Origin of the sequence: Marinobacterium sp. xm-a-127 (assembly GCF_013283425.1) — a bacterium.
GTDB lineage: Bacteria > Pseudomonadota > Gammaproteobacteria > Pseudomonadales > Balneatricaceae > Marinobacterium_E.
The window spans coordinates 56,384-111,024 of the sequence record NZ_WBYH01000006.1 but is presented as its reverse complement, the minus strand read 5'-3'; the positions used below and the strand labels follow the sequence as shown (position 1 = coordinate 111,024).

At 50.1% G+C, this 54,641-nt stretch carries 64 protein-coding genes (2 of these 64 running past the window's edge); 42 read left to right on the top strand and 22 right to left on the bottom strand.

Annotated features, from left to right (window positions below):
- Positions 1-1,305 carry the 5' portion of a DNA helicase II gene (gene uvrD, locus XMA127_RS10880; protein WP_173499191.1) on the bottom strand. 900 nt of this gene lie to the left of the window's left edge, so only the first 1,305 of its 2,205 coding nucleotides appear in the window; it begins with the start codon at positions 1,303-1,305; its stop codon lies off the left edge, out of view.
- Positions 1,306-1,436: 131 nt separating this feature from the next.
- Here uvrD and XMA127_RS10875 point away from each other — a divergent pair, with 131 nt between their 5' ends.
- Positions 1,437-2,606, top strand: coding sequence for a GAK system CofD-like protein (locus XMA127_RS10875; protein ID WP_173481845.1), 1,170 nt, complete (start codon positions 1,437-1,439; stop codon positions 2,604-2,606).
- A gap of 66 nt (positions 2,607-2,672) precedes the next feature.
- Here the strand turns inward: XMA127_RS10875 and XMA127_RS10870 are convergent, their stop codons facing one another.
- Positions 2,673-3,638 carry a homoserine kinase gene (locus XMA127_RS10870; protein ID WP_173481846.1) on the bottom strand — a complete coding sequence of 322 codons (966 nt, stop codon included), beginning with the start codon at positions 3,636-3,638 and terminating at the stop codon, positions 2,673-2,675.
- A 106-nt stretch (positions 3,639-3,744) separates the two neighbouring features.
- Between XMA127_RS10870 and polA the strand changes: the two genes are divergently transcribed.
- Positions 3,745-6,501 carry a DNA polymerase I gene (gene polA, locus XMA127_RS10865; protein ID WP_173481847.1) on the top strand — a complete coding sequence of 919 codons (2,757 nt, stop codon included), beginning with the start codon at positions 3,745-3,747 and terminating at the stop codon, positions 6,499-6,501.
- Positions 6,502-6,527: 26 nt separating this feature from the next.
- Here the strand turns inward: polA and yihA are convergent, their stop codons facing one another.
- Positions 6,528-7,163 (bottom strand): ribosome biogenesis GTP-binding protein YihA/YsxC, encoded by a 636-nt coding sequence (gene yihA / locus XMA127_RS10860; RefSeq protein ID WP_173481848.1) that lies wholly within the window; start codon positions 7,161-7,163, stop codon positions 6,528-6,530.
- A gap of 199 nt (positions 7,164-7,362) precedes the next feature.
- On the opposite strand from yihA, the gene XMA127_RS10855 reads away from it, so the two are divergent.
- The 11 genes from XMA127_RS10855 (at position 7,363) to XMA127_RS10805 (ending at position 15,544) form a co-directional block, all read left to right on the top strand.
- Positions 7,363-7,956, top strand: coding sequence for a cytochrome c (locus XMA127_RS10855; protein WP_173481849.1), 594 nt, complete (start codon positions 7,363-7,365; stop codon positions 7,954-7,956).
- Positions 7,957-8,065: 109 nt separating this feature from the next.
- Positions 8,066-8,698, top strand: coding sequence for a thiol:disulfide interchange protein DsbA/DsbL (locus XMA127_RS10850; protein ID WP_173481850.1), 633 nt, complete (start codon positions 8,066-8,068; stop codon positions 8,696-8,698).
- A gap of 110 nt (positions 8,699-8,808) precedes the next feature.
- Positions 8,809-10,437, top strand: a complete 1,629-nt coding sequence (ubiB, locus tag XMA127_RS10845; protein WP_173481851.1) for a ubiquinone biosynthesis regulatory protein kinase UbiB — start codon at positions 8,809-8,811, stop codon at positions 10,435-10,437.
- Positions 10,438-10,446: 9 nt separating this feature from the next.
- A complete protein-coding gene (hisI, locus tag XMA127_RS10840) occupies positions 10,447-10,854 on the top strand; it encodes a phosphoribosyl-AMP cyclohydrolase (RefSeq protein ID WP_173481852.1) in 408 nt (135 codons plus the stop codon).
- Positions 10,847-11,176 carry a phosphoribosyl-ATP diphosphatase gene (locus XMA127_RS10835; RefSeq protein WP_173481853.1) on the top strand — a complete coding sequence of 110 codons (330 nt, stop codon included), beginning with the start codon at positions 10,847-10,849 and terminating at the stop codon, positions 11,174-11,176. Before hisI ends, XMA127_RS10835 begins: the two co-directional genes overlap by 8 nt.
- A gap of 50 nt (positions 11,177-11,226) precedes the next feature.
- Positions 11,227-11,472, top strand: a complete 246-nt coding sequence (gene tatA, locus XMA127_RS10830; RefSeq protein WP_173481854.1) for a twin-arginine translocase TatA/TatE family subunit — start codon at positions 11,227-11,229, stop codon at positions 11,470-11,472.
- A 6-nt stretch (positions 11,473-11,478) separates the two neighbouring features.
- A complete protein-coding gene (gene tatB, locus XMA127_RS12110) occupies positions 11,479-11,979 on the top strand; it encodes a Sec-independent protein translocase protein TatB (protein ID WP_173481855.1) in 501 nt (166 codons plus the stop codon).
- On the top strand, positions 11,957-12,787 hold the full coding sequence (tatC, locus tag XMA127_RS10820) for a twin-arginine translocase subunit TatC (RefSeq protein WP_173481856.1): 831 nt from the start codon (positions 11,957-11,959) through the stop codon (positions 12,785-12,787). Before tatB ends, tatC begins: the two co-directional genes overlap by 23 nt.
- A 16-nt stretch (positions 12,788-12,803) precedes the next feature.
- A complete protein-coding gene (locus XMA127_RS10815) occupies positions 12,804-13,481 on the top strand; it encodes a tRNA-uridine aminocarboxypropyltransferase (RefSeq protein ID WP_173481857.1) in 678 nt (225 codons plus the stop codon).
- Between the two features lie 151 nt (positions 13,482-13,632).
- A complete protein-coding gene (locus XMA127_RS10810) occupies positions 13,633-14,286 on the top strand; it encodes a peroxiredoxin (RefSeq protein WP_173481858.1) in 654 nt (217 codons plus the stop codon).
- A 103-nt stretch (positions 14,287-14,389) separates the two neighbouring features.
- On the top strand, positions 14,390-15,544 hold the full coding sequence (locus XMA127_RS10805) for a glycerate kinase (protein ID WP_173481859.1): 1,155 nt from the start codon (positions 14,390-14,392) through the stop codon (positions 15,542-15,544).
- Here the strand turns inward: XMA127_RS10805 and trxA are convergent.
- The gene (trxA, locus tag XMA127_RS10800) at positions 15,531-15,905 is read right to left on the bottom strand and encodes a thioredoxin (protein WP_173481860.1); all 375 of its coding nucleotides are present in this window, start codon (positions 15,903-15,905) and stop codon (positions 15,531-15,533) included. The two genes, XMA127_RS10805 and trxA, sit on opposite strands and share 14 nt — an antisense overlap.
- A gap of 135 nt (positions 15,906-16,040) precedes the next feature.
- Between trxA and XMA127_RS10795 the strand changes: the two genes are divergently transcribed.
- A complete protein-coding gene (locus XMA127_RS10795; protein WP_173481861.1) occupies positions 16,041-17,081 on the top strand; it encodes an NAD-dependent epimerase/dehydratase family protein in 1,041 nt (346 codons plus the stop codon).
- 67 nt (positions 17,082-17,148) lie between these two features.
- Here XMA127_RS10795 and secB read toward each other — a convergent pair whose 3' ends face one another.
- Genes secB through XMA127_RS10780 form a run of 3 tightly spaced genes read right to left on the bottom strand, consistent with a single transcriptional unit; the run spans position 17,149 to position 18,336 of the window.
- Positions 17,149-17,631, bottom strand: coding sequence for a protein-export chaperone SecB (gene secB / locus XMA127_RS10790; protein WP_173481862.1), 483 nt, complete (start codon positions 17,629-17,631; stop codon positions 17,149-17,151).
- A 28-nt stretch (positions 17,632-17,659) separates the two neighbouring features.
- Positions 17,660-17,923, bottom strand: a complete 264-nt coding sequence (gene grxC, locus XMA127_RS10785; RefSeq protein ID WP_173481863.1) for a glutaredoxin 3 — start codon at positions 17,921-17,923, stop codon at positions 17,660-17,662.
- On the bottom strand, positions 17,920-18,336 hold the full coding sequence (locus tag XMA127_RS10780; RefSeq protein ID WP_173481864.1) for a rhodanese-like domain-containing protein: 417 nt from the start codon (positions 18,334-18,336) through the stop codon (positions 17,920-17,922). The genes grxC and XMA127_RS10780 overlap by 4 nt, the downstream gene beginning before the upstream one ends.
- A gap of 167 nt (positions 18,337-18,503) precedes the next feature.
- Between XMA127_RS10780 and gpmI the strand changes: the two genes are divergently transcribed.
- Genes gpmI through XMA127_RS10760 form a run of 4 tightly spaced genes read left to right on the top strand, consistent with a single transcriptional unit; the run spans position 18,504 to position 23,265 of the window.
- Positions 18,504-20,054 carry a 2,3-bisphosphoglycerate-independent phosphoglycerate mutase gene (gene gpmI / locus XMA127_RS10775; protein ID WP_173484174.1) on the top strand — a complete coding sequence of 517 codons (1,551 nt, stop codon included), beginning with the start codon at positions 18,504-18,506 and terminating at the stop codon, positions 20,052-20,054.
- Positions 20,055-20,057: 3 nt separating this feature from the next.
- The gene (locus XMA127_RS10770; protein ID WP_173499190.1) at positions 20,058-21,188 is read left to right on the top strand and encodes a peptidoglycan DD-metalloendopeptidase family protein; all 1,131 of its coding nucleotides are present in this window, start codon (positions 20,058-20,060) and stop codon (positions 21,186-21,188) included.
- 24 nt (positions 21,189-21,212) lie between these two features.
- A complete protein-coding gene (locus tag XMA127_RS10765; RefSeq protein WP_173484173.1) occupies positions 21,213-22,487 on the top strand; it encodes a S41 family peptidase in 1,275 nt (424 codons plus the stop codon).
- A gap of 10 nt (positions 22,488-22,497) precedes the next feature.
- The gene (locus XMA127_RS10760) at positions 22,498-23,265 is read left to right on the top strand and encodes a 3',5'-cyclic-nucleotide phosphodiesterase (RefSeq protein ID WP_173506907.1); all 768 of its coding nucleotides are present in this window, start codon (positions 22,498-22,500) and stop codon (positions 23,263-23,265) included.
- Here the strand turns inward: XMA127_RS10760 and XMA127_RS10755 are convergent.
- From XMA127_RS10755 to coaBC, 5 genes are read right to left on the bottom strand one after another with little or no spacing between them, the layout of a single operon-like run.
- Positions 23,262-24,446: an MFS transporter gene (locus tag XMA127_RS10755; RefSeq protein WP_173484171.1), complete on the bottom strand. Its 1,185-nt coding sequence runs from the start codon at positions 24,444-24,446 to the stop codon at positions 23,262-23,264. The two genes, XMA127_RS10760 and XMA127_RS10755, sit on opposite strands and share 4 nt — an antisense overlap.
- On the bottom strand, positions 24,446-25,045 hold the full coding sequence (slmA, locus tag XMA127_RS10750; protein WP_173481870.1) for a nucleoid occlusion factor SlmA: 600 nt from the start codon (positions 25,043-25,045) through the stop codon (positions 24,446-24,448). The genes XMA127_RS10755 and slmA overlap by 1 nt, the downstream gene beginning before the upstream one ends.
- Complete coding sequence (gene argB / locus XMA127_RS10745) at positions 25,042-25,956, bottom strand: acetylglutamate kinase (RefSeq protein ID WP_173481871.1); 915 nt, start codon at positions 25,954-25,956, stop codon at positions 25,042-25,044. Before argB ends, slmA begins: the two co-directional genes overlap by 4 nt.
- A 31-nt stretch (positions 25,957-25,987) precedes the next feature.
- Positions 25,988-26,443, bottom strand: a complete 456-nt coding sequence (gene dut, locus XMA127_RS10740; RefSeq protein WP_173499189.1) for a dUTP diphosphatase — start codon at positions 26,441-26,443, stop codon at positions 25,988-25,990.
- A 1-nt stretch (position 26,444) separates the two neighbouring features.
- Complete coding sequence (gene coaBC / locus XMA127_RS10735; protein WP_173482628.1) at positions 26,445-27,641, bottom strand: bifunctional phosphopantothenoylcysteine decarboxylase/phosphopantothenate--cysteine ligase CoaBC; 1,197 nt, start codon at positions 27,639-27,641, stop codon at positions 26,445-26,447.
- Between the two features lie 99 nt (positions 27,642-27,740).
- Between coaBC and radC the strand changes: the two genes are divergently transcribed.
- From radC to hemB, 8 genes are all read left to right on the top strand, one after another.
- Positions 27,741-28,415, top strand: a complete 675-nt coding sequence (gene radC / locus XMA127_RS10730) for a DNA repair protein RadC (protein ID WP_173481874.1) — start codon at positions 27,741-27,743, stop codon at positions 28,413-28,415.
- A gap of 317 nt (positions 28,416-28,732) precedes the next feature.
- Complete coding sequence (locus tag XMA127_RS10725) at positions 28,733-29,167, top strand: transposase (protein WP_173481875.1); 435 nt, start codon at positions 28,733-28,735, stop codon at positions 29,165-29,167.
- A gap of 657 nt (positions 29,168-29,824) precedes the next feature.
- Positions 29,825-30,061 carry a 50S ribosomal protein L28 gene (gene rpmB, locus XMA127_RS10720; RefSeq protein ID WP_173481876.1) on the top strand — a complete coding sequence of 79 codons (237 nt, stop codon included), beginning with the start codon at positions 29,825-29,827 and terminating at the stop codon, positions 30,059-30,061.
- 17 nt (positions 30,062-30,078) lie between these two features.
- Positions 30,079-30,246, top strand: coding sequence for a 50S ribosomal protein L33 (gene rpmG / locus XMA127_RS10715; protein WP_027854336.1), 168 nt, complete (start codon positions 30,079-30,081; stop codon positions 30,244-30,246).
- Positions 30,247-30,334: 88 nt separating this feature from the next.
- Complete coding sequence (locus tag XMA127_RS10710) at positions 30,335-31,213, top strand: DMT family transporter (RefSeq protein ID WP_173481877.1); 879 nt, start codon at positions 30,335-30,337, stop codon at positions 31,211-31,213.
- Positions 31,214-32,026 carry a bifunctional DNA-formamidopyrimidine glycosylase/DNA-(apurinic or apyrimidinic site) lyase gene (gene mutM / locus XMA127_RS10705; protein ID WP_173481878.1) on the top strand — a complete coding sequence of 271 codons (813 nt, stop codon included), beginning with the start codon at positions 31,214-31,216 and terminating at the stop codon, positions 32,024-32,026.
- On the top strand, positions 32,026-32,910 hold the full coding sequence (locus XMA127_RS10700; protein WP_173481879.1) for an alpha/beta hydrolase: 885 nt from the start codon (positions 32,026-32,028) through the stop codon (positions 32,908-32,910). The genes mutM and XMA127_RS10700 overlap by 1 nt, the downstream gene beginning before the upstream one ends.
- A 346-nt stretch (positions 32,911-33,256) precedes the next feature.
- A complete protein-coding gene (hemB, locus tag XMA127_RS10695; protein WP_371731467.1) occupies positions 33,257-34,273 on the top strand; it encodes a porphobilinogen synthase in 1,017 nt (338 codons plus the stop codon).
- A gap of 6 nt (positions 34,274-34,279) precedes the next feature.
- On the opposite strand, the gene XMA127_RS10690 is transcribed toward hemB, so the two are convergent.
- On the bottom strand, positions 34,280-35,134 hold the full coding sequence (locus XMA127_RS10690; protein ID WP_173482625.1) for an NAD-dependent epimerase/dehydratase family protein: 855 nt from the start codon (positions 35,132-35,134) through the stop codon (positions 34,280-34,282).
- Between the two features lie 46 nt (positions 35,135-35,180).
- Between XMA127_RS10690 and XMA127_RS10685 the strand changes: the two genes are divergently transcribed.
- From XMA127_RS10685 to XMA127_RS10675, 3 genes are read left to right on the top strand one after another with little or no spacing between them, the layout of a single operon-like run.
- Complete coding sequence (locus tag XMA127_RS10685; RefSeq protein WP_173482624.1) at positions 35,181-36,083, top strand: hydrogen peroxide-inducible genes activator; 903 nt, start codon at positions 35,181-35,183, stop codon at positions 36,081-36,083.
- 6 nt (positions 36,084-36,089) lie between these two features.
- On the top strand, positions 36,090-38,165 hold the full coding sequence (gene recG, locus XMA127_RS10680; protein ID WP_173499188.1) for an ATP-dependent DNA helicase RecG: 2,076 nt from the start codon (positions 36,090-36,092) through the stop codon (positions 38,163-38,165).
- Entirely contained in the window at positions 38,140-38,676 is a 537-nt protein-coding gene (locus XMA127_RS10675) for a DUF501 domain-containing protein (RefSeq protein ID WP_254442848.1), read from the top strand. The genes recG and XMA127_RS10675 overlap by 26 nt, the downstream gene beginning before the upstream one ends.
- 58 nt (positions 38,677-38,734) lie before the next feature.
- On the opposite strand, the gene XMA127_RS10670 is transcribed toward XMA127_RS10675, so the two are convergent.
- The 3 genes from XMA127_RS10670 to rsmD form a co-directional block, all read right to left on the bottom strand.
- Complete coding sequence (locus XMA127_RS10670) at positions 38,735-38,980, bottom strand: YfhL family 4Fe-4S dicluster ferredoxin (RefSeq protein ID WP_173481884.1); 246 nt, start codon at positions 38,978-38,980, stop codon at positions 38,735-38,737.
- A gap of 32 nt (positions 38,981-39,012) precedes the next feature.
- A complete protein-coding gene (coaD, locus tag XMA127_RS10665) occupies positions 39,013-39,492 on the bottom strand; it encodes a pantetheine-phosphate adenylyltransferase (RefSeq protein ID WP_173488773.1) in 480 nt (159 codons plus the stop codon).
- A gap of 124 nt (positions 39,493-39,616) precedes the next feature.
- Complete coding sequence (rsmD, locus tag XMA127_RS10660) at positions 39,617-40,228, bottom strand: 16S rRNA (guanine(966)-N(2))-methyltransferase RsmD (RefSeq protein WP_173499187.1); 612 nt, start codon at positions 40,226-40,228, stop codon at positions 39,617-39,619.
- A 247-nt stretch (positions 40,229-40,475) separates the two neighbouring features.
- On the opposite strand from rsmD, the gene ftsY reads away from it, so the two are divergent.
- The 10 genes from ftsY (at position 40,476) to XMA127_RS10610 (ending at position 46,652) form a co-directional block, all read left to right on the top strand.
- Entirely contained in the window at positions 40,476-41,771 is a 1,296-nt protein-coding gene (gene ftsY, locus XMA127_RS10655) for a signal recognition particle-docking protein FtsY (protein WP_371731532.1), read from the top strand.
- 5 nt (positions 41,772-41,776) lie between these two features.
- Positions 41,777-42,442, top strand: coding sequence for a cell division ATP-binding protein FtsE (ftsE, locus tag XMA127_RS10650; RefSeq protein ID WP_173499186.1), 666 nt, complete (start codon positions 41,777-41,779; stop codon positions 42,440-42,442).
- Positions 42,432-43,409 carry a permease-like cell division protein FtsX gene (gene ftsX / locus XMA127_RS10645; protein ID WP_173499185.1) on the top strand — a complete coding sequence of 326 codons (978 nt, stop codon included), beginning with the start codon at positions 42,432-42,434 and terminating at the stop codon, positions 43,407-43,409. Before ftsE ends, ftsX begins: the two co-directional genes overlap by 11 nt.
- Before the next feature lie 171 nt (positions 43,410-43,580).
- The gene (gene rpoH, locus XMA127_RS10640; RefSeq protein ID WP_173482621.1) at positions 43,581-44,441 is read left to right on the top strand and encodes an RNA polymerase sigma factor RpoH; all 861 of its coding nucleotides are present in this window, start codon (positions 43,581-43,583) and stop codon (positions 44,439-44,441) included.
- Between the two features lie 73 nt (positions 44,442-44,514).
- Positions 44,515-44,898 carry a DUF423 domain-containing protein gene (locus XMA127_RS10635; RefSeq protein WP_173482620.1) on the top strand — a complete coding sequence of 128 codons (384 nt, stop codon included), beginning with the start codon at positions 44,515-44,517 and terminating at the stop codon, positions 44,896-44,898.
- Complete coding sequence (trmB, locus tag XMA127_RS10630; protein WP_173481891.1) at positions 44,895-45,593, top strand: tRNA (guanosine(46)-N7)-methyltransferase TrmB; 699 nt, start codon at positions 44,895-44,897, stop codon at positions 45,591-45,593. Before XMA127_RS10635 ends, trmB begins: the two co-directional genes overlap by 4 nt.
- A gap of 1 nt (position 45,594) precedes the next feature.
- Positions 45,595-45,810, top strand: a complete 216-nt coding sequence (locus XMA127_RS10625; protein WP_173481892.1) for a VF530 family DNA-binding protein — start codon at positions 45,595-45,597, stop codon at positions 45,808-45,810.
- A gap of 16 nt (positions 45,811-45,826) precedes the next feature.
- Entirely contained in the window at positions 45,827-46,075 is a 249-nt protein-coding gene (locus XMA127_RS10620; protein WP_173481893.1) for an RNA-binding protein, read from the top strand.
- Positions 46,076-46,113: 38 nt separating this feature from the next.
- Positions 46,114-46,401 carry a hypothetical protein gene (locus XMA127_RS10615; RefSeq protein ID WP_173481894.1) on the top strand — a complete coding sequence of 96 codons (288 nt, stop codon included), beginning with the start codon at positions 46,114-46,116 and terminating at the stop codon, positions 46,399-46,401.
- Between the two features lie 65 nt (positions 46,402-46,466).
- Entirely contained in the window at positions 46,467-46,652 is a 186-nt protein-coding gene (locus XMA127_RS10610) for a CPXCG motif-containing cysteine-rich protein (protein ID WP_173499184.1), read from the top strand.
- Between the two features lie 95 nt (positions 46,653-46,747).
- On the opposite strand, the gene XMA127_RS10605 is transcribed toward XMA127_RS10610, so the two are convergent.
- From XMA127_RS10605 to purT, 4 genes are all read right to left on the bottom strand, one after another.
- Positions 46,748-47,020 carry a hypothetical protein gene (locus XMA127_RS10605; protein ID WP_173481896.1) on the bottom strand — a complete coding sequence of 91 codons (273 nt, stop codon included), beginning with the start codon at positions 47,018-47,020 and terminating at the stop codon, positions 46,748-46,750.
- Positions 47,020-47,952, bottom strand: coding sequence for an SPFH domain-containing protein (locus XMA127_RS10600; RefSeq protein ID WP_173481897.1), 933 nt, complete (start codon positions 47,950-47,952; stop codon positions 47,020-47,022). Before XMA127_RS10600 ends, XMA127_RS10605 begins: the two co-directional genes overlap by 1 nt.
- Before the next feature lie 191 nt (positions 47,953-48,143).
- Positions 48,144-49,946, bottom strand: a complete 1,803-nt coding sequence (locus tag XMA127_RS10595) for an ABC transporter ATP-binding protein/permease (RefSeq protein ID WP_254449934.1) — start codon at positions 49,944-49,946, stop codon at positions 48,144-48,146.
- Between the two features lie 13 nt (positions 49,947-49,959).
- Positions 49,960-51,135, bottom strand: coding sequence for a formate-dependent phosphoribosylglycinamide formyltransferase (purT, locus tag XMA127_RS10590; protein ID WP_173481898.1), 1,176 nt, complete (start codon positions 51,133-51,135; stop codon positions 49,960-49,962).
- A 126-nt stretch (positions 51,136-51,261) separates the two neighbouring features.
- Between purT and XMA127_RS10585 the strand changes: the two genes are divergently transcribed.
- On the top strand, positions 51,262-52,110 hold the full coding sequence (locus XMA127_RS10585) for a WYL domain-containing protein (protein WP_173481899.1): 849 nt from the start codon (positions 51,262-51,264) through the stop codon (positions 52,108-52,110).
- Here XMA127_RS10585 and XMA127_RS10580 read toward each other — a convergent pair.
- Together XMA127_RS10580 and XMA127_RS10575 are read right to left on the bottom strand one after the other, a co-directional pair.
- Positions 52,107-52,949: a fumarylacetoacetate hydrolase family protein gene (locus XMA127_RS10580; protein WP_173482617.1), complete on the bottom strand. Its 843-nt coding sequence runs from the start codon at positions 52,947-52,949 to the stop codon at positions 52,107-52,109. The two genes, XMA127_RS10585 and XMA127_RS10580, sit on opposite strands and share 4 nt — an antisense overlap.
- 150 nt (positions 52,950-53,099) lie before the next feature.
- Positions 53,100-53,495 carry a hypothetical protein gene (locus tag XMA127_RS10575; RefSeq protein ID WP_173481900.1) on the bottom strand — a complete coding sequence of 132 codons (396 nt, stop codon included), beginning with the start codon at positions 53,493-53,495 and terminating at the stop codon, positions 53,100-53,102.
- Positions 53,496-53,638: 143 nt separating this feature from the next.
- On the opposite strand from XMA127_RS10575, the gene XMA127_RS10570 reads away from it, so the two are divergent.
- Together XMA127_RS10570 and XMA127_RS10565 are read left to right on the top strand one after the other, a co-directional pair.
- On the top strand, positions 53,639-54,343 hold the full coding sequence (locus tag XMA127_RS10570) for a response regulator transcription factor (protein WP_173484163.1): 705 nt from the start codon (positions 53,639-53,641) through the stop codon (positions 54,341-54,343).
- On the top strand, positions 54,343-54,641 hold the beginning of the coding sequence (locus XMA127_RS10565; RefSeq protein ID WP_173484162.1) for a HAMP domain-containing sensor histidine kinase. The gene runs 958 nt beyond the window's last position; 299 of the gene's 1,257 nt are visible here — the first part of the coding sequence; the start codon lies at positions 54,343-54,345; its stop codon lies off the right edge, out of view. The genes XMA127_RS10570 and XMA127_RS10565 overlap by 1 nt, the downstream gene beginning before the upstream one ends.

Here is a 54,641-nt window from a genome sequence, read left to right as displayed (position 1 = left end):
GCCTTGGCTTCGCGCGTAATCGCGTACCTCTTCAATGGTGCGGGTGCCGATGCCTCGGGTTGGCACGTTAATGACGCGCTCCATCGCCGTATCGTCATCGCGGTTGGCTATTAGGCGCAGGTAGGCGAGGGCATTTTTAATCTCTAAACGCTCATAGAATCGTTGGCCGCCATAGATGCGATAGGGAATTGCGGCACGGATCAGCATCTCCTCAAGCACACGGGATTGTGCGTTGGAACGGTAGAGAATGGCGCTCTCGTCACGACGATTACCATCCGATACCCACTGTGCGATGCGATCGACAATGAATCGCGCTTCATCCTGTTCATTAAAGGCTGCGTAGAGGCTGATAGGATCGCCTTGATTGCCCTCGGTCCACAGCTCCTTACCCAGTCGTCCAAAGTTGTTGCGAATGACGGCATTGGCCGCAGACAGAATGTTGTCTGTCGAGCGGTAGTTCTGCTCTAACTTGATGGTCTTAAGCCCACCAAAGTGTGCCTCAAGGTTTTGAATGTTCTCAATACGTGCGCCACGCCAGCCGTAAATCGACTGATCGTCATCGCCCACGGCCATCAGTTTGTGTTCACCCTGACAGAGCAGGCGCAACCAAGCGTACTGAATGGCGTTGGTGTCTTGGAACTCGTCTACTAAGACGTAACGGAAGCGCTCTTTGTAGTGCTGCAGCAGTTGTGGGTTCTTATCACGCAGCAGTTCAAGGCAGCGCAGCAGGAGTTCACCAAAATCGATCATGCCGCCGCGATCACAGGCTTGTTCATACGCCTCATAGACACGTATTAAGGTGTCTTGTACCAGGTCACCGGTGCGCTCTAGATGTTTACTGCGTAGCCCTTCATCTTTCTGTGCATTGATGTACCACTGAATCTGTTTCGGCGGCCAGCGTGAATCGTCTAATCCCATCTCCTTAGAGATGCGTTTAACCAAACGTAACTGGTCATCGGAGTCCATGATCTGGAAGTTCTCACGCAGCCCGGCCTCTTGCCAGTGCGAGCGAAGCAGTCGGTGCGCCAAGCCGTGGAAAGTACCGACCCACATGCCATGCACATTGACGTTGAGCAGGCTCTCGATACGTCCACGCATCTCTTTAGCCGCTTTATTAGTAAAGGTAACCGCCAATATCGAATAGGGTGAAATCTGCTCGGCTTCTATCAACCAAGCGATTCGGTGAACCAAGACACGCGTCTTGCCTGATCCTGCACCGGCCAGCACCAGAAGGTTGCTAATATCCGCGGTAACCGCTTCACGCTGCGCATCGTTGAGGGAGTCGATAATGTGAGTTACATCCATAGTGCCGCACTGCTCAAAAAGAGAAATTACTGAATGGGCGTACAGTATACGCATAATTATTATGGGAGTCTTGGCATTCCTACGCAGCAAACTTACACTGGGATGACATATCCACCTTCATTGAGTAGTGAATGCCCTTATCTGCTGACCATACGACTGCCCGTTTGGCTGAGTATCAAGCCAACCCTGTTACCGGGCCGAGGCTGCTCTTTTTCAGCGGTGGCACTGCGTTGAATGGCTTTTCGCAGATACTCAAACGATACACTCATAATTCTATTCATTTAGTGACCCCCTTTGACTCTGGCGGCAGCTCCGCTGTGTTGCGAAAAGCATTTGATATGCCTGCTGTTGGCGATTTGCGCTCCCGCATGATGGCGTTAGCTGACGCTTCACTCGACGGTCACCCTGAAGTGACCGAGCTGTTTGCGTACCGCCTGCCGACCGATGAATCACAGTCGTTATTACGTGCAAGGGTCGAGGCGATGCAACAACGCAACGACAGGCGCGTTCAGTCCATTCCCGAGCCAGTTCAGAGCATTATTTGTGATTTTTTAAACTACTTTCTTGAGTCAGCCCCCAAGGATTTTGACTTCAGGCGAGCCAGTATTGGTAATCTGATATTGGCGGGGGGCTACCTGAGCCATAATCGATCATTAGATCCTATTGCTCTGCTGTTTAGTCGTCTGGTTCATGTTAGAGGCCAAGTACGCACTGTTACGGACGAGTGCGGTGAACTGAAAGTGACGACAGAGAGTGGGCGAGAGATCATCGGGCAGCATCGGATGACAGGAAAAGAGTCCCAGCCATTAAATGAGCGTATCGCCTTACTTGATCTGCATTTGCCGCAGGGCACGGAATCGCATTTGGCTGATCAAGAGAGAGGTTGGATCAATTCAGCAGATCTGGTCGTCTTCCCGCCCGGTAGTTTCTATAGCAGTATTCTGGCTAACCTACTCCCCAAAGGGGTGGGTAAAGCGATCATGGATAACCCTGCCAGCAAAGTGTATGTCCCAAATTTAGGTATGGATCCTGAGCAGTTTGGTATGACCTTGCAGGAGCAGGTTGAGCAGTTGGAACGATTTGTTGCTCGAGATGCAGGCGGTGGTTTTCAAGGTGGATCGGAGCGCTGTATCGATATTCTGCTGACCGATTCCACACTGTTGAGTGGCATTGATGCAGAGTTTCTAAACTGGCTTGGTAAGCGTGGCATTCAGCTTTTGGATGTTGATCTGGCTAATCCTGAACGCACAGATCGCTACGACGAGATTAAGTTGGCGGAAGCTTTATTATCACTGGCATAGATAGATGGGTCAGACCATATATGACCTTCGGTCTGACACCACTCTCTTAAATGTAGAAATTCGTTCCTACAGCTGACTCGGCGATTTAATTCGGTGCATCAGCACCTGTTTAAACTCATCAGGGTCTTTCAGTGTCTTATCGCTGCCGTTGCCTTGCTGGGCATCAACCCAAGGCTCAAGGCGTGATAGCCAAAAACGCATCGCGGCGGTACGAGTCAGCTGCGGCCAAACCTCATGCTCTTCTGCACTAAAGGGGCGAATCGCTGAATAGGCTTTTAACAGCGCTTGCTCTCTCACCGGATCAATCTGCAGATTCTCATCCAGACACCAATCATTGGCGACAATCGCAAGGTCATAGAGCCAGTAGGCGGTTGCCGCATTGTAGATATCCAGAATTGCCGTCAGCTTATCCTCATGGAACAGCGCGTTGTCATGGAAAAGATCGCCATGGGTAATGCCCATCGGCAGGTTGGTGTAGGTGTCGCGTAGCTCATCAAACCGAGCGACCTCTTCGGATAGCAGATCACGAGACTCTGAATCGATAAAAGGCGCGAGTCGTTCACTCTCTCTGCGCCACCAAAATACCCCACGGTGTGCCTGACGCTTTAGATAAAAATCCTTAGAGGCTTGGTGGTAGTGTGCAAGGGCTGTGCCGATTTGAGCACAATGATTGGCCGTCATAAGCTCGCGTTTTAGGTGTGCACCGGGGTATCGCGGTTGAATAATGGCCGGTTTTTTTGAGATCTGTTTCAGACCAATGCCATTGCGATCTTCGATGGCATAAGAGACGGGAACATTACGTTTCGCTAGCCAGCTGCCCAGTTCAACAAAGAAAGGTGCCTCATCTCTGTCAAGCTCTTCAAAGAGAGTGAGTACATACTCCGCCTGCTGGCCGCTCTTTTCTGTTGTTAAGAAAAAGTTGGTGTTTTCAATACCACCGTCAATGCCTTTAAGTGCCACGGCCTGGCCAATATCAAAATCAGCGAGCAGTTTGTCGAGGTCGGTGTCAGACACCTGAGTGTATACAGCCATGGTTGGTTCTCAATGATCAGGGGCTATCTGCTGCTAAAGCTTGGGTGCAGCAGCGCTTTTGTCTATGATTGTGTGCCTTGCTTAAAAATACAATAGATATCTTATTATGACCGACACAAAAGCCCCCGTAGTTCTCGTTGATGGCTCCTCTTATCTGTTCCGCGCCTTCTTTGCGTCACAACAGGCTGATTTAAGAACATCCGACGGACGTCCAAGCGGTGCGGTGCGACTGGTCACCTCAATGATGCGCAGTCTGCTAAAGAGTTATCCAAACTCTCCTGTGGCGGTCATCTTCGATGCTAAGGGTAAAACCTTCCGTGATGAGATCTATCCTGAATACAAAGCACAGCGTCCTCCGATGCCCGATGATCTGCGTGAGCAAATTGAGCCGGTTCACAACATTATTAAGGCAATGGGATTGCCACTGTTGGTGGAAGAGGGCGTCGAAGCGGATGATGTGATCGGTACACTGGCGCGCCAGGCCGAAGCGCACAATTTAGAGGTTGTGATCTCAACGGGCGATAAAGATATGGCGCAGTTGGTCGATGATAAGGTCACCCTAATCAACACCATGACTGACACTAAGATGGATCGCGACGGGGTGGTCGAAAAGTTTGGTATTCCCCCAGAATTGATCATCGATTATCTGGCTCTGATGGGCGATAAGGTCGATAACATTCCAGGTGTGCCTGGCGTGGGCGAGAAGACAGCACTGGCGCTTCTGCAAGGTATTGGCGGTATCAGTGACCTCTACCAAAATCTCGATAAGATTGCCGATCTAACCTTCCGTGGCTCTAAAACCATGGCCAAGAAACTTGAAGAGCATCGTGAAGCGGCTGAGCTCTCTTATCTGTTAGCGACTATTAAAACGGATGTTGAACTGTCGATCTCTCTATCGGATGTGCACCTTCCGCAACCTGATAACGCTTCGTTGATTGAGCTGTTTAAGGATTACGAGTTCCGCTCATGGGTGGCGCTATTAGAGGGCCCCGATGGGCAAGCTGTTGAAGACTCTGCGCCTTCAAACGAGCCCGTTGCTCCTAAGCCCAGTGTTGAACGCCACTACGAAACCATTTTGGATCAGGCGACGGCCTCTGCGTGGTTTGCCAAACTGCGCGCTGCGGGCACCTTTGCCTTTGATACCGAGACGACCAGCCTAAACTACATGCAAGCTCAGTTAGTGGGTGTCTCATTCTGTTGTGAAGAGGGCAAAGCGGCCTACTTGCCACTGGGCCATGATTACGTCGGCGTGCCGGAGCAAGTTAATTTTGATTGGGCGTTAGCTGAGCTTAAAACGCTGCTCGAGGATGCCTCCCTCAATAAAGTGGGTCAGCACATTAAGTACGACATGAATGTGCTGGCGCGATATGGCATTAATGTTCAAGGCGTATCAGCCGATACCATGCTGGAATCCTATGTACTGAACAGCACCGCGACACGCCATGATATGGACAGTTTGGCTAAGTTCTATCTAGATGAGAGTACCATCAGCTTTGAATCCTTGGCGGGTAAAGGCAAGAAGCAACTGACCTTTAATCAGATCGAGATAGAGCAGGCCGCCCCTTATGCCGCTGAAGATGCCGATATTACGTGGCGTCTGCATGAGACCTTGCAGCAAGCTCTAAATGAAGTGCCTTCGGTGAAACCGATTCTAGACGAGATCGAGATTCCACTGATTCCGGTTCTGTCACGCATTGAACGCAACGGTGCGCTGATTAAATCGGTACTGCTGGCGCAACAGAGTGCTGAGATCGAGCAGCGCCTTAAGGTGTTAGAGAACGACGCGTTTGAAGCGGCGGGTGAGCCGTTTAATCTATCCTCACCTAAACAACTGCAGACCATTCTGTTTGAAAAGCAGGGGCTGCCGGTGATTAAGAAGACTCCGAAAGGCGCCCCGTCGACGGCAGAAGAGGTGCTGCAAGAGTTGGCGCTGGAGTACCCACTGCCCAAGCTGATTATTGAGCACCGCGGTCTAACCAAATTGAAATCGACCTACACGGACAAGCTGCCGACGATGGTTGATCCCAATACGGGTCGTCTGCATACCTCATACCATCAAGCGGTGACGGCTACAGGACGTCTCTCTTCGACTGACCCGAACCTGCAGAATATTCCGGTTAGAACGGCCGAAGGTCGACGTATCCGACACGCCTTTGTCGCTCCAGAGGGCTACCGCATGGTGGCGGCCGACTATTCACAGATCGAACTGCGCATTATGGCGCACCTCTCTGGCGATGCGGGATTGGTCAATGCCTTTGCCAATGGCGATGACATTCACAAAGCGACGGCTGCCGAGGTCTTTAAGGTCTCACCGGATGAGGTCAGCACCGATCAGCGCCGCAGTGCCAAAGCGATCAACTTCGGCTTGATCTACGGTATGTCTGCGTTTGGTTTGGCCAAGCAGTTGGGTACGTCGCGTAAAGAGGCGCAGACCTACATTGAGCACTATTTCGAAACCTACCCAGGTGTCCAAAACTACATGGAGAGCACCCGCGACATGGCGCGCGAGCAGGGGTACGTTGAGACCATCTTTGGTCGCCGTCTCTACTTGCCAGAGATCAACGCCCGTAACCCAATGTTGCGCCAAGGGGCTGAACGGACTGCGATCAACGCTCCGATGCAGGGTACCGCCGCCGATATCATTAAGCGCGCTATGTTGGCGGTAGATGCTTGGCTAACAGAAAGCGGCTTTGATGCCAGAATGATCATGCAGGTGCACGATGAATTGGTCTTTGAAGTGGCTGAAGATCAGGTTGATGCATTTAATGCTGAGATTAAACGTCTAATGGAGTCGGCCGCTGAATTGAGTGTGCCGCTGTTGGTCGAAGTGGGTGTCGGGGATAACTGGGAGCAAGCGCACTAAGCTTGCCCCCATTCACACAATTAGCTCTATTCTGCGTCGAACGGCTCTGGCAATAGCCAGCTGTCTAAACGGTTACGTAGCTGATCAACGCCCGTTTTCTTCAGTGCTGAAAAGACCTGTACGCTGACTTTGTCGGCCAGACGCTCTTTGGTCTCTTTCTTAATTTTCAACAACGTAGCCTGAGCTGGGCCGCGTTTTAGCTTGTCGGCTTTGGTGAGCAGAATGTGCAGTGGCACGCCCGTAGATTCACACCAGTCGATCATCATCTCATCGAACTCTTTCATCGGATGGCGGATATCCATCACCAGTACCACCCCGCGCAGACATTGACGGCGCTGTAGGTAGTCATCGAGATGCTTTTGCCAGTGCTCTTTCATTGCGATCGGCACTTTCGCATAGCCATAACCAGGAAGGTCGACAATGCGCACACCTTCGACATTCAGATCGAAAAAGTTGATCAGCTGGGTGCGACCTGGTGTTTTTGAGGTGCGCGCTAAACTGTTTTGATTGGTTAGCGAGTTAATGGCACTCGACTTGCCGGCATTGGAGCGCCCAGCGAAAGCAACTTCTGCACCGACATCCTCTGGACACTGACTGAGTTTTGCTGCGCTTATAAGAAAACGTGCTGTGTTGTAATGAATTTGTTCTAACTCTTCAGTCATATCTGGCCTTTAGTACTATATAAGTACGGGGTTTATCGGTTTTCGTTATAGATGATTAGGTTTATAATGCACCGCAATTTTAGCGCTGTCGTCAACTCGTAACCACCAAAAGTGAAAAAAACGAGCGCGTTGAACGGATTCGACGAAGCCAGCACCACTGGTTTCAAACTTTTCAAAGATGAAATGTGGGTAGAGAGCCATGAAAAAAGTATTACTCGGAATGTTGATCAGCGTTGGTCTGGTTAGCGGATCGAATGCGGCAGATGTCGCTCAATTAACGGCTGTATGTGCTGGCTGTCACGGTGCTGATGGTAACAGTATGGTGGGTAACTTTCCTAAGATTGCCGGCCAAGGCCAGCCATACCTGCTAAAGCAGCTTAAAGAGATCAAGTCAGGTGCACGTGCTATTCCTGAAATGACCGGTCTTCTTGATGCGATGAGCGATGATGAGCTTGCTGCGATTGCCGCTCACTACGCGGGTAAAACGATGGTTGGTGGTCAGGCAGATCCAGCACTGGTTGAGCTTGGTCAGAAGATCTACCGCGCAGGTAACCCAGAGAGTGGCGTTGCAGCGTGTACTGCCTGTCACGGTCCTGCAGGTAAAGGCATTACGTCTGCAGGCTACCCAGCTCTAGCGGGTCAGCACGCTCAATACACTGAGAGCACGCTTAAGAAGTTCTACTCAGGTGAGCGTAACAACGATCCAAACGCGATGATGCGTACGATCGCTGCGAACATGAAAGAGAACGAAATGAAAGCGGTAGCCGCTTACATCCAGGGTCTATACGAGTAATCGTAGACTTCTATAAAGAGGCAGCTTCGGCTGCCTTTTTTGATTTCAGCTTCAATTCAGCCATGACCATTACTTTAGTTATTAAAGATAAATTCCAAGGAACTAAATCATGTTAAGACGTTCATTCAATCTGTTTGCTGTTGCCGTTTTGTCGCTTGGCGCCACACTTGCTCATGCGACAGAGTGGAAAGCGGGTGAGCACTACACCGTTCTTAAGCAGCCTGTACCGACAGCGGATGCGAGCAAAATCGAGGTGGTTGAGGCCTTTGGTTACTCTTGTCCGCACTGTAATGCCTTTGAGCCGATGCTTCACGCTTGGAGCCAGAAGCTTGCAGACGATGTGACGTTTGAAAATATGCCGGTTGTGTTTGGCCGCAGTTGGGAGCCGCTCGCTCGTGCATATTACGTAGGTAAGCTATTGGGCGTTAAAGATAAGGTTCACCAAGCGATGTTTGATGCGATTCATGTTGAACGTCGTCGTTTCCGCAGCCCAGAAGATATCGCTGAAGTATTTGAAGAGCATGGCGTGTCGAAACAGGACTTCCTTAAGACCTACAATTCCTTTGCGGTTGGCATGCAGTTGAAGCAGAGTGATGCGCGTGTCCGTGGATACCAGATTCAGGGTGTACCCAGCATCATCGTTAACGGTAAATACTTAGTCACCTCTACTCTAACGGGCTCACACGCCAACATGTTGAAAGTGGCAGAACACCTAATCGAGAAAGAGCGCAACGCTCAATAAAGGCACAATAACCTTCTAACAACTGCTCCTTTTGGAGCAGTTGTTTTTTTATACTCCTCTAAGGTGGCATAATAGCGGCTTCATTATCGATCAGTGCTGGCGGCCGTTTCGTGCAAAGCATTCTTAGAATCATCAAAATTTATTGGGTTATCGCCCGTTTTCGTCTTGATACCTTCATCAACACGACCCGCTTGCCTTGGTACCTTCGCCTTGTGGTTACGCTTTTGCCTTGGCGTCTCTTCTTCCGTGCCAACGGCAGCTCTGAGGCGCGTTTACGCGGCGCATTGATCGCTTTAGGTCCTGTATTTATTAAGTTTGGACAGACCCTATCAACCCGACGTGACTTGCTGCCGCCAGATCTCGCCAATGAGTTGGCACTTCTGCAGGATCGAGTGCCTCCGTTCGAAGGCGCACAAGCGCGTAAGTTGATAGAGAAACAACTGGGTGCCAGTGTCGATGAGCTTTTTGCAGAGTTCGATGCCGAACCCCTAGCCTCGGCATCCGTTGCCCAAGTTCATCCAGCCCGACTGAAAGATGGCCGTGCTGTCGTTGTTAAGGTGATTCGCCCTGGTATTGAGCGTGTGATCCGCCAAGATGTTGCGCTGCTCTATGTCATGGCTCGTATGGTGCAGAATCTTTGGTCCGAGGGTAAGCGCCTGCGCCCCGTTGAGGTGGTTGAAGAGTACGAGCAGACCATCTTTGATGAGCTCGATCTGCGTAAAGAGGCGGCCAATGCGACTCAGCTAAGACGTAACTTTGCCGACTCAGATATTCTTTACGTGCCCGAAGTTTATTGGGACTTCACGCGTCAAAGCGTCATGGTGATGGAGCGTATATCCGGTATTCCTGTAGCGGATGTCGACGCTTTGCAAGCTCAGGGTACCAATATGGAGAAGCTGGCTGAACGTGGCGTAGAGATCTTCTTTACCCAAGTCTTCCGTGACAGTTTTTTCCATGCTGATATGCACCCAGGCAATATCTTTGTGTCGCGTGAAAATCCTGACGACCCACAATACATTGCCGTTGATTTTGGTATTGTGGGATCGCTTTCACCTGAAGATCAGAGCTACCTGGCCCGTAATATTTTGGCCTTCTTCCAGCGCGACTACCGTTTGGTGGCACAGCTACACATCGACTCCGGTTGGGTACCTGCTGATACCAATGTTCACGCTTTCGAGACCGCTATTCGCAGTGTTTGTGAGCCGATTTTTGAAAAGCCATTGAAGGACATATCCTTTGGAATGGTGCTGTTAGGACTGTTTCAGACGGCGCGTCGCTTTAATATGGTCGTGCAACCTCAGCTGATTCTTCTACAAAAAACCTTGCTCAATATTGAAGGGCTGGGTCGGCAGCTCTATCCAGAATTGGATCTTTGGAAAACGGGTAAACCCTATCTAGAGAACTGGATGAAAGAGCGTATGGGTGTCAAAGCGATGATCAAGAATATCAAGCAGCAGGCACCGGATTGGATTGAGAAGTTACCGCAAATTCCACAACTGGTATTTGATAACTTGCAACAAAACCGTCAAGCGGGTGAGTTAGAGTACCAACGCATGCTGGCTTTGCAGCAAGCGCAAGAGCAGCGATCACGTAATACACGCCGTACCCTACTGTTGGCAGCCACTTTAGCAGCTGCGACAGCATTGGCAGAGCCGGCCGTATTGGCTTGGGTAGAATCCCTACCCGGTTATGCTTGGCTGCCAGCCGGTTTGGCTTGGCTGCTTGTGTGGCGGGCATAGGAAAGAGAGATGTCTTGGTTAGATGAAATTAAGTGGGATGATCGTGGTTTAGTACCGGCGATCGCTCAAGATTACAAAACCGGTGAAAACCTAATGGTCGCTTGGATGAACCGCGAGTCATTAGAGTTGAGTGTGGCCGAAGGGCGTGCCATTTATTGGTCGCGTTCGCGTCAAAAGCTTTGGCGTAAAGGTGAAGAGTCGGGTAATGTTCAGCAGCTGCACGCGATCCGTTTGGACTGTGATGCAGATGTCATTCAGTTGAGCGTTGAACAAATTGGCGAAGTGGCTTGTCATACAGGTCGTCGTAGCTGTTTTTACCGTAAGCTCAATAGTGAGACCGGCGAATGGCAAGTTGAAACGGACGTGCTGAAGGATCCAGCGCTGCTGTATGCGAAAGAGGATACCAAAGGTGAATAACGTTATTGGCGAACTGTCCGCTATTCTTGAAGAACGTAAAGGGGCGTCAGCTGACTCGAGTTATGTAGCCAGTCTTTACTCTAAAGGGTTAAATAAAATCTTAGAGAAAGTGGGTGAAGAGGCGACTGAAACCATCCTTGCGGCTAAAGATGCAGAAAAGAGTGGTGACAATTCGGAGCTAATCTACGAAACTGCTGATCTTTGGTTCCATACCATGGTGGCGTTAAAGCACTTAGATGTGTCACCGGAACAGGTTTTAGAGGAACTGGCACGACGTTTTGGTCTGTCAGGCCTTGAAGAAAAAGCAAATCGCACCAAATAATAGGTGTATAACAAACTAAAACAGAACAACAACGCGTTAGGAGAACTGTAATGGGTTTTGGTGGTATCAGCATTTGGCAATTGGTTATCGTACTCGGCATTATCATTCTGCTGTTCGGTACTAAGAAACTTCGTAACCTGGGTGGTGACGTAGGTTCAGCTGTAAAAGGCTTCAAAAAAGCAATGTCTGATGAAGGCGCAAAAGAAGAGCCTAAATCAATCGCTCAAGAGAGTGATGCAGAGTTCAAAGCTGCAGACGCTGAAAAAACTGAAGATAAAACCGAATCTAAGTCTTAATTTAAGATGTTTGATATCGGTTTTGCCGAGCTGCTCATCGTTGGTGTAGTAGGTCTGGTCGTACTTGGTCCAGAGAAACTGCCGACAGCAGCTCGCACGGTTGGCCTATGGGTAGGTCGTATTCGCCGCTCTATCGGTTCGATTCAACGCGAGATCAATGAAGAGTTGCGCGTTGACGAGCTAAAACGCACCACGGCGATGAGCAAAGATCAGCTAGAGAAAGAGCTTGGTGATGTTACCGAATCTTTCCAGCGTCCTTTTGGTGAGGATTCGCCTGCAGAAAAAGCAGCACCTGACGCCCCCAAAACCGACTTTGACCCAACTTCATTTACCAGTGACCCTTCCGTTCACGAAGCTTACAAGCCAACCGCCGTAGCCGAAGAGAACGCTCAAGAAGAGAGCGCTGCCCAAGTCGCTGAATCAGATGTTGCCGAGCCGGTAACTGCTGAACCAGCTGAGCAGCTAGCGGACAATACAGAGCAGAATGAGCCAAACAAACACAGCTGATAAAGAGCAGCCATTAATTGCCCACCTAATCGAGTTACGCCAGCGCGTCATGCGCATCGTGTTGTTCGTGTTGGTGATTTTTGCGGGGCTTTTCTACTTCGCGAATGATCTTTATGCCTACCTATCGGCACCGCTGACTGCGCTGCTGCCTGAAGGGACCAGCATGATCGCGACGGACGTTACGTCGCCGTTCTTTGCGCCCTTTAAATTGGCATTGGTGTTAGCGGTATTCATCGGTATCCCTTACATTCTGCATCAGATCTGGAGCTTCATCGCACCGGGTCTATACGAAAATGAGAAGCACCTTGCCGTGCCTCTTCTGATCTCATCGATCTTCCTCTTCTACGCCGGTATTGCCTTTGCCTACTTTGTGGTCTTCCCACTGGTATTTGGCTTCTTTACCAGCGTAGGTCCAGAGAACGTTGCGGTGATGACGGACATCAGCAGCTATTTGAACTTCGTTCTAAAACTGTTCTTCGCTTTCGGTGTGGTCTTCGAGATCCCTATCGCAACGCTGTTACTGATCTGGTCAGGCGCGACAACTGCACAGTCACTGGGTGAAAAACGTGCCTATGTGATCGTTGGCTGTTTTGTTGTCGGCATGCTGCTGACACCGCCAGATATCATCTCTCAATCACTACTCGCGCTGCCAATGTGGCTGCTGTTCGAAGTAGGTCTGATCATGGGCCGTATCTTTGTTCGCAACACGGATGAAGAGGAGTTTGAAGATGAGTTCGCCGCGGCCGAAGCCGAAGACGATGCAAACCGTTCAGACTCAGAAGAGACTGATAGCAGCGCTAAAAGCTAAGTTTTAACGCTGCTCAATGCCTCAGATCGACAACCCCCCTCGTAAACCCTTTGTTACGCGTGGTGCTAATGTAAAGCGCTGTGAACATTGCCGTCTGCCAATCACCGCCTGTATCTGTGAGTACCGATCTGAGGTTGAATCACAGGTTGAGTTTGTGGTGCTGATGCATCGCTACGAAACCTATAAACCCACCAATACCGGTAGGCTAATCGCCGACAGTATCGCTAAAACCCGCGTCATAGAGTGGCAAGGTCGCAAAGAGCCAGGTGACGAGTTAACAGCTTTACTGAACGATCCCTCTTATCAGCCTATCATTGTCTTCCCACCCGCAGAGGACTACCTCGAGCGAATGACAACGCCCGTTGAGGTCCAACAACGTTCGGGTAAGCCACTTTTAATTCTGCTGGATGGTACCTGGCGACAAGCGCGCAGGATCTTCCGCCACTCTGACTACCTACAACATCTACCAGTGATCAGTCTGGATGAAGTGCGCGAGTCGAGTTATGGATTGCGCAAAGCGATTCATGAAGGACAACTCTGCACCGCCGAAGTTGCCATCGCACTGCTTGAACAGTTAGGCGATGAACCTGCCTCGAACCACCTCAATGCCTATTTCAAACGCTTTAATCAGCACTACGTCGCTAGTCGTGGTCGATTAGCCAAGCGTGATCGTGACACAGGCGAACTAGTTTAAGTTCTTTTTTCGCCAAGCTCTTCGATGACCAACATAGATATAATTTATCAAGGCCATAAACATAATAAAATTTATTATGTATTTTTGTTATGTAACTATAACCATATCGACTGAAGATAAGTCGAAATTAAATTAACAATGGAGATAAACCATGGCTTTACGTATTAATGATACTGTCCCAAATCTTGATCTTGTCACTGATCAGGGTGAATTCAAGCTTCATGATTTCATTGGTGATAGCTGGACAATCCTTTTCAGCCATCCGAAAGACTTTACTCCAGTATGTACAACTGAATTTGGCGCAGTTGCTCAACTGGCCGATGAATGGGCGAAGCGCAATACCAAAGTGATCGGTCTATCGGTTGACGGTGTTGATGAGCACAAAGAGTGGAAGTGCGATATCGAGAGCTTTGCCAATGCAAAGGCTAATTTCCCAATCATTGCTGATGAGTCGCTAGAGGTTTCTAAAGCACTCGATATGTTGCCAGCGGAAGCATACCTTCCTGATGGCAGAACAGCAGCTGATTCTGCTAGTGTTCGAGTTGTATTCATTTTTAGCCCAGATAAAAAGCTTCAGCTTTCGATGACATATCCGATGTCTGTTGGTCGCAATTTTGCTGAAGTACTGCGTGCGCTTGACGCACTTCAAGCTTCTTACGGTGTGCCAATTGCGATGCCAGCTAACTGGGTGCCTGGTGAGGACGTAATCGTAGCTCTATCACTTAACGATGAAGAGGCTAAAGAGCGTTTTGGCGATGTAGACATCAAGCTGCCTTACCTACGCACCACTAAGCAGCCCTCTTAAGACCGGTTCTGTAATAAGACCCAGCCATGTGCTGGGTTTTTTATTGCTTGATGCAGTGCACAATGCGATAGTTGGGTGAGTCCCAACTTCTGGAGCCTTGTTGATGAAGCTAGTCATTGCCCCTGATTCGTTCAAAGAGAGCCTAGATGCAGAAGGCGTCGCACGTGCGATTGCCAAAGGCATTGAGTCAACGCTAACGGATGTCGACATTCACTGCGTACCTGTGGCGGACGGTGGCGAGGGAACGACGGAAGCGCTGATTGCAGCAACCTCTGGGAAGCAACACACGGCCGAAGTGACGGGGCCATTAGGGGGCTCCCTCAATGCTATCTGGGGCGTACTGGGTCACCAAGAGGGTGTGCCACTGACAGCGGTGGTCGAAACAGCGGCAGCCTCAGGATTGGATAAGATACTGCCTGAACAGCGTGATGCCCTAACAGCTTCAACCTATGGTACGGGTGAGCTGATCCTTAAAGCCCTGGATCAAGGCGCGCGTCGCATCATTATGGGCTTAGGAGGCAGTGCCACCAATGATGGTGGAACGGGATTGTTAAGGGCTCTGGGTGCTAAGTTTCTTGATGCGGCAGGTCATGAACTTGCCGAAGGGGGTGCGGCACTGGCTGATCTGGATCGTATAGATCTAACCGGATTTGACCCACGTTTAGCCGAGACAGAGTTCTTAGTCGCCTGTGATGTTGATAATCCGCTGTTAGGTGAGCGGGGGGCTTCTGCTATTTTTGGTCCGCAAAAGGGGGCGACACCTGAACAGGTTCAACAGTTGGATGACGCCCTAACTCGATTGGCCGACGTGAGTGCTGACTTGTTGGGTAAGGATTTACGAGATCGTGCCGGCGCTGGCGCAGCGGGTGGCCTTGGCTACGCGTTGGTTCAGTTTTTAGATGCTCGCTTAGCACCAGGTATCGATCTGGTGCTGGAGGCGGTCGATTTCCATAAAACGCTTGAGGGTGCCGATCTGGTGATTACCGGTGAGGGACGCATGGACGGTCAAAGTCTAAGCGGTAAAACCCCGGTTGGCGTTGCACGTTGGGCTAAACAGCACGACCTGCCTGTAATTGCACTCTGTGGCTCTATTGGTGAGGGTGCAGAGGGCGTGCATGACGTGGGGATAGATGCACTTTTCTCAGTGGTTCCAGGTGTTTGTAGCTTGGAAGAGGCGCTTGCTAATGGCGCTGAAAATTTAGAAAGAACTGGCGCCCAAATTGGACGCCTGTTGAGCCTGAAGACTATTCAGCTTTAGCTGCGGCTTGTTGCTCAATCTCTGCACGAACGGTATCCATATCAAGTTCAGCCGCTTTGGTCAGCAGTTCGCGAAGCTGTCCCGCTTGCAGTGCACCGCCTTCGTTGTAGATCAGAATGTTGTCGCGGAAGATCATCAGTGTTGGAATCGAGCGAATGCGGAACTCTGCTGCAATTTGCTGTTCAACCTCAGTATTCACCTTACCAAAGACAACGTCTGGGAACTCTTCAGAGACGGTATCAAAGGTTGGGCCAAAGGCTTTACAAGGACCACACCAAGGCGCCCAGTAATCGACAATCACAAAGTTGTTTTGCGTAATGGTCGATTCAAAATTCTCTTGGTTTAGCTCAATAACCGCCATGTTGCTCTCCTAATGTTTAGTTTATATTAGAAACAGCTTATCAATGATTGATGGCAGTTAATAGGATTAAAGCGGTCTAGGTCTAAAACACTAGCGTACGTGATACATTAATTAAAATTTAGAAGAGTCCTTTATATGAACATAGATCGTTCTCTTTCCGTCGCAGTGACGGGTGCTACAGGCTATGTTGCTGGTTGGATTATTAAGCGCTTATTGGAAGAGGGGTTAACTATACATGCCACGGTGCGTGATCCCGAGGCCACCGATAAACTTAAAGCGTTGAACGCCTTAGCTGATGGAAGCCCGGGTACGCTTAAATTCTTCAAAACCGATCTGCTCTCCAAAGAGGGGTTTGCCGATGCGATCGAGGGGTGTGGTGTTGTATTTCATACCGCATCGCCTTTTACCTCAAATTTTAAAGACCCGCAGCGGGAACTTATTGATCCTGCGTTGATCGGTACCCGCAATGTGCTCGAGACGGCTAAATCCTTCGAAACCGTTAAGCGGGTGGTGGTCACCAGTTCTTGTGCTGCAATCTATACTGATGCGACAGAGTGTGACTCGGTCGAGGGCGGCGTGCTAACGGAAGCAAACTGGAATGAAACCGCATCCATAGACTATCAGCCCTATTCGTATTCAAAAACTCTGGCCGAACGTGAAGCCTGGCGCATCGCTGAGGATGCATCGTTTGACTTGGTGACGATCAATCCCTGTTTAGTGATGGGGCCAGCGATAGGTGGCATTCCAACGTCAGAGAGTTTCTCGATCATCGAACGTGTGGGTTCGGGTGAGTTCAAACAGGGTGCGCCACGTTTAGGTATTGGTTTTGTTGATGTTCGAGAGGTCGCAGAAGCTCATCTACGTGCAGCCTTCACCCCTGAGGCAGTAGGGCGCTTTATTCTTTCTGGACACTGTAGCGACCTACTAACCGCACTACTGACACTGCAAGCGCGATTCGGAAAGGACTACAAACTTCCCAAGAGAGCTGCACCTAAATGGTTGGTTTGGTTGCTTGCTCCGTTCATTAAATTGGATCGAAAGTTTATTGCTAACAACGTCAACATCGAATGGCGAGCGGACAACAGTAAGAGTCGGGAGGTATTAGGTATTGAGTATCGTCCACTCTCTGAAACGATGAATGATATGTTCGAGTATTGGGTGGAGCATCGATCGTAAAACACCGATCTTTAGACAACAAAAAAGGAGGCATTCGCCTCCTTTTTATATTGTGTGCAGTGCGTGCTTATTCAGCCGCTTCAGCTTCGCCTTGCTCTGCTTTCTGCTGTTCCATTACTTGCTGAACTTTCTGTGCGTACAAAGCATCGAAGTTCACCTGTGCAAGCATCAGTGCAGGGAAGCTAGCTTTAGTCGCTAGGTTGTCTACTGCTTCACGTGCGTATGGGAATAGAAGCGTTGGGCAGTATGCACCTAGAGTGTGGTGCAGCTGTGCTGGCTCAAAGCCGCTGATCTGGAAGATAGCTGCTTGCTGTACTTCGATCAGAAAGGCTGTTTCATCTTCTGTCTTAACGGTCACAGTCAGTGTTAGGTTCACTTCGTAGTGATCATCGCCCAGTACACGGCTAGCCGAATTAACATCTAGACCAACCTGTGGCTGCCAAGCTTTGTTGAAAATTTCTGGGCCAGCAGGTGTTTCAAGTGATGCGTCTTTTAGGTAGACACGTTTCATACCAAACTGTGGTGCTGGTTGCTGATTCTCTTCAGACATGTTGCTTCCTTACTTTTAATCGTTCTAATTATTCGCCGGCGTTGTTTGCCAGCAGTCCGTCCAGTTCACCATTGCGCTCAAGTGCGAACAGATCGTCGCATCCGCCAACGTGGTGCTCGCCGATAAAGATTTGAGGAACGGTACGTCGACCACTGCGTTCCATCATTTCAGCGCGTTTTGTTGGATCCTGATCTACGCTGATCTCGTTAAATGAAACACCTTTGTGATCAAGTAACATCTTTGCACGAGTGCAAAAACCGCATAGAGCTGAGCTGTAAATTTCTACTGTCATTTTGTTACCACTGGCATGCTTTGGTGGCGCCACTCAGAGATGCCTCCGGTAAGACGCATCGCCTGTGTGAATCCAGCCGATTTCATTTTGCGACACGCGGTGCCCGCTGTCTGACCCATGTTACACACTACAATGATCGGCTTCTCTTTGTACTGATCCAACTCAGTCATGCGGCGATCGAAATCAGCCAGTGGAATGTTGATCGAGTTAGTCAGGTGGCCAGTGCTGAAATCTTTGTGCGCTCGGATATCAAGAACAACAGCATCTTCTTTATTGATTAGGCGCGTTGCTTCAGCCGCCGTCACTGATTTACCGCCTTTCATACGCTCAGTAAAGATCAGCATGGCTAGGGTAAATGCCCAAGCAACAACCATCATGGTGTGATTGCCGATAAATTCGATTACGTTTTCCATTTCAGACCTGTGTATGCAATAAAAATTAATGCGCGAAAGTATACATTGCAGAGCCTCAAGGGATAAGGGGGCTGACTGAAAAATCACCAATGTTTAATGGTTTTAACGGGCCTCAGCGGTTAAAATCTCTATCAATCTAAAGTCTTATAACCGGAATATTCATAACTATGAGTGATATGCGCACCCCAAGAGCGCTTCTTATCCTAGATGGGTACGGAGTCGAAGCCACTGAATCATCAGCTGTAGCCGCTGCTAATACGCCCGTTTGGGATGGTCTATTGGCCAATAATCCAAACTCACGTATTCAAACATCGGGCATGGCCGTGGGCCTTCCAGATGGTCAGATGGGTAACTCTGAAGTAGGGCACATGAATATCGGTGCAGGCCGAACCGTTTATCAAAACCTAACGCGTATTACCAAAGCGATTGCCGATGGTGATTTCTTCGAGAACAGCGTGCTGGTTAACGCGATGGATGCCGCAATTGCAAAGGGTAATGCTGTGCACATTACTGGCTTGTTATCCCCTGGCGGTGTCCACAGCCACGAAGATCATATTGTTGCGTTGGCTAAAATGGCCGTTCAACGCGGTGCGAAGCAGGTTTACCTACACGCTATTTTGGATGGTCGTGATATGCCGCCTCGCTCTGCAGAGCCGTCGATTGCTCTCGCTGAGAAGGCGTTTGCAGATCTGGGCGTAGGCGCCATCGCCACCGTTGTTGGTCGTTACTACGCAATGGATCGTGATAACCGTTGGGATCGTGTGCAGATGGCTTACGATGCCATGACAATGGGTAAAGGTGTTCAAACGGCTGAGTCCGCTCAAGAGGCGCTCTCTGCTGCTTACGCTCGTGATGAGAACGATGAGTTTGTCGCGGCCACTGTGATTACTGACGTATCGGGTGCGCCAGTGGGTACGATCAATGATGGTGATACCCTAATCTGTGCTAATTTCCGCCCGGATCGTGCTCGTGAAATTACGCGTGCCTTTGTTCTGGATGACTCATTCGATGGTTTTGAACGCGCTAAACGCCCAGCGCTTGCTGACTTTGTCATGCTGACCGAATATGCAGCGGATATCCCGGCCTCTTGTGCCTACCCGCCACAAAAGATCAGTAACGATTTAGGTGAGTACCTCTCGGGTATGGGTAAAACGCAGCTGCGCATCTCTGAAACCGAGAAGTATGCACACGTTACCTTCTTCTTTAACGGTGGTCAGGAAGAGGTCTACCCAGGTGAAGAGCGCATCTTGGTGCCTTCTCCCGATGTGGCCACTTACGACCTGAAGCCTGAGATGAGCTTGCCAGAGGTCAGTGAAAAACTTTGTGAAGCGATTCGCAGTCGCAAATATGATCTGATTGTCTGCAACTTTGCCAATGGCGATATGGTCGGTCATACCGGTAAATTTGATGCAGCGGTTAAAGCCTGTGAAGCGGTCGACGAAGCACTGGCTAAGGTGCTGGCGGCGATGGCAGAAGTGGGCGGCGAGACACTGATCACAGCCGATCACGGTAACGTTGAGTTGATGGTTGATCCAAACTCAGGACAGCCTCATACATCCCACACCAACTGGCCAGTCGCTTTGATCTACGATGGTCCTCGTAAAGCGTCGCTAACCCTAGCGGATGGCGCGCTATGTGATCTGGCACCGACGCTGCTGGATCTAATGGATATTGATAAGCCGTCTGAAATGACCGGCTCTAGCCTGGCGTCACGCTAATCCGTGTTGCGCCACTGGCTCCTTCTAGGTCTCTTCTGTTGCTCCCCAGCATTAGCGGGAACGGCTGAAGAGACTGAGCAGAAAATCAAACAGCTGACTGCACAGATGCAGTCACTGCAAAAAAGTGTCGCTAAAAAACAGGGCGACCAGCAAGCGCTCCAGAAAAAACTTCGTGAAGATGAGCGTAAAATTGCTGAAATTTCCTCTAAAAAGCGCGAAGTGTCCCTATCTATCAATAAACTAACTGGTCGAGCGAATACGCTAACCAGTGATCAGACTCGTCTAAAACAGGCGGTCGAAAAAGAGCGCGCATTGTTAATCTCTTTGCTGCAAGAGCAGTACCGTAAAGGTCGTCAGCCAATACTGAAAATGATTTTGAGTGGTACAGAGCCACAGACGGTTGATCGCATGCTGCGCTACTACGATCACCTCAGCGATGTTTTAAAAACGCGAGTGACTAGCTACCAAAGGCTATTAAGTGACTTTGATCAGAATCGCGCAGACCTCAGTGCGACAGAGTCGCAACTAGTGTCTGAAAAGCAGGCGCTAGTTGAGCAGGAAAATCGCTTAAAACAAGCCTACCAGCAGCGCTTAAAAACCTTGGATGAAATCAAGCGAGACATTGGCAGCGAGAAAAATCAGTTGGTCAAACTTGAGCAAGATCGCAAACAGCTTGAGTCTCTCCTCGTTGAGATAGAGCAGTCGCTGAAAGATAACTTCGTCGATATCGATACGCCGCAGATTGCCAAACGCAAAGGGAAGTTAGATTGGCCGGTGTCGGGTAAGTTGGCTCTTAAATATGGCAGTAAAAAGAGCACGCTATCGACCGATGGTATCTTCATCAGTTCCGATCCAGGTAAGGCTGTTAGAGTGATCCATCCAGGTCGTGTTGTCTTTTCTGAATGGTTAAGAGGCTATGGGCTTTTGATCATAGTGGACCATGGGGATGACTACCTCAGCCTCTATGGTCACAATCAGAGTCTGTTGCGTAACACAGGTGATTGGGTGCAAGCGGGCGAGACCATATCACTCACCGGTAGCAGTGGTGGCTATGATCAGACTGGCCTCTACTTCTCATTACGTCATAATGGTAAGAGTTTTAACCCGGTTCCCTGGCTAAATAAAAAGAGATAATTCGAATCAGTGATAGGTGGTTTTATGTTGTTCCGTTCCGTTAGCTTTCTGCTCCTTTCAAGCCTCTTATCATTGAACGTCTTTGCCTACCCGATAGAACAGACCAGTGAAGAGTCCTCCGAGAATCAGTTGCCACTCGATGAGCTGCGCCGTTTTGCGGAGGTATTTAGCAGTATCAAAAAGAGTTACGTCGAACCGGTTACTGATCAGCAGTTATTAGAAGATGCCATTGCCGGCATGGTACGTGGCTTAGATCCGCACTCGGACTACTTGATTAAAGAGGCGTTCGATAACCTGCAAGAACACACGAACGGCGAGTTCGGTGGATTGGGCATCGAAGTCGGTATGAAGGATGGCTTTGTACATGTCATTACGCCGCTGGACGATACCCCTGCTCAAGAGGCCGGTATCAAAGCGGGTGACCTCATCACTAAATTGGGTGATACGCCGGTTCAAGGTATGTCTCTCAGTGACGCAGTGAAATTGATGCGCGGCAAAATTGGTGAGTCGATTCGCATCACCATCATGCGTGAAGGCGTCGATGCCCCCTTTGAAGTTGAGTTGGTTCGTGCAGCAATCAAGATTCGAAGCGTCAGAAGTCGCCTGTTAGAGCCTGGCTTTGGGTATGTGCGAATCAGTGAGTTTCAAGCTAATACAGGTCAGGATCTGTTAGATGCTCTGGCTAAGCTGCAAAAAGATGAGGCGCTTAAAGGGCTTGTCTTGGATCTGCGAAATAACCCTGGTGGCGTGCTTCAGGCGGCTGTTGCGGTGTCGGATGCATTCTTGGATGAAGGTCTGATTGTCTATACAGAGGGCCGCATTGCTCGATCTGAGTTGGAGTTTAATGCCACAGATGATGTGGCGATCGGTAATGTACCGTTAATCGTGCTGATTAATGGTGGGTCCGCATCGGCGTCAGAGATCGTCGCAGGGGCTCTGCAGGATCAAAAACGTGCCGTAATTATGGGAACCCAGAGTTTTGGTAAAGGCTCGGTACAAACGGTTGTTCCGCTGTCAGAAGATCGTGCTGTTAAAATTACGACGGCACGCTACTTTACACCCAATGGACGATCCATTCAGGCGCAGGGTATCAGTCCTGATGTGGTGGTCGAAGACCTACAGCTGGATCGCAAAGCCCCTAATCTAGATCAGGTACGCGAAGTGGATTTGGCAGGTCACCTTGAGAACGAGTCAGAAGAGACAGTTCAATCCTCAGTGCAGTCCGATTTAGCCGGTGATGACTTCCAGCTCTATCAAGCGCTGACTATGCTCAAAGCGTTGAACATCCTTAATCGATGATTGATCAGTGATGAAGGTTCGAAATTTAGGTTGTTCAGGAGGCTTGGCAGAGGGGCTGTTCACCACCAGCTTTCTATTGGATGAGCGCACACTCTTAGATGGGGGCACTGGGGTTGGTCTCCTTAGCTTAGCGCAGATGAACCAAATCGAAACGGTGCTGCTGACCCATGCCCACATGGATCACATAGCGGGCGTCGCCATGATGCTCGCTTCTCTTTCTGAGCATCGTCACAAGCCAATTATCTTAGCGGCACCTAAAGAGGTGTTAGAGGCGGTTAAGGCGCACATATTGAACTGGGTGATCTGGCCAGACTTTTCAAAAATACCCAACGAGCAGACCCCGGTTCTTGAATATCTTGAGCTAGAGCCCTTACAAAGATTGGAGTTAAACGGCTATCAGGTGATGCCGATTCCTCTGTCGCATACGGTGCCGAGTTTTGCCTACCGGATCAGCAAAGGAGAGGGTGCTTTCTGCTTTTTTGGTGATACCGGACCGACCGAGTTGGTGTGGCAAACCCTGAACCAGCAGCCGGTCTCAGATATCTTCATAGAACTCTCCTACCGAAATGACTCTGCCGAACTGGCTGGAATCAGTAAGCACTATACATCGGTTACTTTGGCTGAGGATTTGGCCAGATTAGACGAGGCCAGCAAGGTGCACATCATGCATCTAAAACCGGGGGCGGAAGATCAAATCATTGCAGAGTTTTCTGACCAGTCTAAATCACTGCCTCATAGCTTCGATCTCTGCCAGGAGATCGAAACCTTCAATATTTAACGCGTTGCATCGACCTTGCCGGTGCCACTGATTGGCCAACCGGCCACCGCTTGTGCAATCAGCAGCAAGACAAGCGTGAGCATCGGCAGTGTCCAAGCTTGTTGCCAGTCGTAAAGAGCGCCGATCAGACTCGGTGCGATGCTTGCGAGCAGATAACCGACCCCTTGGACCATGGCTGACAGAGCGGTTGCTTGGCGCATATCATGCGACTTCATCGCGATCAGAGCCAACGCAAGTGAGAGCGAAGCCCCACCATAGGTACCTAAACAAGCGACCCACAAGTAGCGACCTTCAATGGGCGCTAGCCATATTCCAAAAACGCCCACCAAGCCGATTAAGGTGATGATCGCGACAATGCTGCGTTGCGTTGGCAACTTAGCCGCTATCATCGGGGTTAGGAGTGCCGCCGGTATACCGATCATGGTGAAGATGGCGGTCATCAGCCCTGCTTCTGCATCACTTAACCCTGCATCCATAAAGATGCGTGGAAGCCAAGTCGCTAATACATAGAACTGAATAGACTGCAGTCCCATGAAAGAGGCCAAAGACCAAGCTCGTGGTAAACGCCAAACGCTGCTGCTGACACTGTTCGGTGCAGCCGGTTTAAACTTAACCCGCAACATCGGCAGCCAGACCAATAGAGCAATGATCGGCAAGATGGCCCAAACGATCATAGGCACATGCCAATCATTAAAGGCATCTCGCATCGGGATCGCGGAGTAGAAGCTAAACGCGGCCCCTGTGGTTAGCACCAGTGTATAGACACCGGTCAGTGAGCTCGCGTTCTCTGGGAAGAGTCCCTTAACCAATGATGGAATCAGTACATTCAAAATGGCGATGCCGGCCCCCAGTGCTAGCGTGCCAGAGACCATCATCCCGTAGTCGCCAAAGAGGCGTGCCGCTGCGCCTATGCCAAGAGTCAGCAGCGCCAGAGCCACCACTTTCATCGGTGCTAAACGGTTAGCAACCCAGGGCACGACCAGAGAGAATGAGGCAAAACAGAGCAGTGGCAGTGTCATCAAGAAGCCGAACGCGGCAGCTGAAATCCCCAGGTCCGACCGAATATCTTCGACTAGTGGGCCGATAACGACTAGGCCGCCGCGAAGGTTGGCCGCGGCCAGCATCAAGGCAAAGATCGCCGCAAAAAAGCTGAGGCGATCTTTGAAGTAGTTGTTGCCCATCAGTTCGATGGGCTTCTGAAGAGACCGATCGACATGCGGGACCACTGTTCTGGCCAGAACTCAGTGGGGCGTTTCTTGAAGTCCGTTCTAACGTACTGGCGAATGCGACCTTCAGCCGTTGCCAAAATTAGGTTGGCGGTAGAGCCGGCTGGAAGTTGGGTGCGAATACCCTCTTTCAACTCGGCTTCGCGTAAGGTCTGTTTAATTTGCGTCTCGATACGCTCGAACAGTTGATTAATTTGACCGCGCAGACGCTCATTTTCGCCCGAAAGCGCATCACCACCGAGCAGTCGGCACATTCCTGGGTTGCGCTCTGAAAAGGCGAGTAGCAGGGTAATGATCTGCTCAACCTGACGAACGGCGCTGACATCGGATTGTGTGATGGTCTTAATGCGTGTGAATAGGGTCTGTTCGATAAATTCGATTAGCCCTTCAAACATGCGCGCTTTACTTGGGAAGTGGCGGTAGAGAGCCGCTTCTGATACCCCAACATCTTTTGCAAGGGCCGCCGTTGTAATGCGTTGTCCTGGATTGACCTCCAGCATCTGGGCGAGTGCCTGGAGAATCTGGTCGCGTCGTGAAATTTTGGTCTCGCTCATGCTTCCACCTTCAACGATTTGTTAGAGATCAGAGTGCCGACACCTTCATCAGTGAAGATCTCCAGCATGCAGGAGTGCTCGACACGACCGTCGATGATGTGCGCTGAAGTCACGCCTGATTTTACCGCACTCAATGCACAGTCGATTTTAGGCAACATACCGCCGTAGATAGTACCGTCGGCAATTAGAGCATCGACCTGTTGGGTTGAGAGGCCTGTTAACACTTCGCCCTCTTTGTCCATCAAACCTGCAATGTTGGTCAGTAGGATCAGTTTCTCTGCCTGAAGAACCTCTGCAATTTTACCCGCGACTAGGTCCGCATTGATGTTGTATGAGGCACCGTCAGCACCTACGCCGATTGGGGCGATGACTGGAATGATGTCCGAATCCACCAGCATCTCTAGAACGCTGACGTTAACACGCTCAACTTCACCGACGTGACCGATATCGATGATCTCAGGTGCTTCCATCTCAGGCGTCTTGTGTTTCACTTTCAGCTTACGTGCACGAAGCAGGTCGCCATCTTTACCGGTCAGGCCGATCGCTTTACCGCCGGCGGAGTTGATGAGGCCGACAATCTCTTTGTTGACCATGCCGCCGAGAACCATCTCAACCACATCCATGGTTGCCGTATCGGTGACACGCATGCCATTAATGAAGTGAGATTCGATCTTCAATTTGTCGAGTAGATCACCAATCTGCGGGCCACCACCGTGCACAACAATGGGGTTCAGGCCAATCAGTTTCAGCATAACGATGTCGCGTGCAAAGCTGGCTTTTAGCTTCTCATCGGTCATGGCGTTGCCGCCGTATTTAACGACGATGGTTTTACCGACGAAGCGTTGAATATAGGGAAGCGCTTCAGAAAGGACGGTGGCGGTCGAGATCGCTTGTTGGCGTGTTAATGGCATGGTGAAAAAACCTCTAAATCAAATATAAAAATTAGTGACGACCCGAAGAGCCAAAGCCGCCTTCGCCGCGATCCGTTTCAGTAAATTCTTCAACAAATTCAAAATCAGCTTGAACCACAGGAACCAAAACTAACTGTGCGATGCGCTCGCCTGGCTCAACTGTGAAAGTGGTTTGACCACGGTTCCAGCACGATACAAATAGCTGGCCCTGGTAGTCAGAATCGATCAAACCAACCAGGTTGCCAAGCACGATGCCGTGTTTATGTCCCAAGCCAGAACGTGGAAGAATCATCGCACAGAGGCTAGGGTCCTCAATAAAGATCGACATGCCAGTCGGAATAAGTTCGGTTTGGCCTGGCTCTAGAGTCAGCGGTGCTTCAGCACAGGCACGTAGATCCAGACCCGCTGATCCTGTGGTGGCGTAAGTTGGCATGGGAATCGAGTCACCTAGGCGCTTATCTAGGATTTTTACTTGTAGCTTTTGCATATCAATCCATCAATTGTGAAATGTGTGAAATGAGTTGTTCGGCCAATTCGCTCTTACCGGCTTTGGGTAGAGGAAGCTCGCCGTTAGGTCCGACCAGAATGACTTCATTCTGATCAGCATTAAAACCAATATCGGCTTGCGAAACATCGTTAGCAATCACCAGATCCAGCCCTTTGCGAACCAGTTTGCTGCGAGCGTACTCAACAAGATTTTCAGTCTCAGCAGCGAAGCCAATCATCAGTGGGCGCTCAGGTTGCGCGGCAATGGTAGCGATGATGTCTGGATTCTTGGTTAATAGAATCTCCATCACCTCTTCGGCCCCTTTCTTGATCTTCTGCTCTGCGACCAGTTGCGGACGGTAATCGGCCACAGCGGCGGCGCCAATGAAGATGTCCGCCTGTTCTGACGCAATCAAAGCGGCTTCAAGCATCTGCTCTGCTGACTCGACATCAACGCGTCGAACCCCTTTTGGCGTTGGTAGTGATACAGGTCCCGCGATCAAGGTGACTTTGGCGCCCGCTTTAGCAGCTGCAGCAGCCAGCTCGAATCCCATTTTGCCTGAGCTGTGATTCGAGATGAAACGAACTGGGTCGATCGCTTCACGGGTAGGACCGGCGGTGATCACGACGCTCTTCTCATTGAGCGGACCGTTCGCGATGAGATTGGCGCAACTGGCTAGGATTTCAGTGGGCTCAATCATGCGACCAGGCCCCGTATCACCACAAGCTTGCTCACCCGAACCTGGGCCAAATATATTGACGCCTTGAGATAGTAACGTCTCTAAGTTCTGCTGGGTGCGAGGGTCACGCCACATAGCCTGGTTCATTGCTGGCGCTAACGCGATAGGGGCATCCGTCGCCAGACAGAGAGTGGTCAGCAAGTCGTTTGCCATGCCGCCTGCAAATCGAGCCATAAAGTCAGCCGTCGCTGGCGCTACGATGATGAGATCCGCCCAACGGGCCAGTTCAATATGCCCCATGCCCTGTTCAGCTTCCGGATCGAGCAGGGATTGATGCACAGGGTTGCCTGATAGCGCTTGCAGGGTCAGCGGGGTGATGAACTCGGCACCAGCGTCCGTTAGAACAACGCGTACATCCGCGCCGACTCCTTTGAATAGACGCGTCAATTCAGCTGCTTTATACGCTGCAATACCGCCAGTGATACCGATCAAAATGTGGCGGTTAGTAAGTCTATGCATACCTCGAAAGCCTTATAAACAGTGACAATGTTTAAATTGAATTATCTTCTATACTGGGATCAGAGTATAGCGAAATATCGTTCATCACAGGGAGGTGATATGAAAATTTTGGATTGGCCAAGTTCAGAGAGGCCGCGTGAGAGGCTATTACAACAGGGCGCATCGGCGCTGAGTGATGCTGAACTCCTGGCCGTTTTTGTAGGGCAGGGGTTACCGGGCTGCAATGCCGTCGATCTTGGCCGTCAATGGTTGGATCAAGCGGGTAGCTTAAATGCACTGCTCAATAGAGAGTGTGAAAGCTTTATCGATTTGGCCGGCGCCGGCCTTGCTCGGTACGTTCTGCTTCAGGCAGCTCTGGAGCTGGGGAAACGCTACCTAGCCAGTGAAATAGCACAACGTTCGGTGATCGAGAGTCCGGAATCGGTTAAGGCCTATCTTAGCCATGAGCTGGCCGGCGCCAGCCGAGAGCACTTCGGCTGTCTGTTTCTGGATGCACAGCATCGAGTGATTAAATGGCAGGTGCTCTTTTCTGGTACGTTAAATGCGGCTGCGGTCTACCCCAGAGTTATTGTTGAAGCGGCGCTGTCGCTCAACGCCTCAGCCATTATCCTCGCCCATAACCACCCCTCAGGCGTCTGCGAGCCCTCGATGGCCGATCAAACCATTACCCAAAGAATCTCAGAAGCGCTAGCTCTGATCGACATCAAAGTGCTCGATCATCTGATCATAGCGGGCAGCCAATCGATGAGCTTTGCAGAGCGGGGGCTGCTATAGGTCACGGTTTGCCTACGGCAATTCGTTCCTACAGGGTGGGGGTTGCGATGATGCGTCGCGGTTTGCCTGTGGCAATTTGTTCCTACGGGGTGTGGGATGTGATGATGTGTCACGGTTTACCTGCGGCAATTCGTTCCTACAGGGTGGGGGTTGCGATGATGTGTCGCGGTTTGCCTGCGGCAATTCGTTCCTACAGGGTGGCGTTGTAGGAGCGAATTTGAGCGAAGCGAAAAACCGCGAAAATAAAAAACCGCGCATAAAATCGCAAAACACAAACAAATACCGCAAACATAAATTACATAACTCAAGGATGAGTCATGATTAAAAAACCAGGTTACAGTTCGTTAAGAAAAGGCCGTGTTTCGATTCCAGGGCAGATTTATCATCTAACCACGGTGACGCTGGGGCGCCAGTGCTTTTTTGAAGATTTTCATGTGGCTCGATCTCTAGTTAAATGCCTGCACAGTCAACAGATTGAGAGTCTGGCCTATGTCATAATGCCCGATCATTTCCATTGGCTAATTCAACTCAATGAACACTCAGGTTCAATTTCACATGTGATGAGAAAAGTTAAGCTGAGTTTGGTTAAAGGTCAGGGTATCAGCTGGGAAAAAGGCTTTTATGATCGAGCGATTAGGCGATCGGATGATATTGAGAGTATTGCTAGATACATTGTGATGAACCCAGTAAGAGCGGGTTTGGTAACAACAGTCAGAGAATATCCGCATTGGGATGCCATATGGCTTGATTAGACGTGTCACGGTTTGCCTACGGCAATTTGTTTCTTCGGGGTGTGGGTTACGATGATGTGTCACGGTTTGCCTGCGGCAATTCGTTCCTACAGGGTGGAGGTTTCGATTGGGTGTCACGGTTTACCTGCGGCAATTCGTTCCTACGGGGTGTGGGTTACGATGATGTGTCACGGTTTACCTGCGGTAATACGTTCCTACGGGGTGTGGGTTACGATCATTTGTCACGGTTTACCTGTGGCAATTCGTTCCTACGGGGTGTGGGTTACGATGATGTGTCACGGTTTACCTGCGGTAATTCGTTCTTGCGGGGTGGGGGTTGCGATCATGTGTCACGGTTTACCTGCGGTAATTCGTTCTTACGGGGTGGCGTTGTAGGAGCGAATTTGAGCGAAGCGAAAAACCGCGAAATCTAAAAACCGCGAACAAAACCGCAAAACCACGATCTCACATCACTCCTAAGATTGAACAAAAAACAGACAAAAAGGTGGCGTTTGGGGTGGTTCTTCTGTAATATCACGCGCCTCTGTCTCATTGGTACGGGATTTCTGTCTCGTTTTCGGACGCTCCGCCTGAGATTGCCAAGGTTTTCGTTATGAAAGTGGCATTCAATAAATATCTGACAGAGTAAAAGAAAACACTATTAACTGAGGTTTTAAAATGTCTCGAGTATGTATGGTTACTGGCAAATCCCCAGTAACAGGAAACAACGTTTCCCACTCACAACGTAAAACACGTCGTCGCTTCCTACCAAACCTGCACTGGCACCGTTTTTGGGTAGAGAGCGAAAACAAATTCGTTCGTCTACGCGTATCTTCTAAAGGTATGCGCATCATCGACAAGAAAGGCATCGACGCTGTTCTTGTTGACGTTCGTAAAAATGGCAACAAAGTCTAAGCATAAGGAGCTAAGTCATGGCTAAAGGCGCACGCGAAAAGATCCGACTAGTCTCTTCTGCAGGTACTGGTCACTTCTACACTACAGATAAGAACAAGCGTAACACTCCGGACAAATTCGAATTCAAGAAATACGATCCGGTTGTTCGTAAGCACGTTATCTACAAGGAAGCTAAGATCAAGTAATTGATACAGCATCCCAAAGATACCCGCATTCGGTTACACTGATGCGGGTATTTTTTTGCCCAGCGTTTACCCATTTAAGGATGTTCGCATGACTAAGTCATGGATGAGTGTTGTACCTTTTGCATTTGTTCTGCTTTGGAGCACCGGCTTTATCGGTGCTCGATACGGTTTGCCCTATATTGAACCGTTTAACTACCTATTTATCCGTATGCTGTTCACGTTGGCGGTCTTCTTTTTATTGATTCAGATCTTCCGTGGACGTTGGCCGAGCTGGGATGTCGCTAAACATCAGTTGGTTACGGGATCGTTGATTCATGCAGGCTATTTGGGTGGCGTATTTGCAGCCATCAAGTTGGATATGCCGGCCGGTGTAACGGCGATTATTGTCGGTCTGCAGCCGCTACTGACCGCCTTTATCTCACAGATATGGCTCAAGTCGAAGTTGAGCCCTATGGGTTGGGTTGGGTTGTGGCTTGGCTTGATCGGCGTCGTGACAGTGCTCTGGTCAGGTGTGGCGGATGAGGAGATTACCCTTACGGCGGGAGCGATCACGGCCGCCTTGGTGGCACTCTTTGCGATCTCTATTGGCACTCTCTATCAGAAACGTTTTGGTGGGGGGGCGGATCTTCTTACTGGATCGTTCATTCAATACGTGATGACGGCGATTATCATGGGCGCTTTAACCTTCGCTTTTGAGACTCAAGAGGTGGTTTGGCACATTGAGTTAATTGGCGCGTTGACCTGGTTGGTGCTTGGTCTGTCGCTCTCTGCTATTTTGCTATTGATGTTGATGATTCGTGAAGGTGAGTCAGCCAAAGTAGCCAGCTATTTCTATCTTGTTCCGCCCGCAACAGCGCTAGAAGCTTGGTATCTGTTTGATGAGCGTCTGTCGATGCTAACCTTGGTGGGTGTGGCTGTGACGGTGCTAGGTGTCTTTTTAACCCAACGTGCGGCTAAGGTGAGTTAAGTGCCAGAGTTACCCGAAGTAGAGACAACACGACGAGGCATAGAGCCGCACATTGATCAGCAGCGTGTGGCCGATTTTGTGGTGCGTGAGCCTCGTTTGCGTTGGTCTGTGCCTAGTGAAATTCCTAAAAACATCGTTGAAAAAAAGGTTAATAGCGTCGAACGTCGAGGAAAATATATCCTGATACGTTTTGATGAGGGCGATCTCATGGTGCACTTGGGTATGTCAGGTAGCTTGAGAGTTCTTCCCAAAGGAACAGAACCGGCCAAACATGATCATGTGGATCTCGTGATGGAAAATGGCTTGTTGGTGCGCCTAACCGATCCTCGCCGTTTCGGTTCTGTGCTCTGGCAACCCAAAGGTGAGACGCACAAGTTATTGGAGAAGCTAGGCCCAGAGCCTCTGTCCGATGCATTTAACGTGGATTATCTGTTTAAGGCGTCACGTAATCGCTCTCTAGCCATCAAGCAGTTCATCATGACCTCTGAAGTCGTCGTCGGTGTTGGCAACATTTATGCTAATGAGTCTCTCTTTAGAGCGGGTATCGATCCGCGTAAGCCGGCGGGTAAGGTGTCAAAACAGCGTTATGAGCGTTTGGTCGGCGAGATTAAGAGCGTGCTTGAGTACGCCATCACGCGCGGTGGTACTACCTTAAGGGATTTCCTCTCCAGTGACGGCAAGCCAGGTTATTTTGCGCAAGAGCTCTCGGTCTACGGTCGAGGCGGTGAGGCCTGTAAATCCTGTGGCTCGACGCTTAAAGAGATTCGTCAGGGTCAACGGGCGACGGTATTTTGTCCTAGGTGTCAGCGTTAATGAGCTTTAGGCAGGCGTTCCCCGTTGAGACGGTAGAGCAGAAGGCTCGTCGTCAGGGGTTGGGTATTTCGGATGCGCTGACACATCGTGAAGTGTGGCGATTGGATGCCAGCATTAATGTCGAGATCTACCCTGTCTCGCACAGCGCCCCCAATATTCTGTTTCTCGCAGGGATCGGCACCTATGTCGAGCTCTATGCTGAATTAGCTGTAGCCCTTAATCAGCAGGGTTTTAATGTGATTGCGGTCGATCCTCCGGGACACGGCTACTCTGCAGGTAATCGCGGTCGATATACTGTTGAACAGTTCCAGCATCACCTTTCCCATGTGCTGAATGCCCTTGAATCCCGCTTTACCGGTCCATGGTCCGTCTATGGTTACTCGATAGGGGCTGTCACGGCGGTTGCGTTGGCTGAGCTAGATCAGCGCATTCAATCGGTGCTCTGTACCACGCTGCTGTTAGGGCAAGAGCCTCCCGATATGATGTATGCCTTGGGTTGGAGCTGGACTCGCTTCAGCGCTCTGTGGTTTCCCAATATGCGCCTGCCACTTAAGAGCTTTATCGATTTTGAGTCGCTTCTGGGTGATCACCCCGCAGGGCCCTACATCAATGACGATCCATTGATTATCTTTGACTACCCTCTGGCAACGCTTGCTTCACTGTTTACCCATCAAGCTGGGATTGCTGATTCGGTGTTCCCATTTACATTGATCAATCTGCAAGGTGATCATGATGAGGTGTTATCCAAAGAGTATGCGCTACGTGTGGCTAATAGGATTAAGCAGCCGATGCATTTGGAGTTCATTGAAGGGGCTGGGCATATGATGCCCTGGGATGATCCCGAGGATCTGGCGCATCGCATCGCATTGCTGTTGGGCAAATAGCAGGCAAAAAAATAGGGCGGCCACTCCATGGCACGCCCTGTTGGAAGACTTTCCTTGCAACCTAGTCGCGTCCTGCGATGTCCCTGTGTTGCTTTACTTCCATTGAAACCAATCCTTGGTCTCACCGGGTCAATCCATGACCTCAGTTATTCCGTGGTGCGTACTTTAGGGATTGAGATAGGGTTTGTATATAGTCATAACAGCTAAAAAGAGGTTATTTAGATATTATTTAGTTATATGTAAATAACCAAAGCCATTTTTGTGTCGATTTGTTGGTCGGCGGGTTAGTCTTGCCGCCATCTTGAGCGTTATACTTGTTAAAAATCATCTACTAATGAGGTGTCTCGTGGCATTCGATCCTAGCCAACGCATTTTTCCACTCACTCGCATGCGTCGTATGCGTGCTAGCACTTTCTCTCGTGATTTGATGCGTGAGAACCAGCTGACAGCCCAAGATCTGATCTACCCAATGTTTGTGATTGAGGGCGAAGGTGAGCGTGAAACGGTCCCCTCTATGCCGGGTGTTGAGCGACTCAGCATTGATCTGCTTGTTGATGCCTGTCAGGAAGCTTATGAACTAGGTATTCCTGCCGTGGCTCTATTCCCAGTCACACCTGCATCCGCTAAGTCTGAAATGGCCGAAGAGGCATTCAATCCAGAGGGTTTGGCACAGCGTGCCGTGCGAGCGATCAAAGCAAAATTACCAGAACTGGGTGTGATTACTGACGTTGCGTTGGATCCATTTACTACCCATGGACAGGACGGCATCATCGATGAAGAGGGTTACGTACTCAATGACATCACTGTTGATGTATTGGTGAAGCAGGCGCTCTCACACGCTGAAGCGGGCGCTGATGTGGTGGCCCCGAGTGATATGATGGATGGCCGTATTCAGGCGATCCGTGAAGCGCTAGAGGCCGGTGGTCATGTCAATACTCGCATCCTTGCCTACTCTGCCAAGTATGCAAGTGCTTACTACGGTCCTTTCCGTGACGCAGTAGGCTCTGCCGGTAATCTTGGCAAAGGCAATAAATACAGCTACCAGATGGACCCTGCTAACAGCGATGAAGCCCTGCACGAGGTTGCTCTCGATCTAGCTGAGGGTGCTGATATGGTGATGGTAAAACCGGGTATGCCCTATCTTGATATCGTGCGCCGTGTGAAAACTGAGCTACGTGTGCCTACCTATGCTTACCAAGTGAGCGGCGAATATGCGATGCACATGGCGGCGTTTCAAAATGGCTGGTTGGATGAGGAGTCGGTGATGATGGAGTCACTGCTGGCATTCAAACGAGCAGGTGCCGATGGCATCTTGACCTACTTTGCCGTTAAAGCGGCACGCCTGCTTAAATCGAAGGCTTAACCGCTGTTAAGTGATCTGCCTCTGTTGCGATTTGAAATCATCCAGCAGAGGCGCAAATCCGGCTTTGTAGTCCTGGTATCGACAGACAAAGCCACTCTCCCTCATCGCTCTGTTAGCGATGCGTTTATTCCCGCCACGCTGTATCGGCTCCTGATGATGGGCTGCCACGCCCAGTTGCTCTGCAAGCCACTTGGTAATCTCATGAATCGGTGCTGGGTGACCGTCGCTGGCTAAATAGAGTTCTTTCAGTGGTTGTTGGTCGATCGCTTTGCCAATTAAGTGCACAACAAAATCGGCCAAGTCGTCACTGTGTATACGATTGCTAAAATGAGTCGGCGTCTCTAACGCAATGGTTCCACTGAGGATGCGTTTTAGAAGGTGGGTACGGCCAGGGCCGTATATGCCGCTGCTGCGGATCAGGGTGCAAGCTGATCGCTGTTTAAACTGTGATTCGCCTTCCAAAAGTAGAACGGAGTGCGCCGTGTTAGGTTCAGCAGCGCTGAATTCATCAATCCACTCACCACGGTTTTGAGCATAGACGCCGGTTGAGCTAACCACAAAAGAGCGTATCGGTGCAGTTGGCAGTGCTTTTAATATGGCAGCCGGGGCATCGACGTATATCTGTCGGTAGTGCTCAATATCGCGTGATTTTGCGGCGGCCGAGAAGATGACGTAATCGACTTCTGGAAGGGGCGGGAGATTTTCAATTTCATAAAAGTCGCACGCTATTGGTTGTACGCCTTCCGATAGCTGGTCTATATTACGTCTAAGACCATAGACCTTATGTTGTTGACTGATGAGCTTGGTTGCAATGGTATTGCCCAAGTCACCACAGCCAATGATTAGAAAACGTTTCGACACGGTAGTGTTCTCCCTTTAGTCGTTAAAGATTACCAGAGGATCGAAAATGACGCTTACAGAACTTCGCTACATCGTCACGCTAGCTCGTGAACAGCACTTCGGCCATGCCGCCGAAAAATGCTTTGTCAGTCAGCCGACGCTCTCTATCGCCGTTAAAAAGCTGGAAGATGAGCTCGGTGTCGCGTTGTTTGAACGCAGTAAAAACGCCGTACGCGTGACGCCCATAGGTGACAAAGTAGTGCGTCAAGCACAGCGCGTATTAGAGCAGGCTGAAGCGATTAAAGAGCTCTCCCGTGAAGGTAAAGATCAGCTGGCTACCCCGTTACGTGTGGGTGCGATTTACACCATCGGTCCCTACCTTTTCCCTCGTCTAATTCCCGAAGTTCAGCAGATTGCTCCGCAAATGCCTCTCTACATCGAGGAGAATTTGACCGAAGTTCTTCGAAGCAAAATACGCACTGGTGAGTTGGATGCGATCATCATCGCGTTGCCTTTCCATGAGCCCGATGTGCTGACTCGGGCGGTTTATGATGAGACCTTCAGTTTAATTACTCCAAAAGGGCATGAGCTGAGCAAAGCGGGCTCAGTGGACTCTCAGAAGTTGAACGAGCTGGATATGCTGCTGCTAGGTGAGGGGCACTGTTTCAGGGATCAGGTACTGGAGGCCTGCCCAAGCTTGAATCAGTCGTTCCATGATCAACACAGAGTCACTGAAGGCAGTTCACTAGAGACCATTCGTATGATGGTCGCCTCTGGCTTAGGAACCAGCGTGTTACCAGAGTCGGCTTTAGCGAACCACCCCTCCAATGCGTTGGTTGATATTGTGCCGTTCAATGATCCCAAACCGATGCGATCGGTTGCTGTTGCTTGGCGTGCCAGCTTCCCTCGTCCACAGGCGATTGATGTGTTGGTTGATGCCATCGCTAAGTGCCGAGCGTTGGATAGTTAACTGGCCGTGTCTTCTCAGGTAGCCCATCGAAAGGTCACTGAGCTAAAGGGTGTTGGCGCTGCGCTAGCGTCCAAACTTGGCAATCTAGGTATTCATAACTTTCAGGATCTGCTGTTTCACTTGCCGTTGCGCTACCAAGATCGAACGCGCATCACTGCGATAGGAGCGATGCGCCCCGGTGATGAGGTGGTGGTTGAGGCGCGTGTAATCGCGTGTGACATCGTGATGGGGCGCCGCCGAAGCCTGGTCTGCCGTATTCAGGATGGCACTGGTACCCTAACTCTGCGTTTTTTCCACTTCAGCGCTGCGCAAAAGAGCGGCTTGATCAATGCGGATATTCGCTGTTTTGGCGAGGTGCGCCCTGGTGCAAATGGTTTAGAACTGATTCATCCCGAGTACAAGCTGATGAAGGGCGATGGCTTTGATCAGTTGGAAGAGACGCTGACCCCAATCTATCCATTGACTGAAGGTTTGACTCAACCGCGCCTTAGAAGCCTGGTAGGGCAGGCACTCTCCGCTTTAGGTTCTGAACCCTTAGATGAGTTGCTGCCGGACTCTGAGCTAGCGCGCAACCATTACCCCTCACTAACCGATGCCGTGCGCTTTCTTCACCAGCCTCCTGTTGGTGTGGATTTGGAGTCGCTACTTGAAGGGCAGCATCCAGCGCAGAGACGCTTAGCTTTCGAAGAGTTATTGGCACATAACCTATCGCTTCGCGTGGTACGTCATCAGATGCAGACGCAAGGTGCGCCAGCGCTGAAATCGACGGGTCGACTCACGCTGCCGTTTCTAGATCGGCTGCCTTTTTCACTTACAGAGGCTCAGCTTCGTGTGGCACGAGAGGTGGCCCGTGATATGGGGCGCCCTTTGCCGATGTTGCGGTTGGTGCAGGGTGATGTGGGCTCAGGTAAGACCATGATTGCTGTATTGGCCGCGTTACAAGCGGTTGAAAACGGCAAACAAGCGGCGGTTATGGCTCCGACAGAAATTCTGGCCGAACAGCATCTAATCAACTTTAAAAGTTGGCTGGAGCCGCTTGGGATTAAGGTCTCGTGGTTGGCGGGTAAGGTAAAAGGTAAAGCACGGGAAGCGGCATTAGCTGAGATCAGTGGTGGTGAGGCTCAGGTGGTTGTCGGAACCCACGCCCTGTTTCAAAATGAGGTCGCCTTCCATGATCTGGCGATGGTTGTGATTGATGAGCAGCATCGATTTGGCGTCGATCAGAGGCTAAGTTTGCGTGAAAAGGGGCGAAATGACGGTAAAATACCTCATCAGCTCATAATGACCGCTACCCCCATCCCTCGTACACTAGCAATGAGTGCTTACGCTGACCTGGACTGCTCCATCATCGATGAGCTACCACCGGGCCGAACGCCAGTGCAAACGGTCGTGATTGATGACAGTCGTCGCGATCGAGTGGTTGAGCGCGTTGAACAGAACTGCAAACAGGGCCTGCAGGCCTATTGGGTCTGTACGCTGGTAGAGGAGTCCGAAGCGCTGCAGTGTCAGGCAGCCGAAACGACTGCCGAAGAGCTGCGCGAGGCTCTGCCCGATCTTAGAATTGGTCTGGTGCATGGTCGTCTGAAACCGGCCGAAAAAGCGGATGTGATGGCGCAATTCAAAGCGCATGAGTTGGATCTTTTGGTGGCTACGACGGTGATTGAGGTCGGCGTAGACGTTCCGAATTCGAGTTTAATGATCATCGAGAACCCCGAACGACTGGGATTATCACAGTTGCATCAGTTACGCGGCCGTGTAGGTCGAGGGTCGCGAGAGAGTTTTTGTGTTTTGATGTATCATGCGCCTCTTTCGCAGCAGGGTCGCGACCGTTTGGCAATCATGCGTGAGACCAGTGACGGTTTCCGTATTGCAGAGCGTGATCTTGAGTTGCGAGGCCCGGGTGAGGTGTTAGGCACCCGCCAGACAGGCATGATGAGTTTCAGAATCGCCGATCTGCAACGTGACGCTGACATGCTCGACAGTGTCCAGCAGACAGCAGAGCGCATAGAGACATCAACAGAATTAACCCGTCAGCTGTGTGATCGATGGATCCTCAATGCTGATCAATACGCACAGGTTTAAGATGCAACCAACAGAGAGACAGCTTCAAATAGTACGCCAGCAGATCGGTCGCGAGCCTCGCGGTATCGAGGCGATAGCGGCACAAACCCCTAGTGGTGTGCCATTGGTGTTACAGATGCGAAGCCTGATCGATGATAAGCCTTTCCCAACCCTCTATTGGCTGAGCAGTAAGGATTTAAGTGTTGAGATCAGTCGTGTCGAGATGACGGGCTGGATTAAGCGTTTTGAGGAGGAGCTGCAAGAGGATGCAGAGCTTCGTGATACCTACATGGCGCAGCAGAAACACTACATGGAGCGCCGCTGGGAACTGATGCGTCCGGAGGACAGACAGCGAATCGAAACTCTTGGGTTCACTAAGATGTTCAACGAGGTAGGCATTGGCGGTATTGCTAACTGGGACAAAGTTCGTTGTCTGCACATGAACTACGCCTACCACTTGGTGGAGCCCAATGTGGTTGGCCAGCGTCTTGATCAAGAGTTTCAGATGAACGAGCTGGCGCCGGAGTTTTAGGTTAATCAGGCACAAAAAAACGCGACCCAAGGTCGCGTTTTTTTGTCTTTGAGTTCGATTAGCCAACCAGCTTCTCGTACTTGATCATCAGTTGCTCTTCAGTTTCAACGTGATCAGGATCTTTTGGAATACAGTCAACCGGACAAACCTCAACACACTGTGGCGTGTCGTAGTGGCCTACACACTCAGTACATTTACTTGGCTCGATCTCGTAGATCTCATCCCCTGGGCTGATCGCCTCGTTAGGACATTCTGGTTCACACACATCACAGTTGATGCATTCGTCGGTAATCATTAGTGCCATCGTGTCTACCTCACTCTAGGCTCAAATCTAAACTAGTTAGAAAAATGTCGTTTCAATGCCGCATCGACAGCCGGATGAACAAACTCTGTCACGTCTCCACCTAATGACGCGATTTCGCGAATCAGCGTCGATGAGATGTACGACAAGTGTTCAGCCGGTGTTAAAAACAGGCTCTCAGCTTGTGGAGCCAACTTTCGGTTCATATTGGCAAGCTGAAACTCATATTCAAAATCTGAAACCGCTCGCAAACCTCGTAAAATGACGTCGCATTGCTGATCTTTCAAAAGATCGATCAGTAGGCTGTTAAAGCCAACCACTTCTACGTTGTCGAGGTGTGCCAAGGATTCGCGTGCAAGTTCTACTCGAACATCCAAATCCAGCAGGGGACGTTTTTTTGGGCTCTCTGCCACAGCTACTACAATCTGACCAAACAGTTTGGAGGCTCTCTCCACCAAATCTACATGGCCGTTCGTAATAGGATCAAACGTTCCTGGGTAAGCTACCCTTTTCATCCCAGCTACTCCTAATAGCGGTAATATTCCCGCGGATGGTAACGGAATTGCGTCAAGGCGACAAATTATAGGAGAAACTTTTAATAATTAATAGATATATTAAATTATTTATCTATAACTAAAATTAATTTCTTTTATACAAGCGGTAGCTGACGTCACCTGCCTGTTTGTCGCGATACAGTTGCCAGTTATCTGGAACTAATAGGGTACTTAGCGATCTCTCAGTCTCTATATATATCATCGATCCATCTGCAAGAACTTGATTTTCCTCAAGTAGCTGACAGATGCCTGAAACTAAGTCTTTGTTGAAGGGGGGGTCTAAGAAGACCAGGTCGTATCGAAATTCACGGCTCGCTTGCTGCAGGAGCCATTGAGTAGCGTCTGTTTCGAGCACTTCAGCGTTTTGTGCCTTCAGCTCTTGCAGATTGTGTTTAAGTGAATTGCAGACCAAGCGCGATGCATCAATCAGTGTGGCGTGAGCTGCACCGCGCGACAGCGCTTCAAACGCCAGCGCACCGCTGCCGCTAAACAGATCCAGGCATTTGGCTGCTGGTGTGTTAGCTTGTAACCAGTTGAATAGCGTTTCTCGAACCCGATCCGGTGTTGGGCGAAGTCCTTCACTCTCTGGAAAGCTCAGTTTTCGTGAGCGCCAATCTCCGCCGATGATGCGAACGAACGAGTCATTTGCTCGATTATGAGGGGCGGGTTTGCTGTTTCTGTTGCGTCTAGGGCTCATTGAAAAAGGTCTCTGCCAAAGCAGTTTTAGGTAAACAGAAATTTTAACCTCAGCTTAGGCTAATAGATAGGCTTTCACAGCGTCTGATGTGGTAGAATTCTGGACTTATATTTTGACTGTTTAGTTCCCTCTGATTAGGACTGTTTAGACTATGGAATCTCTCTACAACTGGATGCTTGATAACGGCTATGATCCAGCCATTATCCCTTACGTTGCGGCCGCTTTTGCCGTCGTCATTTTGATTGTGATGATGCGTTATCTGAAAGGGGATAAAACTGAGGCTATTCAGGATTCTGCTTCAGAAAAAAGCGTTGAAGAGAGCGTTACAGAGGCCCCAGTTGAAACACCATCGGTTGACGAAGCGCCCGTTGAAGAGCCGCCTGTTGCTGAAGACGCAGTCGAAGAGGTAGTTGAGCCAGCAGCTGCAGAAGAGACGGTTGAGCCAGAAGCTGTTGAGACCGAAGTGGAGGTTGAACAGACTCCTGCAGAGCCAGAGCCAGAGCCAGAGCCAGAGCCAGAGCCAGAGCCAGAGCCAGAGCCAGAGCCAGAGCCAGAGCCAGAGCCAGAGCCAGAGCCAGAGCCAGAGCCAGAGCCAGAGCCAGAGCCAGAGCCAGAGCCAGAGCCAACAAAAAGCTTCTTCGATCGTGTTAAATCCGCTCTAAGTCGCACGAAAGCCGGCCTGACTGAGCAGATTACAACCCTCTTCGCAGGTAACCCTGAGATCGATGAAGATCTTATGGAAGAGATCGAGACCTTGTTGCTGATGGCCGATATTGGCGTTGAGGCAACGACAGAGATTATCGAACGTTTAACCGATCGTGTAGAGCGTAAACAGCTCTCGGATGGCGACGCTCTGCAGGCGGCTCTGAAACAGGAGCTGGCCGAGCTATTAGAACCCGTTGATCAACCGCTTGAATTACAGAGTGACAAATCCCCAATGGTGATTCTGATGGTGGGTGTTAACGGTGTCGGTAAAACAACGACCATCGGTAAACTGGCCAAGAAGTATCAGGGTGAAGGTAAGTCGGTGATGTTAGCGGCGGGTGATACCTTCCGTGCCGCGGCGGTTGAACAGCTTCAGGTTTGGGGTGAGCGAAATAACGTCCCAGTGGTTGCTCAACATACCGGTGCAGACTCAGCCTCTGTTCTATTTGATGCGCTTGAGTCAGCTAAAGCGAAAAACGTTGATGTATTGATTGCAGATACAGCGGGTCGTTTGCAGAACAAAGATAACCTGATGCAAGAGTTACAGAAGGTTGTTCGTGTGATGCAGAAGTTAGATCCTTCGGCGCCACATGAAGTGATGTTGGTACTCGACGCGGGTACGGGTCAGAACGCCATCAGCCAGGCTAAAGAGTTCAAAGAGGCGGTGGGCGTGACGGGCATTACCCTAACGAAACTCGATGGCACAGCGAAGGGCGGTATTATCTTTGCCATCGCCAAACAGTTTGGTCTGCCTATTCGATTCATCGGTGTCGGTGAGCAAGCTGATGACCTACGTCCTTTTGAAGCGAAAGCTTTTGTTGAGGCGTTGTTCGACTAACTCCTATGGCGGCTATTCAATTCACTAACGTCAGTAAGCGCTATGACTCTGGTCAAGAGGCCCTAAGGTCTGTCGACTTTACATTGGAGTCGGGCGAGATGGCCTTTTTGACAGGCCACTCGGGAGCAGGGAAGAGTACCCTGTTAAAACTGCTGACGCGCGTTGAGCAACCTAGCCGTGGTGATGTGTGGGTCGGTGATCAAAATCTATCTGAATTGTCTCGCAGCGAGATTCCGCAATATCGCCGAACCCTGGGTGTGGTCTACCAGAATCATCGTCTGTTAGAAGATCGCACTGTTTACCAGAACATTGCACTTCCACTGCGTATCGCAGGCTATAACGAAGAGGATATTGGTCGTCGCGTACGCGCGGCACTCGATCGAGTAGGACTGTTGGAGTCAGAGCAGAAGTTCCCACAGGCGTTATCGAGTGGCGAGCAGCAGCGTATCGGTATTGCGCGTGCCATTGTTCATAAGCCTAGGGTGCTGATTGCCGACGAGCCGACCGGTAACCTCGACCCTAGACTCTCTCTCGACATCATGAGTCTATTCGAGCAGTTCAACCGCATTGGAACGACCGTCTTGATCGCGACCCATGATGTGGCGTTGATCAAGCGAATGCGTCATAGAGTGCTGATTTTAGATAAGGGGCGACTGCGTCATGTCCAGTAGTGAGACTCGATCACGCGGCGCCTCTGATATCAGCGTCAGCCGTTGGCAACGCGTTAAACACTGGGCGGTACAGCACCGTCTAGAGAGTGCCGATGCCGTTAAGCGTCTTCTACATAATCGACTGTCGACGCTGGTGACACTGCTGCTATTGGCGGTTGTACTCGCTGTGCCAACCTTTATGTATTCGCTGTTGGGTAATTTGAAACAGCTGACACCGGGTACTGACTTTGAGCCTCAGCTTGCACTCTATTTAAGCCCAGAACTCAAAGCCGACGAGTTAGATCGATTCAGCCGTTCACTCCTGCTGCGTGATGATCTACTTTCGGTTGAATTGATCAGTAGCGATGTCGGTGCCAGCGAGTTTAAAAGCCACTCTGAACTGGGGGAGCTGATTAGCCTGTTGGACGAGAATCCACTCCCAGCGGTTGTGCTCGCGACGCCGCGTGATCAAGATCCTGCGACCATGAAAGCACTGCGTGAAAGCATGGCAGCCTTGCCAGAGGTGGATGTCGCCGAGTTAGACGTAGAGTGGTTAGAGCGTCTCGAAGTGATTTTAGGCTCATTCTCCAGCATCAGTTTTGTGCTGGCGCTGTTATTGGGTATGACCGTGCTTCTGGTGATCGCTAACACCATTCGTACCATGATCAGCAGTCGCCAAGAGGAGATTGAGGTCAGTTTGTTGATAGGCGCTACCGCTGCTTGGGTGAGACGCCCATTCCTCTATGCAGGACTGCTGTACGGACTCTTTGGTGCACTGTTGAGCCTAGTATTGGTTTACTTCTCACTGGCACTTGTCGAAGCGCCATTGGCTGAGTTAACAGAGCTCTATATTGGTCGTTTTGATCTTCAGGGACCTGATTTGTCATTAATCATGGCGCTGTTAGTGGGCGGGACTATACTAGGATGGATAGGGGCATTCATTGCTGTATCCAGACAGATGGGGCAGTTAAATCAAGGCTCTGATTGATCGGATTTAGCCGGATTTGCGTTTATCTGTCACTCTGGTATCTTTTTGGGTCCAGTGTTGGTAAATATTAGTAATTCCTAATGAACTTTTTTGTCAAAACTGGGTCTAACTAGACAGTTAAAACGATTTAAAACAGTGTAAAAAACGAAAGTTTTTGAGGTTTAAAGAGAAATGGGCACTAGCTTGCAATTAGTTGAACATCTGACTCCGGGGCGCGATCTTGACGCTTACGTTCAGAATGTCAGCACTATCCCTATCCTCACTCCAGAGGAAGAACGGGAGCTTGCCGAGCGTCTGCATTTTGAGCAAGACCTTGATGCGGCTCGCCAGTTGGTTATGTCACATCTGCGCTTTGTTGTGCACATTGCGCGCAGCTACAAAGGCTACGGCCTTCCTCTCGGTGATTTGATCCAAGAGGGTAACGTTGGTTTGATGAAAGCGGTTAAACGTTTTGATCCAACCGTCGGTGTTCGTCTGGTGAGCTTTGCTGTTCACTGGATCAAAGCCGAAATGCATGAATTCATTCTTCGCAATTGGCGTATTGTTAAAGTTGCGACGACCAAAGCTCAGCGTAAGCTGTTCTTTAACCTACGCTCACAGAAGAAGAGCCTAGGTTGGATGAACAACGATGAAGTTGAAGCGATCGCAGAAGATCTAGGCGTTGATGCTGCAGTAGTGCGTCAGATGGAGGGTCGCATGGCCGCCACTGACATGGCCTTTGATGCGCCTGCTGCTGATGATTCTGAAGAGAGTGCGCCTGTTGCACCGGCACTGTTCTTGGAAGACAAGTCTGCCGATCCAGCCGAGCTACTTGAAGAGCAGGATTGGGAAGATAATTCTAACCGCCAGTTAGCCGCAGCGATGGGCCAGTTGGACGAGCGCAGTCGAGATATCTTGGCACAGCGTTGGTTGCTTGATGAAAAAGCAACGCTGCACGAGTTGGCCGCTAAGTATGAGGTCTCTGCAGAGCGTATCCGTCAGCTTGAAAAGAACGCGATGAAGAAAATTAAAAACGCTTTAGTCGTTATCTAACGGATGAAAGTGTTGTGAAAAAGCCGCATTAGCGGCTTTTTTTGTGTATGCTTGCGGCCCAAATGAGGTGATGATGCACGCGAAACGTTTTTTGATGATTGGTGCGCTTTTAGCGATGTTTTCGGTGATTTTTGGCGCTTTTGGTGCCCATTTACTGAAAAGCACCCTGTCAGCTGCTCGCTTTGAAACCTTCAGCACCGCTGTGGATTACCAGTTTTGGCAGGCTCTAGGTTTGATGGTGGTCGGTATTACCGGTTTTAAACTCAATAGTAAAAGCTGGCGCCTTGCTGGGTATTCGCTGTTGGCAGGGACGTTGATCTTCAGTGGCAGCCTCTATCTGCTAATCGCAACTGATACTGGTTGGTTAGGAGCGATCACCCCCATCGGTGGTATATTAATGATTATTGGCTGGGCACTGTTTGCCTGGTCGTTACGAACCTTACGGATAGAACAATGAGTGACACAGAACAGCAGCGCCCACACCGTACGATTAGAAGTTTTGTCGTACGCGCTGGACGCATGACAGAAGGGCAAGAGCGTGCAATGAAAGAGAACTGGCCTCTGTATGGGCTAGAACTTGAAGATGGCATGGTCGACTTTAAAACTCTGTTTGGCGATGATCGCCCCGTCACTCTAGAGATCGGTTTTGGTATGGGCGCGTCGCTGGTAGAGATGGCGAGCCGCTCACCTGAGAAGGGCTTTATTGGAATCGAAGTGCATCCTCCCGGTGTTGGTCGTTTGTTAGCTGATGCACGTGCCGAAGGGGTCGACAATATTCGCGTCTATTGTGAAGATGCGATCGAGGTACTGGCACAGTGCATACCGGATGGCTCTTTGGCGGGTGTGCAGCTCTTCTTCCCAGACCCTTGGCATAAGAAGAAGCACAATAAACGCCGCATTGTACAACCTGAATTTGCTCAAACCATTCGTCAAAAGCTGGCGATTGGCGGTGTCTTCCATATGGCGACTGACTGGGAGCCCTACTCAGAGCATATGATGGAAGTGATGAGTGCGGCAGAGGGCTATCAAAACCAGATGGGCGAAGGTCAGTTTTCGCCACAGCCAGACTTCCGCCCTGTGACTAAGTTCCAAAAACGGGGTGAAAAGCTAGGTCACGGTGTTTGGGATCTGATGTTCGAGCGCGTCAACTAAGATGGACAATCAACCGAATAATCCACTGCACGGCGTTAAGTTGGCTGATGTTGTCGAGCGTCTTGTGGATCATTACGGCTGGGATGAGTTGGGCGAGCGGATCGATATTAACTGCTTTCAGATCGATCCATCCGTTAAGTCATCCCTAAAATTTTTACGCAAACAGCAGTGGGCTCGCGATAAGGTAGAGCAGCTCTACATTGATACCTTCTGCTGAATAGAGAGAGTTAATTATGAAATTGTTAGTCCGTAATTTGGATCGTTCAACCACAGAAGCTGAGATTAAAGAGCTCTTTGAAGGTTACGGTAGCGTTCAGTACTGCACCTTGGTGATGGACGAGAAAACGGGCTCATCGAAGGGCTTTGGGTTTGTTGAAATGCCTAAGCCAGGTGAAGCGAAAGCGGCGGTTAAAAATCTAAACCACACACTGGTTGGCCGTAATATGATTCGTGTAAAAAAAGCGGAAGAGAGAGCGGACTGATCGCTCGAGTCACTTCTCAACTTAATTAAGGAGCCGATATGACAGCAATACTCCTCTCAATACTCTCTTCGTTAATTGGTGTGTGGGTGTTGGTATGGTTAATTGGTAATCTGCTGTTTAAGAAAAAGAGCTCGCCGCAAAAAGAGCTCTTCTCGCTACCATTAGCTTGGATGGTGGCCTCAATTGCTGGGGGTTACGCCATTGCTAACGGCGGTCCGCCACGCTTTGATGTGTCCCTGCTTCAGTACGGTATTGGCGCCTTTCTGCTGCTGATCTACTACGTCTCTGCCAGCTTTGCGAAAAAGCGCAGTAAAGATTCCGAGTAGTCATTGGGTGATCCAACGGGTTAAAGCTCACTTATAGAAGTTAACTCTTTAAGCTGAGATCGCCCATGCTGCCCAGTCAAAATGAACAGTGTCCCTATTGTTGGGAGATGATCGAGATTGTCTACGAGCCCGATGAGGCTGAGATGTTTGTCTGTGATTGTACGGTCTGTTGCCACCCCATCCACTTTTCTGTCTCAGTGGATGGGTATGGCGATTATTACATTACACCGCACTCAGAAGATGATTTCTGATCAGTCGTATTCGCGGCCTTTGTAAGACCGCTCCAACAGTGCGCTGACAGAGCTCCAACACTGGGTTGGAGCCTTATCGAGGATGAGGCGATAGATCAGTACTGGTTGATATCCTGATCACTCTTTTTATTGAACAGTGCGCGCAGAGCAATCAGCGTGATCACTGAGATAATACCGACGATCAGTAGCTCATCGATTACGCCAGAATCCAATAGGGTCGGGATCAGATTCAACTTAATCAATAGGCCCGTTAGGATTGACCCGATACCGAAGCTGATAGAGATGTAAGCGAGGTTCAACACCATCTCAATGATGATGAGCCCCAATCCAAGAATCAGCCAGCCGTTTCCGTTTGTAAAAAAATCCATCATTTACTCTTTAATCCGTCGCCAACGGTCTGTGCTAATAGCTCTAATGAGCCAATTGCTTTAGTGATGTCTGTCGGCATGATCACTGTTTTGCTGTTATCAGCTGCTGCAACCTCAGACAGTGCTGCAACCTGTTTCTGTAGAATATCGAAGTTGATCGCCGATTGCCCGCCGTTATTAATAGCATCGGCTATCATGCGCGTCTGCTCGGCGGTCGCTTCGGCTTTCACTTTTATCGCATAGGCATCTGCATCGGCCGCGACTCTTACCGCTTCAGCTTGCTTTTGTGCTTCGTAGAGTTGTGCCTCTGCATTCAGCTCCACAGAGCGTTTTTGGCCTTCTGCCTGCGCAACCTGTGCCCGACGCTGACGTTCTGCATTGAGTTGCTGACGTTGCGCCTCTTTGGTCTGCTCATCCACTTGAACATCGGTGATCTCAGTACGAGTAATCTCAATTCCCCAGACTTCAGCTGCTTTTTGCAGATTGGTCAGGATCTCTTCGTTCATCTGAGCGCGTGATGATTGCAGCTCATCAAGGTCCAGCTTGCCCGCTGCAGAGCGAACAATCGACTCGGCTGTCGTCTGAATGGCTTGATCGATGTTCTGAATACGGTAGACCGAGCGGGCCGCATCGGTAATACGGTAGAAGTTGGTCGCCTCTAGGATCACTTCAACGTTATCTTTGGTAATGACGCTGATCTCAAAGGCCGGTAGCTGGCGTTCAAGTATAGAGATGCGGTGACGCACTTGGTCGATCATAGGGACAATAAAGTTGATCCCTGCGTTCAGGGTTTTGGAGAACTTACCAAAACGTTCAACGACAAATACCTGTGACTGTGGAACAACCTTAACGGCAGACCAGGCGAGTACGAGGAAGAAGATTGCAAAAGCTAAGGTGACGATCATGCCGCCACTAAGGAATTCACCGTTCATTGATCACTCCAAATTGATACTGTTTTACTTAGCATAGTACATAGATTCAGATTAATCTTTGATGGAAAGCTTTAAGATTCGTTTTGGTGCCTGAGTGCATTTATCGCGGCCTTTTTAAGACCGCTCCAACAGAGCGCCAATAGTTCTCCAGCACTGGATTGGAGCCTTATCGAAGATGAGGCGATTGCTCTCTATTGTTGCTGTAGAGACCACATACCAGCATAAACGCCCTGTTGGGCAAGGAGTTCTGTGTGAGTACCCTGTTCCACCACTTCGCCTTTGCGCATCACTAGGATGTTGTCGGCATCGATAATCGTCGACAGACGGTGCGCGATCACCAAACTCGTATGGTTTTTCGAGAGTGATGCAAAGGCGTTAAGGATCGCCTGCTCATTGTCGCTATCCAACGCTGAGGTCGCTTCATCAAAGAGCAAAATGGGTGGGCGTTTCAGAATCACGCGGGCAATCGCAATGCGTTGTTTTTCACCGCCAGAGACTTTTAGGCCACGTTCGCCAACCAGGGTATCCACCCCCTCAGGGAGTGCCGCAATGAAGTCGTTTAGGTTGGCCAGCTCAATCGCTTTGAGAACCTCTTCTCTGCTTGAACCTGGGCGTCCATAAGCCACGTTGTTGTAGATCGTATCGTTAAACAGGACGGTATCCTGCGGAACCACGCCAATCGCTTGTCGTAATGAGTGCTGAGTCACTTGGTCGATCGGCTGGCCATCTATGCTGATCTGCCCCGACTGAACATCATAAAATCGAAACAGCAGTCGCGCTAAGGTCGATTTGCCCGATCCACTTGGCCCGACGATGGCGACCTTTTTACCCGCTTCTACTTTGAAGCTGACACTTTTCAAAATTTGACGGTCGGGGTGGTAAGCAAAGTTGACGGAGTCAAAGCAAATGGCGCCCCCTTGAGTTATCAAGTCGGTTGCATCGGGGCGGTCGACAATCTTAGGCTGCTTCTTCAACAACCCAAACATATTCTCAATGTCTGTCAGGGCTTTGCGCACTTCACGGTAGACCATGCCAAGGAAATTAAGCGGCATGAATAGCTGTAAGATGTAGGCATTAATCATGACTAACGAACCCAGGGTCATGGCTCCGCTTGCAACATCCTCTGCGGCCAGCCAGAGCATTAAGATGATCCCTAGCGAGATGATGAATGCCTGACCGCTGTTGAGGATCATCAACGTCATGCGCGTTTTTAAACGAGCCGTTTCCCAGCTGGCTAGGTTTTTATCGTACTGGCTGGCCTCATACTCCTCATTGCCAAAGTATTTTACGGTCTCATAGTTGAGCAGGCTATCAATGGCTCGAGTATTGGCTTGAGAGTCGAGTTGATTGGTTTCTCGCACGTAGCGGTTGCGCCATTCGGTAGTGAGTATGGTGAAGTAGATGTAGATACCAACGCAGACCACAACCACCAATGCGTACCAGACACTGAAGTTGAACAGCAAAATGGCAGCAACGAGGCTGATCTCAATCAGCGTTGGTACGATGTTAAAGACCATCATCCTCATCAAAAAGCTGAAGCCATTACTGCCACGGTCAATGTCGCGAGAGATACCACCGGTCTGCCGAGAGAGATGGAAATCGAGTTCTAATGAGTGGAGGTGGCGAAAGACTTTGAGCACCATCCGGCGCATCGCTCTCTCTGTGACTCGGCTAAACACCGCATCGCGAGCTTCTGCAAAGAAGACCGAGCCAAAGCGGAGCATCCCATAGGCTACGACCATCGCAATGGGCACTGTAATCAATGGATTCAGAGAGGCATCTAGACCATCAACGATCTGCTTCAAAGCCAGTGGCATAGCAACCACTGCAAGCTTGGCGGAGATCAACAACAGAAACGCGACCGCCATGCGACGGCGATACTCCCATAAGTATGGCCAGATCATTTTAATGACCGACCAAGCCTCGCTCATGCCAACAGTGTTGCTGCTATTGGAGTCGCTCTTGTAGTGCCGGCCGCCGCCGTGTCGTGACATATTGAGTCTCTGATCAGTAGTTGATGCTTACTTTGCCAGCAGCAGTTACCGCCTTCTCGATGGCCGCTTCAACGCTGTCAGCCTGACAAAGCGCCACACCTAGGCGGCGACTTCCAGCGATTTCGGGTTTTCCGAATAGACGCAGTTGCGTGTCGTTATCACTCAGCGCTTCCCTAACCCCATCAAATTGAATGTCTGTAGAGTGTCCATCACCCAAGATGACCGCTGATGCAGAAGCACCAAGCTGGCGAATGTTACCGATAGGGAAGCCGAGAATGGCACGGGCATGCAGCGCAAATTCAGAGAGATTCTGGGAAATCAGTGTGACCAATCCCGTATCGTGTGGTCGGGGTGACACTTCGCTGAAGTAGACCTCATCGCCTTTGATAAACAGCTCGACACCGTAAATGCCAAAACCCGCTAAGTTCTCGACCACTTTGCGAGCGGTCTCTTGTGAGCGTTGTAGTGCAAGATCTGACATCGCTTGTGGTTGCCAAGATTCACGGTAGTCACCCCCTTCCTGACGGTGGCCAATCGGTGCACAGAAGTGGATGCCATCAACGGCGTTGACCGTCAGCAGTGTGATCTCGTAATCAAAATCGACAAACCCTTCAACGATGACACGGCCTTTCCCGGCACGGCCACCCTCTTGAGCATATTGCCAGGCCGGTGCCACATCCGCTTCAGAACGAACCAACGACTGCCCTTTGCCGGATGAGCTCATGATCGGTTTCACGACACAGGGAATACCAATCTCTTTGATAGCCTCTTGATAGTCAGCCTCAGTATCTGCGAAGCGATAAGCTGAAGTCGGTACTCCTAGTGTTTCAGCCGCTAGGCGACGAATACCTTCACGATCCATTGTCAGACGCGCGGCCCGTGCGGTAGGGACTACCTTGAATCCTTCGCTTTCAAGCTCAAGCAGTGTCTCGGTTGCTAAGGCTTCAATCTCGGGCACGATATAGTCCGGTTTTTCGCTCTCAACAACGGCACGCAGTGCACCACCATCCAGCATGTTGATGACGTGGCTTCGGTGAGCGACATGCATAGCAGGCGCATTTGCGTATCGATCTACGGCAATCACCTCTAAACCCAAGCGCTGAAGTTCGATGACAACCTCTTTACCGAGTTCACCAGAACCCAACATCATGACGCGTGTTGCGCTGTTACAAAGAGCGGTACCTAACATTTTTGACTCCTAAAATTTTTACTCCATATTACCATGCTAACAGGAGATCTGAGAGGGTATTAGAATATCCCCAACTTTGATTCTGAATGCGCTAGACTTTACCTAAAATGGGATGGAATAGATAAAATGGCAGTCACAATTAACGAGACATCTTGGCCGCAGCTGCAGCGCTTAAGGTTTATTGAGCGTCAGCTGTTGTGGGAGCGTGAAGTCACCGCGCCTATGTTGGTTGGGGCCTTTGGTATTGCTCGTCCAGAGGCGCAAGAGGCGATTAATACCTACTGTGAGTTCGCGCCTGAAAATGTTCGCTCCTATTCGCCATCTGATCGCAGTTACAAACCCACTCAGGGGTTTAAGCCTAAGCTGATTCCAGATTCGGCTGACTCGTTGATCACCATCTCCCGCCTATCGACTCCGGCGAACCCCGACTTCTTCTCTGTACCCGTATTGAATCGATCGACTGCGCCCGGCGCGTTAGCCACTATTTTGGCAGGCATTGAGAATCGAAGCCGTATAGAGGCGGTCTATGTTTCGATGCAGAATCCAGAGGGTTCACTTCGATCGATTACACCCTGTGCCATCATCAGTGCCAGCAATCGATTGCATGTACGTGCCTATTGTTGGGAGCGACAAGCTTATCGTGACTTTGTGTTAAGTCGCTTCCGCGGTGCTCTGACTCTTAAAGAGGGTGGAGATGAGCTGCCGGTCGACAATGCGTGGAATGAATCACTCTCTGTTCGACTGGTCGTTAATGACGCGCTTACAGCGGCACAACAACGACTGGTCATCGATGATTTTGACCTGGAGCAGCTTGAAGCGTTTGAGATTCGTAAAGCGCTGATCGGTTACTTTTTGCAGGCGAATCTACTACCCACCAGTGAGTCAGAGCTTAATGAGGCCAAAACTCACCCTGAGCGCTTCCCCGTGTTAGCGGTTAGTAACTCAGGTGAGTCGGTCATTAGTTACGCGTTTTAAGCATCGATGCAGAGCTGGTGCTGCTCACCGAGCCCTTCGATGCCAATTCGCACCCTATCACCAGCCATAAGATACTTTTGGGGTGATTGACCCATACCGACACCAGGGGGAGTCCCCGTCATAATGACGTCGCCAGCTTCTAAGGTCATAAATTGGCTCAAATAGGCGACGATCGTTTTGACATCAAACACCATCGTATTGGTATTTCCGTCTTGGAAACGCTCACCGTTAATCTCTGTAAACATCCTTAGATTTTGCGGATCAACGATTTCATCTTTGGTCACTAAGTAGGGCCCGATAGGAGCAAAGCTGTCATGGGATTTCCCTTTGTCCCAGCTGCCTAAACGCTCAAGTTGAAAAGCTCGTTCGGATAGGTCGTTGGCAAGACAAAAGCCAGCAATATGATCCATCGATTGATCTTCTGAAATGTATTTTGTTTTTTTGCCAATGACGATGGCCAGCTCGACTTCCCAGTCTGTTTTATCGGCACCACGTGGAATTTGTATAGGGTCATTTGGGCCTGAAATCGCGCTGGTGGCTTTCATAAAGAGAACGGGTTCTGAGGGAAGCTCCATGCCCGCTTCTGCGGCATGATCTGAGTAGTTCAAGCCGATACAGACTATTTTGCCAACCTCACCAATACAGGGGCCGACTCTTTCTGATGAATCGATAATGGGAAGTGAATCGAGATCTACCGCTCTTAATCTCTCGAGCGCTTGATTCGATAATAGATCGCCGTTGATATCTGGAACAACAGAAGAGAGGTCTCGAATCTGTTGATCTTTATCCAGAATGGCAGGTCTCTCTTGCCCTATGGCGCCGACTCGTAACAATTTCATTAGGAGCTCCTTATAGTTTAGGCCTAATTAACTATGCGGACCTAGTCAGGTCAAGAGAAACTAAAAAGGGAGCCGAAGCTCCCCACACTGCAAAAGGTTCTAACCTATTGTTGGTTTCAAAAACTCATTCAGAGCCTGCAGTGGTGTCTCTTAGTGTTTGCCGCCTTTACCACCTTTGCCGTGGCCGTCTTTACCAGAGTGCATGTTTTCGAACTTAGCGATTTGATCTTCTGTCAGCAGCGATTTTATATCTTTGTGCATCTGGTCACGCATGCCATCACGCGCATTGGCTTTCATGTTTTCACGCTGCTCTGCCGTTAGGGTCGCTTGCATCTGTTCACGATCCGCATCACGTTTTGTGAACATAGCTAAAAGCTGTGATTGTTGGTCGGCTGATAGATCCAGACGCTGAGTCAGTTTCTCAACACGATCTTCAGCGCTTTTTGGGCCACCTTTACCCCCTTTTTCATGTGCGTATACCGCGCCTGATAGTGCACCGATTGTTAGTGTTACAGCAGTAATTGAAGCGATGATTGTCTTTTTCATGTGAACTCTCCGTTCGTTGTTCGTTTCGATGTATCCATTATTGATGATGGCAATGCTAAGTTGGGTTGCGAGTTCGTAAAGTTGCGTAAAGTTTTGGGAGTTTGACGCAGCCAAGCGTAAACTGGGCCCAAATAGGAGTGAATATGAGCACACAAATACTGTTAGTTGATGACGATCTTGATCTGACGGACATGCTGGGTGAATACCTTGAGAATGAGGGGTTCTCAGTAACCCAAGCAGGGTCAGCAGAGCAGGCTATGGAGCTGTTTGATGCGGGTCGTCAGTTTGATCTCTGTGTGTTCGATATCATGATGCCTGGCCTATCTGGACTTGAGTTGCTGCAGCAGGTTCGTCCTAAGGTCTCTACACCTGTCATCATGTTGACCGGTAAAGGGGATGATATTGATCGCATCCTGGGACTAGAGATGGGGGCTGATGACTACCTGTCTAAACCGGCCAACCCGCGCGAGCTGCTGGCGCGTATTCGTGCCGTGTTACGCAGGTCTGTTCCCGTTAAAGAGGAGACTAACAAACAGACGCTTTCGGTTGGGGCAGTGAATCTTACCCCAGCTCGTCGAGTGGCTTGTGTTGATGAGATAGAGTTACAGCTAACCGCAGCTGAATTTAATGTGCTGGCTTTGTTGATGGAGCGTGCTGGGCAGGTCGCGTCAAAAGAGTGGCTGACCGAACAGGTACTGCACCGCAAATTAACGGCTTACGATCGATCGATCGATGTCCACGTCAGCCGTGTTAGACAGAAGCTTGAGCAGGCAAAGCCTGGCTTAGCCGAGATGATTAAAACAGTCCGTGGTGAAGGCTACCAGATGGTCGTTGGGGTGGAGGGTTAATGCGCTGGTATCAACATCTATTCTGGCGCATCTTCGGCGCCGTCTGGCTGGTCAGCACGCTTGGTATTCTTATCAGCTTGACCCTGTTCATCTCTGTCACTGATACTCCCGATCGCACCGAGAGCCAAAAGCAGAAAGCGACCATCATCGCAGAGCAGTTAATCTCCGATTATCAGTATGGGATGCAACGTAAAGAGCAGCGCCGACGTCTACCGCTTTGGATCTATGAGAAGCGATCCAATCAACTGATCTACTCGTCAGGTAGACGGTCACAACCCAAGGATGCAATGGTGACAGA

What these genes read in the sequence shown, in the direction of transcription:
- XMA127_RS10875 (WP_173481845.1), top strand. Translation starts at nt 1,437, where the DNA reads ATGCCCTTATCTGCTGACCATACGACTGCCCGTTTGGCTGAGTATCAA.
- XMA127_RS10870 (WP_173481846.1), bottom strand. Translation starts at nt 3,638, where the DNA reads ATGGCTGTATACACTCAGGTGTCTGACACCGACCTCGACAAACTGCTC.
- polA (WP_173481847.1), top strand. Translation starts at nt 3,745, where the DNA reads ATGACCGACACAAAAGCCCCCGTAGTTCTCGTTGATGGCTCCTCTTAT.
- yihA (WP_173481848.1), bottom strand. Translation starts at nt 7,163, where the DNA reads ATGACTGAAGAGTTAGAACAAATTCATTACAACACAGCACGTTTTCTT.
- XMA127_RS10855 (WP_173481849.1), top strand. Translation starts at nt 7,363, where the DNA reads ATGAAAAAAGTATTACTCGGAATGTTGATCAGCGTTGGTCTGGTTAGC.
- XMA127_RS10850 (WP_173481850.1), top strand. Translation starts at nt 8,066, where the DNA reads ATGTTAAGACGTTCATTCAATCTGTTTGCTGTTGCCGTTTTGTCGCTT.
- hisI (WP_173481852.1), top strand. Translation starts at nt 10,447, where the DNA reads ATGTCTTGGTTAGATGAAATTAAGTGGGATGATCGTGGTTTAGTACCG.
- tatA (WP_173481854.1), top strand. Translation starts at nt 11,227, where the DNA reads ATGGGTTTTGGTGGTATCAGCATTTGGCAATTGGTTATCGTACTCGGC.
- tatB (WP_173481855.1), top strand. Translation starts at nt 11,479, where the DNA reads ATGTTTGATATCGGTTTTGCCGAGCTGCTCATCGTTGGTGTAGTAGGT.
- tatC (WP_173481856.1), top strand. Translation starts at nt 11,957, where the DNA reads ATGAGCCAAACAAACACAGCTGATAAAGAGCAGCCATTAATTGCCCAC.
- XMA127_RS10815 (WP_173481857.1), top strand. Translation starts at nt 12,804, where the DNA reads ATGCCTCAGATCGACAACCCCCCTCGTAAACCCTTTGTTACGCGTGGT.
- XMA127_RS10810 (WP_173481858.1), top strand. Translation starts at nt 13,633, where the DNA reads ATGGCTTTACGTATTAATGATACTGTCCCAAATCTTGATCTTGTCACT.
- XMA127_RS10805 (WP_173481859.1), top strand. Translation starts at nt 14,390, where the DNA reads ATGAAGCTAGTCATTGCCCCTGATTCGTTCAAAGAGAGCCTAGATGCA.
- trxA (WP_173481860.1), bottom strand. Translation starts at nt 15,905, where the DNA reads ATGGCGGTTATTGAGCTAAACCAAGAGAATTTTGAATCGACCATTACG.
- XMA127_RS10795 (WP_173481861.1), top strand. Translation starts at nt 16,041, where the DNA reads ATGAACATAGATCGTTCTCTTTCCGTCGCAGTGACGGGTGCTACAGGC.
- secB (WP_173481862.1), bottom strand. Translation starts at nt 17,631, where the DNA reads ATGTCTGAAGAGAATCAGCAACCAGCACCACAGTTTGGTATGAAACGT.
- grxC (WP_173481863.1), bottom strand. Translation starts at nt 17,923, where the DNA reads ATGACAGTAGAAATTTACAGCTCAGCTCTATGCGGTTTTTGCACTCGT.
- XMA127_RS10780 (WP_173481864.1), bottom strand. Translation starts at nt 18,336, where the DNA reads ATGGAAAACGTAATCGAATTTATCGGCAATCACACCATGATGGTTGTT.
- gpmI (WP_173484174.1), top strand. Translation starts at nt 18,504, where the DNA reads ATGAGTGATATGCGCACCCCAAGAGCGCTTCTTATCCTAGATGGGTAC.
- XMA127_RS10765 (WP_173484173.1), top strand. Translation starts at nt 21,213, where the DNA reads ATGTTGTTCCGTTCCGTTAGCTTTCTGCTCCTTTCAAGCCTCTTATCA.
- XMA127_RS10760 (WP_173506907.1), top strand. Translation starts at nt 22,498, where the DNA reads ATGAAGGTTCGAAATTTAGGTTGTTCAGGAGGCTTGGCAGAGGGGCTG.
- XMA127_RS10755 (WP_173484171.1), bottom strand. Translation starts at nt 24,446, where the DNA reads ATGGGCAACAACTACTTCAAAGATCGCCTCAGCTTTTTTGCGGCGATC.
- slmA (WP_173481870.1), bottom strand. Translation starts at nt 25,045, where the DNA reads ATGAGCGAGACCAAAATTTCACGACGCGACCAGATTCTCCAGGCACTC.
- argB (WP_173481871.1), bottom strand. Translation starts at nt 25,956, where the DNA reads ATGCCATTAACACGCCAACAAGCGATCTCGACCGCCACCGTCCTTTCT.
- dut (WP_173499189.1), bottom strand. Translation starts at nt 26,443, where the DNA reads ATGCAAAAGCTACAAGTAAAAATCCTAGATAAGCGCCTAGGTGACTCG.
- coaBC (WP_173482628.1), bottom strand. Translation starts at nt 27,641, where the DNA reads ATGCATAGACTTACTAACCGCCACATTTTGATCGGTATCACTGGCGGT.
- radC (WP_173481874.1), top strand. Translation starts at nt 27,741, where the DNA reads ATGAAAATTTTGGATTGGCCAAGTTCAGAGAGGCCGCGTGAGAGGCTA.
- XMA127_RS10725 (WP_173481875.1), top strand. Translation starts at nt 28,733, where the DNA reads ATGATTAAAAAACCAGGTTACAGTTCGTTAAGAAAAGGCCGTGTTTCG.
- rpmB (WP_173481876.1), top strand. Translation starts at nt 29,825, where the DNA reads ATGTCTCGAGTATGTATGGTTACTGGCAAATCCCCAGTAACAGGAAAC.
- rpmG (WP_027854336.1), top strand. Translation starts at nt 30,079, where the DNA reads ATGGCTAAAGGCGCACGCGAAAAGATCCGACTAGTCTCTTCTGCAGGT.
- XMA127_RS10710 (WP_173481877.1), top strand. Translation starts at nt 30,335, where the DNA reads ATGACTAAGTCATGGATGAGTGTTGTACCTTTTGCATTTGTTCTGCTT.
- XMA127_RS10700 (WP_173481879.1), top strand. Translation starts at nt 32,026, where the DNA reads ATGAGCTTTAGGCAGGCGTTCCCCGTTGAGACGGTAGAGCAGAAGGCT.
- XMA127_RS10685 (WP_173482624.1), top strand. Translation starts at nt 35,181, where the DNA reads ATGACGCTTACAGAACTTCGCTACATCGTCACGCTAGCTCGTGAACAG.
- XMA127_RS10675 (WP_254442848.1), top strand. Translation starts at nt 38,140, where the DNA reads ATGCTGATCAATACGCACAGGTTTAAGATGCAACCAACAGAGAGACAG.
- XMA127_RS10670 (WP_173481884.1), bottom strand. Translation starts at nt 38,980, where the DNA reads ATGGCACTAATGATTACCGACGAATGCATCAACTGTGATGTGTGTGAA.
- coaD (WP_173488773.1), bottom strand. Translation starts at nt 39,492, where the DNA reads ATGAAAAGGGTAGCTTACCCAGGAACGTTTGATCCTATTACGAACGGC.
- rsmD (WP_173499187.1), bottom strand. Translation starts at nt 40,228, where the DNA reads ATGAGCCCTAGACGCAACAGAAACAGCAAACCCGCCCCTCATAATCGA.
- ftsY (WP_371731532.1), top strand. Translation starts at nt 40,476, where the DNA reads ATGATGCGTTATCTGAAAGGGGATAAAACTGAGGCTATTCAGGATTCT.
- ftsE (WP_173499186.1), top strand. Translation starts at nt 41,777, where the DNA reads ATGGCGGCTATTCAATTCACTAACGTCAGTAAGCGCTATGACTCTGGT.
- ftsX (WP_173499185.1), top strand. Translation starts at nt 42,432, where the DNA reads ATGTCCAGTAGTGAGACTCGATCACGCGGCGCCTCTGATATCAGCGTC.
- rpoH (WP_173482621.1), top strand. Translation starts at nt 43,581, where the DNA reads ATGGGCACTAGCTTGCAATTAGTTGAACATCTGACTCCGGGGCGCGAT.
- XMA127_RS10635 (WP_173482620.1), top strand. Translation starts at nt 44,515, where the DNA reads ATGCACGCGAAACGTTTTTTGATGATTGGTGCGCTTTTAGCGATGTTT.
- trmB (WP_173481891.1), top strand. Translation starts at nt 44,895, where the DNA reads ATGAGTGACACAGAACAGCAGCGCCCACACCGTACGATTAGAAGTTTT.
- XMA127_RS10625 (WP_173481892.1), top strand. Translation starts at nt 45,595, where the DNA reads ATGGACAATCAACCGAATAATCCACTGCACGGCGTTAAGTTGGCTGAT.
- XMA127_RS10620 (WP_173481893.1), top strand. Translation starts at nt 45,827, where the DNA reads ATGAAATTGTTAGTCCGTAATTTGGATCGTTCAACCACAGAAGCTGAG.
- XMA127_RS10615 (WP_173481894.1), top strand. Translation starts at nt 46,114, where the DNA reads ATGACAGCAATACTCCTCTCAATACTCTCTTCGTTAATTGGTGTGTGG.
- XMA127_RS10610 (WP_173499184.1), top strand. Translation starts at nt 46,467, where the DNA reads ATGCTGCCCAGTCAAAATGAACAGTGTCCCTATTGTTGGGAGATGATC.
- XMA127_RS10605 (WP_173481896.1), bottom strand. Translation starts at nt 47,020, where the DNA reads ATGGATTTTTTTACAAACGGAAACGGCTGGCTGATTCTTGGATTGGGG.
- XMA127_RS10600 (WP_173481897.1), bottom strand. Translation starts at nt 47,952, where the DNA reads ATGAACGGTGAATTCCTTAGTGGCGGCATGATCGTCACCTTAGCTTTT.
- XMA127_RS10595 (WP_254449934.1), bottom strand. Translation starts at nt 49,946, where the DNA reads ATGTCACGACACGGCGGCGGCCGGCACTACAAGAGCGACTCCAATAGC.
- purT (WP_173481898.1), bottom strand. Translation starts at nt 51,135, where the DNA reads ATGTTAGGTACCGCTCTTTGTAACAGCGCAACACGCGTCATGATGTTG.
- XMA127_RS10585 (WP_173481899.1), top strand. Translation starts at nt 51,262, where the DNA reads ATGGCAGTCACAATTAACGAGACATCTTGGCCGCAGCTGCAGCGCTTA.
- XMA127_RS10580 (WP_173482617.1), bottom strand. Translation starts at nt 52,949, where the DNA reads ATGAAATTGTTACGAGTCGGCGCCATAGGGCAAGAGAGACCTGCCATT.
- XMA127_RS10575 (WP_173481900.1), bottom strand. Translation starts at nt 53,495, where the DNA reads ATGAAAAAGACAATCATCGCTTCAATTACTGCTGTAACACTAACAATC.
- XMA127_RS10570 (WP_173484163.1), top strand. Translation starts at nt 53,639, where the DNA reads ATGAGCACACAAATACTGTTAGTTGATGACGATCTTGATCTGACGGAC.